Annotated in this window: 45 protein-coding genes and 1 riboswitch (1 of these 46 running past the window's edge); of the genes, 22 read left to right on the top strand and 23 right to left on the bottom strand. The window is 44.3% G+C overall.

Going from position 1 to position 57,671, the window contains the following annotated elements:
- The 4 genes from RH88_RS19085 to RH88_RS19070 form a co-directional block, all read right to left on the bottom strand.
- Positions 1-1,911 carry the 5' portion of an alkaline phosphatase family protein gene (locus RH88_RS19085; RefSeq protein ID WP_005599113.1) on the bottom strand. It extends 1,029 nt beyond the left edge of the window, so 1,911 of the gene's 2,940 nt are visible here — the first part of the coding sequence; it begins with the start codon at positions 1,909-1,911; its stop codon lies beyond the left edge, outside the window.
- A gap of 131 nt (positions 1,912-2,042) precedes the next feature.
- On the bottom strand, positions 2,043-3,053 hold the full coding sequence (locus RH88_RS19080) for an endonuclease/exonuclease/phosphatase family protein (RefSeq protein ID WP_005599111.1): 1,011 nt from the start codon (positions 3,051-3,053) through the stop codon (positions 2,043-2,045).
- 195 nt (positions 3,054-3,248) lie between these two features.
- Entirely contained in the window at positions 3,249-4,520 is a 1,272-nt protein-coding gene (locus RH88_RS19075; protein WP_005599109.1) for a hydroxymethylglutaryl-CoA reductase, read from the bottom strand.
- A 423-nt stretch (positions 4,521-4,943) separates the two neighbouring features.
- Complete coding sequence (locus RH88_RS19070) at positions 4,944-5,831, bottom strand: LysR family transcriptional regulator (protein WP_005599107.1); 888 nt, start codon at positions 5,829-5,831, stop codon at positions 4,944-4,946.
- Between the two features lie 166 nt (positions 5,832-5,997).
- Here RH88_RS19070 and RH88_RS19065 point away from each other — a divergent pair, with 166 nt between their 5' ends.
- Positions 5,998-7,254 carry an adenylosuccinate synthetase gene (locus RH88_RS19065; protein ID WP_005599105.1) on the top strand — a complete coding sequence of 419 codons (1,257 nt, stop codon included), beginning with the start codon at positions 5,998-6,000 and terminating at the stop codon, positions 7,252-7,254.
- A 1,185-nt stretch (positions 7,255-8,439) separates the two neighbouring features.
- On the opposite strand, the gene ribB is transcribed toward RH88_RS19065, so the two are convergent.
- Positions 8,440-9,096: a 3,4-dihydroxy-2-butanone-4-phosphate synthase gene (gene ribB, locus RH88_RS19060; protein WP_005599103.1), complete on the bottom strand. Its 657-nt coding sequence runs from the start codon at positions 9,094-9,096 to the stop codon at positions 8,440-8,442.
- A gap of 110 nt (positions 9,097-9,206) precedes the next feature.
- Positions 9,207-9,348, bottom strand: a riboswitch (FMN riboswitch).
- A gap of 346 nt (positions 9,349-9,694) precedes the next feature.
- On the opposite strand from ribB, the gene RH88_RS19055 reads away from it, so the two are divergent.
- Entirely contained in the window at positions 9,695-10,453 is a 759-nt protein-coding gene (locus tag RH88_RS19055; protein ID WP_040758038.1) for a RecX family transcriptional regulator, read from the top strand.
- Between the two features lie 131 nt (positions 10,454-10,584).
- On the top strand, positions 10,585-10,995 hold the full coding sequence (locus RH88_RS19050; protein WP_005599097.1) for a hypothetical protein: 411 nt from the start codon (positions 10,585-10,587) through the stop codon (positions 10,993-10,995).
- A gap of 177 nt (positions 10,996-11,172) precedes the next feature.
- On the opposite strand, the gene RH88_RS19045 is transcribed toward RH88_RS19050, so the two are convergent.
- From RH88_RS19045 to RH88_RS19030, 3 genes are all read right to left on the bottom strand, one after another.
- Complete coding sequence (locus tag RH88_RS19045; RefSeq protein ID WP_005599095.1) at positions 11,173-11,802, bottom strand: LysE family translocator; 630 nt, start codon at positions 11,800-11,802, stop codon at positions 11,173-11,175.
- Positions 11,803-12,147: 345 nt separating this feature from the next.
- On the bottom strand, positions 12,148-12,642 hold the full coding sequence (locus RH88_RS23970) for a hypothetical protein (RefSeq protein ID WP_005599093.1): 495 nt from the start codon (positions 12,640-12,642) through the stop codon (positions 12,148-12,150).
- A gap of 835 nt (positions 12,643-13,477) precedes the next feature.
- Entirely contained in the window at positions 13,478-17,152 is a 3,675-nt protein-coding gene (locus tag RH88_RS19030) for a hypothetical protein (RefSeq protein WP_005599090.1), read from the bottom strand.
- 290 nt (positions 17,153-17,442) lie between these two features.
- Here RH88_RS19030 and RH88_RS23765 point away from each other — a divergent pair, with 290 nt between their 5' ends.
- Positions 17,443-17,604, top strand: a complete 162-nt coding sequence (locus RH88_RS23765; RefSeq protein ID WP_005599088.1) for a hypothetical protein — start codon at positions 17,443-17,445, stop codon at positions 17,602-17,604.
- A gap of 69 nt (positions 17,605-17,673) precedes the next feature.
- Here the strand turns inward: RH88_RS23765 and RH88_RS19020 are convergent, their stop codons facing one another.
- A complete protein-coding gene (locus RH88_RS19020) occupies positions 17,674-19,044 on the bottom strand; it encodes an MATE family efflux transporter (RefSeq protein ID WP_005599086.1) in 1,371 nt (456 codons plus the stop codon).
- Positions 19,045-19,586: 542 nt separating this feature from the next.
- Here RH88_RS19020 and RH88_RS19010 point away from each other — a divergent pair.
- Positions 19,587-20,207 carry a riboflavin synthase gene (locus tag RH88_RS19010; RefSeq protein WP_005599083.1) on the top strand — a complete coding sequence of 207 codons (621 nt, stop codon included), beginning with the start codon at positions 19,587-19,589 and terminating at the stop codon, positions 20,205-20,207.
- 89 nt (positions 20,208-20,296) lie between these two features.
- On the opposite strand, the gene RH88_RS19005 is transcribed toward RH88_RS19010, so the two are convergent.
- Together RH88_RS19005 and RH88_RS19000 are read right to left on the bottom strand one after the other, a co-directional pair.
- Positions 20,297-20,500, bottom strand: a complete 204-nt coding sequence (locus RH88_RS19005) for a CPXCG motif-containing cysteine-rich protein (protein ID WP_005599081.1) — start codon at positions 20,498-20,500, stop codon at positions 20,297-20,299.
- Between the two features lie 217 nt (positions 20,501-20,717).
- Positions 20,718-21,584, bottom strand: coding sequence for a fructosamine kinase family protein (locus RH88_RS19000; RefSeq protein ID WP_005599079.1), 867 nt, complete (start codon positions 21,582-21,584; stop codon positions 20,718-20,720).
- Positions 21,585-22,061: 477 nt separating this feature from the next.
- Between RH88_RS19000 and RH88_RS18995 the strand changes: the two genes are divergently transcribed.
- Positions 22,062-22,406, top strand: a complete 345-nt coding sequence (locus tag RH88_RS18995; protein ID WP_005599076.1) for a DUF3802 family protein — start codon at positions 22,062-22,064, stop codon at positions 22,404-22,406.
- A 29-nt stretch (positions 22,407-22,435) separates the two neighbouring features.
- On the opposite strand, the gene RH88_RS18990 is transcribed toward RH88_RS18995, so the two are convergent.
- On the bottom strand, positions 22,436-22,948 hold the full coding sequence (locus tag RH88_RS18990) for an NlpC/P60 family protein (protein WP_005599074.1): 513 nt from the start codon (positions 22,946-22,948) through the stop codon (positions 22,436-22,438).
- Positions 22,949-23,044: 96 nt separating this feature from the next.
- Here RH88_RS18990 and RH88_RS18985 point away from each other — a divergent pair, with 96 nt between their 5' ends.
- Positions 23,045-25,078 carry a methyl-accepting chemotaxis protein gene (locus RH88_RS18985; protein ID WP_005599072.1) on the top strand — a complete coding sequence of 678 codons (2,034 nt, stop codon included), beginning with the start codon at positions 23,045-23,047 and terminating at the stop codon, positions 25,076-25,078.
- A gap of 138 nt (positions 25,079-25,216) precedes the next feature.
- On the opposite strand, the gene RH88_RS18980 is transcribed toward RH88_RS18985, so the two are convergent.
- On the bottom strand, positions 25,217-26,005 hold the full coding sequence (locus RH88_RS18980; RefSeq protein WP_005599071.1) for a sterol desaturase family protein: 789 nt from the start codon (positions 26,003-26,005) through the stop codon (positions 25,217-25,219).
- Positions 26,006-26,088: 83 nt separating this feature from the next.
- On the opposite strand from RH88_RS18980, the gene RH88_RS18975 reads away from it, so the two are divergent.
- Both RH88_RS18975 and nagK read left to right on the top strand, forming a co-directional pair.
- Positions 26,089-26,826 (top strand): tRNA-uridine aminocarboxypropyltransferase, encoded by a 738-nt coding sequence (locus RH88_RS18975; RefSeq protein ID WP_040758036.1) that lies wholly within the window; start codon positions 26,089-26,091, stop codon positions 26,824-26,826.
- Positions 26,827-26,950: 124 nt separating this feature from the next.
- Complete coding sequence (gene nagK, locus RH88_RS18970; RefSeq protein ID WP_005599068.1) at positions 26,951-27,859, top strand: N-acetylglucosamine kinase; 909 nt, start codon at positions 26,951-26,953, stop codon at positions 27,857-27,859.
- Between the two features lie 90 nt (positions 27,860-27,949).
- On the opposite strand, the gene RH88_RS18965 is transcribed toward nagK, so the two are convergent.
- From RH88_RS18965 to RH88_RS18940, 6 genes are all read right to left on the bottom strand, one after another.
- Positions 27,950-28,216 carry a DUF2960 domain-containing protein gene (locus RH88_RS18965; RefSeq protein ID WP_005599066.1) on the bottom strand — a complete coding sequence of 89 codons (267 nt, stop codon included), beginning with the start codon at positions 28,214-28,216 and terminating at the stop codon, positions 27,950-27,952.
- Between the two features lie 62 nt (positions 28,217-28,278).
- Positions 28,279-30,096 carry a bifunctional molybdopterin-guanine dinucleotide biosynthesis adaptor protein MobB/molybdopterin molybdotransferase MoeA gene (locus tag RH88_RS18960; protein WP_005599064.1) on the bottom strand — a complete coding sequence of 606 codons (1,818 nt, stop codon included), beginning with the start codon at positions 30,094-30,096 and terminating at the stop codon, positions 28,279-28,281.
- Positions 30,093-30,680 (bottom strand): molybdenum cofactor guanylyltransferase MobA, encoded by a 588-nt coding sequence (mobA, locus tag RH88_RS18955; RefSeq protein WP_005599062.1) that lies wholly within the window; start codon positions 30,678-30,680, stop codon positions 30,093-30,095. The genes RH88_RS18960 and mobA overlap by 4 nt, the downstream gene beginning before the upstream one ends.
- A complete protein-coding gene (locus tag RH88_RS18950) occupies positions 30,658-31,374 on the bottom strand; it encodes an energy-coupling factor ABC transporter ATP-binding protein (protein ID WP_005599060.1) in 717 nt (238 codons plus the stop codon). The genes mobA and RH88_RS18950 overlap by 23 nt, the downstream gene beginning before the upstream one ends.
- Positions 31,375-31,383: 9 nt before the next feature.
- Complete coding sequence (locus RH88_RS18945) at positions 31,384-32,082, bottom strand: ABC transporter permease (protein ID WP_005599059.1); 699 nt, start codon at positions 32,080-32,082, stop codon at positions 31,384-31,386.
- Between the two features lie 6 nt (positions 32,083-32,088).
- Positions 32,089-32,910, bottom strand: coding sequence for an ABC transporter substrate-binding protein (locus tag RH88_RS18940; RefSeq protein ID WP_005599057.1), 822 nt, complete (start codon positions 32,908-32,910; stop codon positions 32,089-32,091).
- Between the two features lie 249 nt (positions 32,911-33,159).
- On the opposite strand from RH88_RS18940, the gene RH88_RS18935 reads away from it, so the two are divergent.
- From RH88_RS18935 to RH88_RS18925, 3 genes are all read left to right on the top strand, one after another.
- The gene (locus RH88_RS18935) at positions 33,160-34,611 is read left to right on the top strand and encodes a sigma-54-dependent transcriptional regulator (RefSeq protein WP_005599056.1); all 1,452 of its coding nucleotides are present in this window, start codon (positions 33,160-33,162) and stop codon (positions 34,609-34,611) included.
- Positions 34,601-36,646, top strand: coding sequence for a sensor histidine kinase (locus RH88_RS18930; RefSeq protein WP_005599055.1), 2,046 nt, complete (start codon positions 34,601-34,603; stop codon positions 36,644-36,646). The genes RH88_RS18935 and RH88_RS18930 overlap by 11 nt, the downstream gene beginning before the upstream one ends.
- A 342-nt stretch (positions 36,647-36,988) precedes the next feature.
- The gene (locus tag RH88_RS18925) at positions 36,989-39,850 is read left to right on the top strand and encodes a M66 family metalloprotease (protein ID WP_005599054.1); all 2,862 of its coding nucleotides are present in this window, start codon (positions 36,989-36,991) and stop codon (positions 39,848-39,850) included.
- 102 nt (positions 39,851-39,952) lie between these two features.
- Here the strand turns inward: RH88_RS18925 and RH88_RS18920 are convergent, their stop codons facing one another.
- Together RH88_RS18920 and RH88_RS18915 are read right to left on the bottom strand one after the other, a co-directional pair.
- Complete coding sequence (locus tag RH88_RS18920) at positions 39,953-40,831, bottom strand: mechanosensitive ion channel family protein (protein WP_005599053.1); 879 nt, start codon at positions 40,829-40,831, stop codon at positions 39,953-39,955.
- 1 nt (position 40,832) lies between these two features.
- The gene (locus tag RH88_RS18915; RefSeq protein WP_005599052.1) at positions 40,833-43,178 is read right to left on the bottom strand and encodes an ATP-binding protein; all 2,346 of its coding nucleotides are present in this window, start codon (positions 43,176-43,178) and stop codon (positions 40,833-40,835) included.
- Between the two features lie 379 nt (positions 43,179-43,557).
- On the opposite strand from RH88_RS18915, the gene RH88_RS18910 reads away from it, so the two are divergent.
- Complete coding sequence (locus tag RH88_RS18910; RefSeq protein WP_005599051.1) at positions 43,558-45,150, top strand: ABC-F family ATPase; 1,593 nt, start codon at positions 43,558-43,560, stop codon at positions 45,148-45,150.
- Between the two features lie 194 nt (positions 45,151-45,344).
- On the opposite strand, the gene RH88_RS18905 is transcribed toward RH88_RS18910, so the two are convergent.
- Entirely contained in the window at positions 45,345-47,234 is a 1,890-nt protein-coding gene (locus tag RH88_RS18905; protein ID WP_005599050.1) for a methyl-accepting chemotaxis protein, read from the bottom strand.
- 184 nt (positions 47,235-47,418) lie between these two features.
- Positions 47,419-48,249, bottom strand: a complete 831-nt coding sequence (locus tag RH88_RS18900; protein ID WP_005599049.1) for a formate dehydrogenase accessory sulfurtransferase FdhD — start codon at positions 48,247-48,249, stop codon at positions 47,419-47,421.
- Positions 48,250-48,601: 352 nt separating this feature from the next.
- Between RH88_RS18900 and RH88_RS18895 the strand changes: the two genes are divergently transcribed.
- From RH88_RS18895 to RH88_RS18855, 9 genes are all read left to right on the top strand, one after another.
- Positions 48,602-49,051, top strand: coding sequence for a DUF3305 domain-containing protein (locus tag RH88_RS18895; RefSeq protein ID WP_005599046.1), 450 nt, complete (start codon positions 48,602-48,604; stop codon positions 49,049-49,051).
- Positions 49,041-49,730: a DUF3306 domain-containing protein gene (locus RH88_RS18890; protein ID WP_005599044.1), complete on the top strand. Its 690-nt coding sequence runs from the start codon at positions 49,041-49,043 to the stop codon at positions 49,728-49,730. Before RH88_RS18895 ends, RH88_RS18890 begins: the two co-directional genes overlap by 11 nt.
- Positions 49,731-50,030: 300 nt before the next feature.
- Positions 50,031-51,692 (top strand): 4Fe-4S dicluster domain-containing protein, encoded by a 1,662-nt coding sequence (locus RH88_RS18885; protein ID WP_005599042.1) that lies wholly within the window; start codon positions 50,031-50,033, stop codon positions 51,690-51,692.
- Between the two features lie 9 nt (positions 51,693-51,701).
- A complete protein-coding gene (locus RH88_RS18880) occupies positions 51,702-52,328 on the top strand; it encodes a TorD/DmsD family molecular chaperone (protein WP_005599040.1) in 627 nt (208 codons plus the stop codon).
- 61 nt (positions 52,329-52,389) lie between these two features.
- Positions 52,390-52,587 (top strand): twin-arginine translocation signal domain-containing protein, encoded by a 198-nt coding sequence (locus RH88_RS18875; RefSeq protein WP_005599038.1) that lies wholly within the window; start codon positions 52,390-52,392, stop codon positions 52,585-52,587.
- Positions 52,588-52,602: 15 nt separating this feature from the next.
- The gene (locus RH88_RS18870; protein WP_005599036.1) at positions 52,603-55,458 is read left to right on the top strand and encodes a formate dehydrogenase subunit alpha; all 2,856 of its coding nucleotides are present in this window, start codon (positions 52,603-52,605) and stop codon (positions 55,456-55,458) included.
- 11 nt (positions 55,459-55,469) lie between these two features.
- A complete protein-coding gene (fdh3B, locus tag RH88_RS18865) occupies positions 55,470-56,078 on the top strand; it encodes a formate dehydrogenase FDH3 subunit beta (protein ID WP_005599033.1) in 609 nt (202 codons plus the stop codon).
- A gap of 14 nt (positions 56,079-56,092) precedes the next feature.
- A complete protein-coding gene (locus RH88_RS18860) occupies positions 56,093-57,148 on the top strand; it encodes a formate dehydrogenase subunit gamma (RefSeq protein ID WP_005599031.1) in 1,056 nt (351 codons plus the stop codon).
- Positions 57,132-57,548 (top strand): hypothetical protein, encoded by a 417-nt coding sequence (locus tag RH88_RS18855; protein WP_005599029.1) that lies wholly within the window; start codon positions 57,132-57,134, stop codon positions 57,546-57,548. The genes RH88_RS18860 and RH88_RS18855 overlap by 17 nt, the downstream gene beginning before the upstream one ends.
- Positions 57,549-57,671 lie beyond the last annotated feature (123 nt).

The following is a 57,671-nucleotide window of genomic DNA, read 5'->3' as shown; positions in this document are numbered from 1 at the left end:
GCCGGCCGTTTGATATGTTTGCTCTACTTGAGTGATCCAATAATCAAGTCGGTTTAATTCCCCTGTTGGCATAATAATTTCATCACTGAATGGGCCAACAAAATGAGCGAAATGATCTGGCCAAGGATTGTAAATCAACGTGTAGTCGGGCATCCCTTTACCATCAAGTTTGGCATACTGCTCTATGCTGTTTTCAATCGCCCATTTCCGTGAAAGTTTGGTGTAGAAACTCCACACTGGAATCGCTTGATAGTCATTGATGTCATTAATCAATTGAGTCCGTATTTGCGTCAACTTTTGCTCGACTTGGGCTCTTTCTTGCAGTTCACGTACGCAACGTTTTTCACCAAAATCACGCAGAGCTTCACCTGCACCAAGATTGACCAGCGCATCGTAGCTGGTGTGAGCATTCCAATCATATTGCGCGTTGCAATTGAGGGTTTTTAGATAATTAAGGCGGTCAAACATGGTCTTTACTTTGTTTGCTTGCATTAATCGATCAAGCTGCAGCGCATCATTGCCAAAAAAGTAATAAGCGCGGTCTTCTTCTCTATCAACAAAATGGAAGTTAGGAATACCGGTTCCTTGCTCGCCCGAGACTTTTGCCCCCGTTTTTATGATGGGTAAGTTACGCACACTTATCGTTGGGGTTGATGAAATACCAACGCGCGCAATCGATGCATAGTTGTCGGCATATAAGCGTTTAAAAAAGGGTAGGTAGTGTGGATCTTGGTAAGTTTGCTCTGCCAGCGTTTGTAGGAAACGCATATCTTGTTGATGCTCAGGGCTAGAAACGGTTTGTGGCGCATCATACTTTTGGTGCTCAATATGGTTCTTATAAGCCACATCAACAAATGGCTTTTGCGGGTCGACTAAGCCTTCGATCAGTCCTTGCTGTAAACCATCTACAGTAATTTGTACCGCTAAACGGCGCTGCTGTTGAGATTGCAAAAAATTGATGGCTTTGCTTGGCTGGCGATCAAAAGCATCTTGCAGCCAATGATTGAGCGCAATGGCTCGTTCATCTTGATAGACAAACTGGCGGTACGCTTTTAGAACATTTAAACGGACAAAATCAACCAGCGTAATGGTAAGTGCTTGAGCTTTATTGTTGGTTTTATCTTGTTGATCCGGTTGATCATCTGCAATGATGGCTAATAGTGCATTTTTCATTTCGCCATCTTCCATCGTGCTAGAAGCTTGGCTCAAAATTCCGACAACGATAGGTTGAATTTGAGCAACTAACGCTAGGTCTTGCTCACTATTGGTTAGATAGGTGTACTGTGCGGGCAGTTGCTCTAAATCTTGCCATTCGCCAATCTGTACCAAGGCATCATAAACTGTGACCATCGCAGCCATAAAATCGCCATCAACTTTGATGCCTTCTTGATGCGCTTGGTCTTTTTTGTGCTCGGTTGCTTCAGCGAGCACATCATTCTCTGCGTTTTTATTCGCTGCAGCGTTGACTTGAAAGAGAGAATGCTCAAACCCTTTTAAAGCACGATCGTCATACACGGTTTGGAGATAGGCTTTAAAAGCATCTTCATTGCCGATGCCAGTATAACGGTCATAAAATTGATAGAGAAAATAACCCAATGGAATCGAATAAGCAGGATTTGCAAGCTGGGCCATCACGCGTGCTTTGGTTTTAGTATCTAACGGTAAGGTGAGTAAATAGGTTTCTAGTGTGACCCCGCCCACTGTGAATAACGTCATGTCCCGAGTTAAGCGTGTCGAGTAAGACAGCGTTGAGACAATGTTATTTTGCAATACTTCTGCTGAATTAAATAACCCGCCAATAATTGGCGTATTGCCGACATCAGCGTTAGCAGGATTGGGCATCAGCATTCCCAGAGGGGATAAAGCTAATAAGGCGCGGGCAGTGATCGTATTTACGCGATACCAAGGCATGATTGAAATCCTTTCATCTACAAGGTGTTTAATTTTAATGGTCTGCAATAAGCATCAATTAAAACTATTCTGCCAGCTATAAAAAAGAGTTCAACTCTACCTGATATGCAATTGCCAATATGGCTGCTAAGTCACAGCACAAAACGCACCGTGATGGCGACAAAGGCGTGGTCACTGGCTTGTTTGTCATTCTCATAGATTGGATTAATCAGATGCGAGTTGAGTACTTTATAGTCGTTCACATCGGCGAGTGAATAGGGTGAATCTTGCTGGAACTCTTGTGAAAGCAAAATGTAATCTAATACATTGCCTTTAGCGAAATGATAGTGTGTAGGGGCACGTTCGAGCGTAGGGAGGTCTTGCTCGGACGATTGCTCACTTGATAATTCGTTAACGTCGGTAAGCGTTTTTTTGACGGTATCTTGGTAGATGAACCAACTGTCTTGCAAATGCAAACGTTCACTGTTTTGGTCAACTTTACTGGTGAGCAACCCAGTGATATCACTGTCTAATGGTTGGTTCATATCGCCCATTAATACCGTTGGGATAGGGTGTTGTTTATACTGCTGCTCAATGAACAGGCGCAGCATTACCGCTTCCCAGCCGCGTTGTTGGCTTGATAGCCAACGACCAACCAGCAAGTGAGCATTGTCACTGTCAGAGCTATCTGTTGGTCGCTGTGATTTTAAATGACAAACATACACCGCCACTTCACCAATATCAGGTACATCAACGACAGTACAGAGTGGCTTACGGCTAAATTCCGGTATTTGGGTGAGGTAGCTATGTTCGATAAACGTTGGTGGCGTTGCGGCAAATACTTTGCTTATTGGGTATCGAGACGCCAATGCCACAACAGGTTTAGAGTAAATATAATCACTTTCAATATGAGGGTGATCGACAGAGGCAAAGTATTGATAACCGATTTCAGCCAGTAAGGATTTAGCTGCGTCAATACTGAACACTTCTTGTAGGCCGATAATGTCAGCATCTAACTGCTTGATTTGATCGAGCGTCCATCGGCACTTTTCTCGCCATGCGTCACGTTCGTAAATATTTTCAAAATCATAAAATGCCCCAGGCGGTTCAATGAAGTTGAATAGATTGGCGGTGGCAAAGGTAAGGGTTTTATCAGTGAGCACGGCTTGTACCTTATTGGCTCTAGCCAAAAGATGAACATCAGGTATTGAGTTTAGTGTATCGAAAACAAGGCAGTTTTGCGCTGGGAACTTGCTTATCAAAACTGAGCAATAGGATTTCAGCATCGAGTCTGAAATCACTTGCGGCTTTGATAAGCAACAGTGCGTGGCGTCGTTAGGACGCTTAACAATCGGGGATTATGCAGAAGCTTTACGTGCCAGTTTGTGGTGCGCTCGGCAAAAATGGTCTGCACAAAAAGCCCCGACAATCGAAAGTTCACCCGCTAAACATAACGCGGCAGCGACTTCGGCTAGTGCCTTGGCTTTGCCATTACCGTATAAGCCTAATATATCAAGACAGGCTTTTTGTGTTGGTAAGCCGGTTCCTCCGCCAACCGTACCCACCATGATGTTCGGCAAGGTAACGGAAGCATAAAGATCACCGTTAGGATCAATATCAAAACGGGTAATTCCAATCGCGGATTCAGCAACGCAGGCGGCATCTTGACCGCACGCAATATAAAGCGCACTTAATGCGTTGGCGTAATGAGCGTTGATGCCGATGGCGCCACTTAACAAGCCGCCAACGGTGTTCATCTTGGCAAATTTGACCATGCTTTGTGGGGTTGTGCTGAGATGCTTTTTAACCAATTCCGCTGGAATAGTAATATCGGCGGAGACTTTCTTACCACGCACAGAGCGCAAGGTGTAAGCATTGGCCTTTTTATCGCCCGATAAATTGCCATCCAAAAACGCTTCAACAGGCGTGATAGGGCTATGATCGAGAATGTAACGAAACACTTTATGTGTAGCAATCGTTACCATGTTTTGCCCAGAAGCGTCACCGGTAAGAAATTCAAACAGCAAATAAACGTGGTTGCCTTCAATGTTGACGTTGATGTCTTTTAGCTTGCCATGCGTCGTGGTTGATTGTGCCACGTTGCGAAAAATATCGTACTGAGTAACCACCCAACTAACAAATTGCGCGGCTTGGGACAAAGATTGAAAAGCAAATACAGGTGTGCGGCTTACCCCTTCATTAATCAGCAGTGTACTGACGCCGCCAGCCGCCGTGATCAGATTGGCGCCTCGATTATATGAGGCAACTAAGGCCGCTTCTGTGGTTGCGAGAGGGATTAAAAAATCATCATTGGCATGTAAACCATTAATACGCAGAGGCCCTGCAATGCCCACCGGAATATTTACGGTGCCAATAAAGTGCTCGATATTGTGTGAGTATTCTTGATAGTGACTTTGCGTGAAAGGATCAAGCAGCAGTGTTTTATCGGTCATTGACTCTAACACTTGCCAGCGGCGCACAAGATGCTTATCCGATAGGCCTGCACTGAGGCAGAGTTTCTTGGTTGGCTTATCGAATTTAGGCTCTAATGCGAATGGTACTTTTTGGTAGCGTTCGATATCAGAGAAAACAGAGCAATTTTTCACGCGGTTTAGATTTAGTTTCGGCATTCAAGAATTTCTTTTTTCGCTTTGACAAAATGGACGTGATACCGAGTTAGAGATCTAGGCAGGCTAGATATCAATACAACGTATACGCTGTGCGTTGAACTGTTTGAACCAATTAACCGAAAGGGCTGCGATTTAAACAATCAAGGATCTTAAACGGGCTGCGCTTAGCAACGCGCCATTTTAACTAACTTCGAGGGGGAAGTGGTTGGAGCAGGGTAATTGTTTTTGTCGTTAACCTGCCTTGGGTGAGAACTGTGCGGTACATATAAATGATAAACTGTAATTAAATCAGTCATCTTGCCAATCTTGCGACGCGCTAGGGCGCGACAAAGTGACAACTTTGGTAACAAAATCGCTCATGTCACAAACTTATTATGAGCAACCATAGCCTGAAAAATGTGCCATTTTCGTTAAATGGTGCGGCTATTTTACGTTCTGCGCCCTAACAATTTCTTCACTCACCCAATTTAACAGCTGTTTGATTGCTCGCGATAATACCTGATTTTGGCGCACGATATAGCCAAGGCTGGTCGTCGGAAATTGAGGTAGTGGCGTAACGGTGGTTTTTAGGTTCAGTTTCGGATGCAGTGAAAACTCCGGAACAATCGCGACACCAAAGCCAGCTTCTGCCCAATCGATTTGTGCATCAACGCTACCCACTTCCATGACCCGATAATTTGGTAGGTTTAACGTTGGTAACGCAAGGTCGAGTAGATCGCGCGTACGGGTATCATGACCGAGCAGAATCAGTGTAGGTTCTTCAAGATTCGCTGATGCTAAACCTTGTTGCCATGCTTGCAATCCATCACCAAGCGCGCACCATTTCACTTGTTGTAGCTCGGTAAAATGCAGAGGTTGGCTCTCTTTTTGTGCCATCACAAAACCTAAATCCGCTTTGGCGCTTTTCACCAGCTCTGCGGCTTGAGAAGAGGTGGTATTTAACAAGGAAAGATCGATGCCGGGAAACTCTTTTTTGAACGACTGGAAAGGGGATATAAGTAACAATCGTGAGATAATATCACTGGCGGCAATCGTTAATGTCCCTTGGCATAAATCATTGATCGCATTGAGATCTGCCTGACACACCTGCAATTCCATTAAGGTGTTTTGTGCGCTATTGAGCAAGCGCTCTCCTGCTTGTGTCAGTCGAAAAGGATTACGTTCTATTAACTTAACGCGAGTTGTTTGCTCTAGTTGCTTGATGTGCAGACTGACGTTGGGTTGGGTCATATGCAGCTCAGTGGCTGTTTTGCCAAAGTGCTCTAAACGAGCCAAAGTTACAAAGGTATTGAGCCAATTGAGATCTAACATCGCGAGCCTCGTTTAAGTTGAAATAGTTACCTGGTGAAGAGAAACTGACTTAGAGCGATGAGTATAACCCCATATGAGATTCTTATTAAGGTTATAACGATTATTAATTTTTCTTATTTTTAGTCGCAGATTAGGATAAGTACATCGCTTTTAAGGAGAGTTAATTATGTCGTCTATTGTTGTTGTTGGTGCAAACTGGGGTGATGAAGGTAAAGGCCGAATCGTGGATTATTTGGCAGACCAAGCATCCGCAAGCATTCGTTTCCAAGGTGGTAATAACGCAGGTCACACTGTGGTTAATGACTTTGGTACATTCAAACTGCATCAGCTACCAAGTGGCGTATTTAACCCAGACTGTATCGGCGTTTTAGGCCCTGGTATGGTGATTAGTCCGGCATTGTTATCTGCTGAAATCGCAGAAGTTGAGCAATCTGGCGTAAAAGTAAATCTGTGCATTTCAGATCGTGCAACGCTATGTCTACCACTACACGCAGAAGAAGATACTTTAGAAGAGCTTCGTCTAGGTGACGGTGCATACGGTTCTACTCGCCAAGGTATTGCTCCTTGCTACGGTGACCGTGTGATGAAGAAGGGCATCTTAGTTGGTTGGTTGAAACAACCAGAAGTTTTGGTAGAACGCATCCAATTTATGCTGGATTGGAAACTGCCTCAACTACGCGCTCTATACCCAACTTTCAAATTTGAGCAAACGGCTCAAGAAATGGCGGATTGGTTGCTAGAAGTGTCTGCTCCTTGGCGTGATTCTATCTGCAACGTAACGCTACCACTTAAAGATCTGCAAGCTGAAGACAAAGCGCTATTGTTTGAAGCGCAGCTTGGTGCTGGTCGTGATCTTGTTTACGGCGAGTACCCATGGACAACATCATCTAACTGCGTATCTATGTATGCAGGTATTGGCGGCGGTTTGCCAGCTCTTCGCCCTGAACGCGTTATCGCGGTTGCTAAAGCATTTAGCTCATCTGTCGGCACTGGTACGCTAATTACCGCAATGGAAGAGCAAGATGCATTCCGTGAACTAGCCGGTGAGTTTGGTGCAACAACAGGTCGCCCACGTGATATGGGTTACTTTGATGCCGTGGCAACGAAAAACGGCGTTGAGTTACAAGCGGCAACTGAAATTGCATTGACTAAAGTGGATTGTCTAACTGGCCTTAACGATCTTAAGATCTGTGTGGCTTATGAAGGTGATCACAGTGAGAATCCAATTTGGCCTCAAACTGCAGCGCTCGCTCCAATTTACGAGAAAATGGAAAGCTGGAGTGAAGATATTACAGGTTGTCGCCAATTTGAACAGTTACCAATTGCAGCACAAAAATATGTATTGCGTATTGAAGAGTTAATGGGTGTACCAGTGAAAATGGTTTCTGTTGGCCCTGGTCGCGAGCAAATGATTGTACGTTGATCATTACAGTTACAAATAGTAGAAAATGACAGAAGCTGATCAGAAATGGTCGGCTTTTTTATTTGTTGGGAGAATAGAGAATAGAGAATAGAGAAAGGGTTAAGGGCTAAGTCATATAATCCGTAGATCTAGCAGCGTCGTCTTCGTGTTTATTGTAACGCTTTGTGGCTTTGCCCTTGTTATCTCAGTGCTTTATTAATGAAAAAAGCAATGATAAGTCAGTGTTTACCTAAGTTCTACAGACGAGAGGATGGTCTGAAGAAGGAGTCGATAAGTTGAAGTGTGAATGCTTAACCTATCAGGAAAATACAATAAATTCCCCAAGTTGAATATCATCTTTATTGGTAATGCTACCCATAGAAGACTCTTCGCAATAAGAAAAGTTAAGATTTAAATCATTTACTTTTCCGTTCGTGAGTACATGGCGCTTCAAAATATCACTATTGAGTTGATGAATTGTCGCATTCCATGATGTGTTATTTTCAAATATATTAAATGTAATTAGCAATATGAGTACCTGTTTTTAAAGTTGAGTCAGAGCGTTTTTGTTGAAACCAAAATCTTTTACGTCCAAGAGAACGAGCCATAATATATACCTTATATGTAATGAGTTTTCGCTTGAGATTACCCAAGAGAAATAAATAAAAATTGTTCAATAAGAAATTTTTAGAAAGGTTTGCTGAACCCGTCATTTGATGACAGGGTTGAGGATCTAATGCATCGACTGGATTGCAGTCACATGTCAGTTAAGAGTGTTAGTCTGGCTGATATAAAAAGATGCTATCTGGCCTTAAAGTGGCCCTTTAAACCTTCGCGAACAACAATGTTATTAAACCAAGACTTGTCATCATGAAATTACATGATTGATACCAAGAGTCGATCAAGTTTAATGGTTATATTGTCCCGGAAATTTCTATACGAAATTTGTGCACTGGTTGTAGCTATTATTGGATAGAACTAAGGAGATACAGGAGAATCTTGCTAGGGATGTCGCTGGAAGTCTTACTATACGTTAACAACTCTATGTTCAGAGCAGCGGCTAATATACATCTTTAAATTTAAATAGCCAGCGTTATTTTAAATTATTTTTAGGTAAAGAATGAGCAGTAAGTGTTTGTTCTATGTATTGCTTGTTACTTCACTAGAGGGCAGGGGCGAACCTGCCCTCACAAAAATAAGCTTCGATTACGCAGACATTTTCAGGTTCTGGCTGCGATATTGAACGATATCTTCAATCGTTAACACTGGCATGCCGTGCGCCTTAGCGAACGTAACGATTTCTGGTGTTTTCGCCATAGTACCATCTGGATTGGTTAATTCGCACAACAGACCGGCAGGCTGGAGATCGGCCAGTTTCATCAAGTCAATGGTGCCTTCGGTATGGCCACGGCGAGTTAATACACCGCCATCACGTGCGCGAAGAGGGAAAACATGGCCGGGGCGAGCGAGATCGCTGGCTTTGGCATTGGCTGCTATGGCCGTTTTCACCGTGGTGGTGCGATCTTGCGCTGAAACACCGGTGGTGACGCCTAGTTTGGCTTCAATGGAAACTGTAAAGGCAGTTTGGTTCGCACTATCATTGTTGATCACCATCGGCGGCAATTCTAACTGATTGGCGTGCTCTTCGGTCAAACATAGGCAAACAATACCGCTACATTCACGGATCATTAATGCCATTTGCTGCGGGGTTAAATGCTCAGCTGAATAAATGATGTCGCCTTCATTCTCACGATCTTCATCATCCAGTAGCATGACACCTTGGCCATTTTTAAGTGCTTGAATCGCTTTATTTACACGAGTAATTGGGTTGCCAAATTCGGCGAGTAGTGATGTCTGATTCATGGTTAATTCCTATATTGATACCAGAATCAGGGCTAATTTGGAGGGATAGAACACAATGCAAAATGCACCAGTTCGCAACAGGGGGAAACCTGCTGGCGATCTAGTGTGTCTCTTATTCTCTCTCATCCGGACTATGACCGTCGGCTCTGGCATCTCACCAGATCTGCTGACCTCGAAACATCGAGCGCTCGCGGGCTCATCTAAAAAAGATATACCGCCGGTAGGGACTTTCACCCTGCCCTGAGAATTACAGTTATGATTTTTGCCCATCAAGATGGACGGAAAAAGGTTAATACAGTTTACCGAGTGATGGAACTAAAATTTGGCAATAAAAACAAAGAGAATCAAGAAAAGTAACGAAAAGCTATGGATGCAGAGTAAACGTTATTGCTTTAGTTGCATGTGCCACTGAAAGATTGCACTATCGTTTTACAAATCTCGTGCTTGACGCTCTAAGAGTGAGTACGTATTCCATTGTAGCTGTACGAATCGTAATGGCGATTGCCATTGCGATTCGTTTAGTCATAACAAGAAAAAGAGGCTGCAAGTGTATCCAGAAGAAAAGAAGATAAGAAAAGCGACTCGTGTAGAAAGCGTAATGAATTCCGCGCTATGGCACTTGGGACAAAAGGATCTGACCGAAAGTGAATTATTGGCAAAACTGCGAGTAAAAACCGATAACGAAGATTGGATAGCCGATACGTTAGAGAAACTACGTGGTTTTGGTTACTTAAAATCCGACAATGAGTTTGCGATAAAATTCGCCGAACGAGCATTTTCGAGTGAATATGGTAGCGGATATATTCTTGAAAAGCTGAAAAAGAAAGGGCTCAACGATACCCTTATCAAGACCATGATTACCAAGGTAAAAGAAGACCTCAATATTGATGAGCAAGCGATTTTGAATGAACGCATCAATAGTTACTACCAAGAATTTAGCATTAGCAAAGAAAAGCTTAGCGCAGCGCTGCAAAAAAGGGGCTTTAGCTACGCTCAAGTCAACGAGGCGATAAAGCAACACGCTTGTTTCGAACAGTTGCAAACTAACCTTGAGATCAAAGCGGAAAAGGCCGATTTAGAGAAAGAAGTGTTGAAGTACGCGCGAAAAGGTAAGGGGATGACGGTGATTCGTCAGGAGTTGCGTCAGCGTAAGATAGATATAACGGAGCTTGATGCGTTGGTAGAAAAACTGATTAGCTCGGAACAGGTCGATTTTTACTCTGCATGTTTAGAACAACTTGAAAAGAAATCCTATGATTTAACTTGTCTTAAAGAGCGCAGCAAAGCCTATGCAATGTTATCTCGTAAAGGCTTTTCATCAGAAGAGATTAAATTCGCTATGAGCGAAATAGAGTAATCTCAGCAAAAACGATGTCAGTGAAAGAGTAAATCTCTTTGGTAGAGGTGACTGTATCAACAATCTAGTATTGCAGCCGTTTGCCAATAAGCGATAGTATAAGGACGATTTTTTTTCGTTAAGATTACATTATGTCAGATGAAAAACTCGCGCTAGAGTGGATGCGCCAACAAGCTCATAAAATTGATCCGTACGTTTATGACCCATCCTTTGATGAGTGTGTGGAGTTAATCAGCCCAGCTTTCAAAAAGGGAAAAAGTATCGCTCAACTCAAGTTTCTCCTTGGAGAGGCCGATCGTCGAGCTGGGGCGGCAGAGCGTAAGCATGCAGCATTAAAGTACGCGAAAGAAAAAAGCCCGAATGCAGGACAGATTTTGCGCCTTCAAAGTAAACTTCAGCAAGTGGAGTTAGCGCTAAAGCTCGCAACGGGTGATAACAATATGACTATCTCACAATTCTGCTCAGAGTATGACGTGAGCAAGCGAGATGGAAATACCGCGTGGCATGAAATATTGGTTCAGCAGAGCAAAAGGAAACAATAGTTTAAGCCTGATGTCGCTCACAGCCTCAGGCTTTTTCTTCACAGGACTGTTGATACAAGTTTTAAATCAAAAACTCAGCGGCCGCAAACTCACCGACGACTAAAATTACTCGCTCTTAAAGCCGTCGCTGAACTATCTCTCCTGCACTTATTGTTAGCCTGAACAAATAACCAAATACTACAATCTAGCGCTTGCCAAACTCACACCAAAACTCACAAAAAGTCCGCCGCTGACATAGTTAAGCCATTTGGTCACTTTCGGTGTGGTAAGCATCGCTTTCAGTTTGCTCGCAAACAGAATCACAACTAAGAACCAACTAGAAACAACCATCGCTTGAGTGAGACCTAACAGCATACTTTGCTCTAAGAGATGTTGTGGTGACACAAACTGAGGAAAGATGGATAAATAGAACAACACAATCTTTGGGTTGAGTAAATTGGTTAATAGGCCCTTGGTAAAACTGCTTGCTAATGAAGGGGTTAATGTCGCTTTCTTGGGGTCAATTTTAAGCTCTGACTGGTTTAAGGCCGCTTTGACATTGTTGATACCCAGCCAAAATAAATAGGCAACACCTAGCCACTTGAAAATGCTAAAGGCCATTGCGGATTGTGATAACAACAGGCTTAGGCCTTGTGCTGAAATAAACGCATGAATTAAGAATCCCACGCTTACGCCTAGTGTATTGACAACAGCGAAGCGTTTACCTTGCGTCAGAGATGTGTACAAAATAAGAAGCGCGTTGGGGCCTGGGATTATTGCCAATAAGAAAACGATGCCAGCAAAGGCAACGAGCGTATCAATCGTCATGTTTTAAATACCAAAAATATCACAGTGATTAGCAATACACTGCAAAGAATAACGCCGTGTTGTTATCGAAAACAGCAGAGCGAACAGAAGATAACCAACTGAAAATAAGACACTTATTATTGATAATGTCAGTGTGTCAGCTATAAGCCACGTTAGATCGCGATGACTATAGCGTAACGAGATCAGCAGTTCAATTGCGACTTAATAGGCTTAGCGTATCATCTTGATTTAACCAGCTAATAGAGTTAGCTGAGTCAATTTTTCTCCTGTCTTTCTACTTTTCTTTAACGTCTTCTGTTGCACCATTATGAATAAAGTCATTCGCGTATGGTGGCAGGTCATAAGCTATAAGTGATGTTTAGATCGTCGGTAAATCCAATAACGATATAGCAACATGCCACTGCCGATTATTAGCCAGAAAAAGCCTAAGGCTAAATGAAGGTAGAAAGGCCAGTGCGCAAAGTAATCCGCAGAATGTTCACTATTGAGTAATATCGGCACGCTTACTAGTAACGGATTCAAACCCAGCAATAGCGCGAAATAGGGATAGCGCCATGCAATAAAAGGCGTTTCATTAAATTCTTTGCCAGCGTCAAACGCACCATCAATAAAGACGATACGTGGATGGTAATCTTCCTCTGTGGTTTCAACTTGTAAATATGGTGTGACCGCTGGGCTAGGAATAAAGCCAAATTGAACACGTTGTCCTAGCGCTAAAGAGATTCGCTCTCTTTCCGTTGGAATGATAAAGCAAAGCGCCGGATCTTCAGGCGCGTGCTCCGCACTGCCACTAAACCAAACTTTTCTGCCTTCATTTCCAACAACAATACCTTGCGCCAATCTAACGGTTTTCTCAATAGAGTGGTCAAACGGACATTTTCTATAATATCGGTACACGAAGAGTAAAACGGGCAGTGCGCATACAGGCAAGATACTTGAAAAATAGGGTGTTGTTTGTAGTCCAAAACAAAAGATGACAAAGGAAAAAAAAGAGAAGAAAAACACGCCCAATGACCTGAATAAACGCTTAGGTTTTATTGCGAGGATCTTGAGTTGTTGTCGCTCTTCTGTTGTGCTCGCTCGGCTACCAACAATCTCAATATCGAGTTTATCCGCAACTCCGGTAGGGGCGAATCGTACTTGCCATTGCGCAGCAAAGTGCTCGATGATGGTTTTATCATTAGCACTGAGTAAATAGGATTTTTTTTTGTGAATATAGATTTCGGCTTTTACATTGCCCTGATCTTGTAAAAACGGTTTTAGGTGAGAGCCAAAAACTCGATATGGCCCGATGAGAAATTCACGATAATCATCCCATTTTTTTGCTCATCAATACGGAGCTATAACCTTCGATGTTGAAGACGGGGCCTATGGGTAGCTTCTTACCATAGATTAAGTATAAGACTTGTTGTTCTTTTAACGTCAACTGCCGATTTGGTTTTGTCTCGGCTAATTGATTAATGGCTTTTTTGCTTTTAATTACACTGTAAGGTAGGTAAATAAGGTAAAAGAGAACCAAGACTCCACCTACGATCAAGATGAAATAGTCCCAAAAAGAGTACTCTTCAATAGGCATGAATGAATGTCCTTGCTCGCGTTAGAAACGATAATATTATGATTATTAAGCCTATAATCCCCACTCTTAGTTGCCCAAGAGTGGGGCTATAAGCGTTGATTAATGAACCATAAATTTCATCACCGCTTCTTTTACTAAGCGTGATTTATCTTTCGTGAGGGGCTCCATCAATTGAGAGGCGTCATTGGCGCGACTTAATATCTCAGGCAACTGCGCGCGACGTCCGGCGTAAAGATAAGCTAAGGTTTGGGCAAAACTACCTTGATCTTTGTGGTCGTAAATGCCGCGCGCGTGGTTTTGAATAAACTCGCAACACACATCAAACTGAGTATGTTTGATACAGAAACGCGTAATATGAGCTAGGTTCACGCCAATTTCGATTAGCCAATTCAACATAAACTGCATGGCTTCTTCGCTGGTTTCTCTTAAGCGTTGGCTTTCACGTACTTTTTCAAAGTACTCATTAAAATCGATTTCACCTTGTTCGAGCCTGTGTAGTAACCAACACTTTTCATAGTTTTCATCCAGCACTTTAAAGCCGTGGCAATCTTGGTTAAGCAGTAGTTTAGCCAATCTATTACGGCGCGGTTTATCTAGCGTCCAAATAAACTGGTTCATACTGTATAAACGATATTCGTCTAGGCTAGGGCGGAAACCATCCATTGCGAGGTGAGCATTATACAAATTAGCGATGCTGTCATAGTCGATCTCGCCTTCCAGGTAGGCCCATGTTTGTTCGCATAAATGCTCGATACGCGCAGTGGTATCTTGCAGTTCAGCAATGCGTGCCAGTAGAGTTTTATTTTCTACTTCTGAATTGAAAATCAGTAACGTACCGCGCGGCAATGAGTGTTGGTAGCTGTCTAGTGGCACTTCATGATCGGCCATTAGAATGATATTTTGCTCACCACATTGTTGCAGTACTGTGCTCTTTAACCAAGAGCAACCGTCGACATAGCAAGGTTTGTCGTGCACGGTATGCTGATCTGACGCGATAGGTTTGAGTAGATTTTCCGGCGCGTCATCGCCATCGCCAACGTAGAGGCAAGCTTGACCATATTCATATGCTAGCGCGTTTTCCCATGATCGAATATTCAAACGCACCATCAATTTTAATGCACGTTTGAAATCATGCTCAATATCTAAACTAACCTCAGGGTATTTGAGTGATACATCATGCAGAAAGCCGATTTTAGTATGTTCATTAATGTACTTTAGGCCTTCACACATCGCTTCAGCTTTTTTACGATCAATACTGCCAAACATACCGGTTGCGGTGCTGGTTATCTCACTATAAGCATCCAACCATTGCTGATAGCACTTGTTATCGTGGAAGTGACGGCTCATTTCGTAGGCATTTAATTGACCTGACTTGATGCCCGCTTTTTCTAACTGCTCTGTTACGTTAATTTCATCAAGGGGAGTGTTGATGGTGACGTCCCACGGCTCATCAGAGTGAGCACGCATGATGTTACGCGCAACGCGTACTGGCGCGAGAGCGATCAAGAATCTCCATAGGCGATCTGCTTGAACGCGCAACGGAAGTGGCAGTTGTCGCAACCAGAAGGCAATCAGAGTAAAGCGTTGGAAATCGTCATCGCGATCATGAAATAACGTGTAGCCAGGTTGATACTCACTGAATTTGTTGACGTGAAGCTCACCGCGATTGACATCATCACGGTATAAGTGAGGGGTTATTAGAGCAAGTAGCTCGGCTTGATCATCTTCCGGTTTATCGGCGGTGAAATACGCCTTAATACGCGTGATATCAGCATCGATTAAACCAGAGTTAGGAAAGTGGTGATCATCGCGAACTCGGCATGATCGTATGATTTTGGCCGCCGCCATCTGCCAAATGTGTTGCTCGTTGAGGAAGTTGAATAGTGCTTCAGTAACGTCATCCCCAATACGCTGGTTGAAATCGTTGAATAACTGATAGCTTGCGAGAGCGAAAAACCCCATATCAGCGAGCTCACAGTCTGCCCAAAGTTTGGGATGGCACAGTTCTCGGGAGGTGCGCAGCACGCTATCGACACGTTGAAAGTGAAGTTTGTAGAGAATTTCGTCTCGATCGATAAAAGTGCCAAAAATAGATTGCACGTCACGCGCGAGCGCGGGGTCTAATCCTTCAAGTGCACTCAGTATTCCGTTCGTGGCAGTCGTTGTGGCGGTTGTTGTTTCATTGACTGAACCGTTGATGACAGCCTCGTCAAGTTGGCTATAACGACGATAATAATCTTGACGTGATAGTAGTGGCTCGTCTTCTTCGGTGAGTGATTCCATCATATATTCGTTGAATTCACGTTTACCGAGCGCGCGGTAGAAGACATCGACGATGCGAAGATATTGTTCTCGGCGCGCAGCAAGCAGTGTGATATCGCTATCGAGTGTCACCGTTAGAGTCGTGGTTAGGCCGTTAGCGAGTTCAATCGTTGATTCATCCCCAAAGTGGTCGGTGAGTAGATCGTCGCGAGCCAAATCGAGAATATTCTCTATTTCATCAAGAATTCCGCGGTTGTTGTACTGCCATGAACAGAGCTGATCGTCAATGTGTTCAAACATGAGCGGCGCATGTGCTTTAGCCAGAGGGATCAATTCAATTTCATTGATAGCATCAAGCGCATCGCGCTCGGTGCCGCTTTCGATATAGAGCCATAAGCGATCACCTTGCGGCATCGCAAGAATCAGTGGTTTTAGTACTTCAGTGCCGTAGTTGAGGTCATAACGATGTTCGTCTCGTTCTTGATAGGCTTTATAACGGGCACGTTTTCTTAGTGCACTTTCAGCGGGTTTGACCAGTAGACCGTCAACTTGCCCTTTTACCATTCCTTGTAGATCATAGGCCTCATTTTCTAACGTACTGCCCATAAAGGGCTGTTGCATAAAGGCGTCTTCAAGATCGTCATCGTAAAAATGACGACGGCGTGGAAAGAGCGTTTCATATAGCCACACGACGGGATTGCAACCGCTGAGATCTTCTTCCTCATCACTATGTTCATCGTAGGAATACAGCAGTACCGGTTCTGCTTGAAAACGTTCGATGACACTTTGTTTAAAAGTGCCATATTGGCATGGGTTTTCAGTTAGGTATTCACCTAGGGTCTGGTGGGTTTGGGCATCGCTATAGGGATTGTTCATAAACATGCCTAAGCGAAAGCTGGCGTTGTCACACCATATATAGGCTTTGATTACTTCAGGGTGCCAGCCAAGTTCAGCCAAAAATTCCGCTAAATAGTTAATGCAATCACCGGTATGGTCTTCATCCCAGTACGGGAAGAAAAACTGTCCGAGTAGGTAGAGGTATTGTAGATCGGTTTTTGCCAGCATATAAACGGCTTCAACACCGAATACGTCCGTGTCGTCAATCCAGATTTCGTCTGTGTCGTTAACGCGACGGCTGTAATCCACGATGGCTTTGACCGTTGCAACGATGGTCTCTTTAAGTTCTGGGTACTGCAATGCGGCCGCAAAAAGAATAGGCTCTGAAATGTAAACTTCGGATTGATCGGTGATCTCTTCGTTTAGATACCTTTCGCTACCGCCTTGGCCTTTAATTAAGGCCGATTTTAATAAACCAAAGTTGCTACCGGCATCACTGGTTTGTAAACGACGCACTTTACCTGCGTTGCTGTGTCTAAACTCGACATCAAACTGCTCTTCTTTAAAGGCTTCGCCGCAGATCAGCATGGTTTGATATTGGATGAGTGCCGCTTTGATTTGCTGAGGTTCTTGGATATCGAGGGTGATAATTTTATTTTTATCGAATTGGTTCATGAGGCGTAATGTGCTGTTAATTAACTGCAAATACAGTAGCTTAAAACCACTATGAGAAACAGCGCTACCATTGATAAATCATAGGCTAATTGGTGCTTATGTAGGTTTTATCACTTTAAAATTTCTATTTGCTAGTTGAAGGATAATCAGTGTGATTGATTTGTATTGTTTTAATTAGCTGTTGCTATGTGAACGGGCTTTGTAATGATCGAGAGTGAAATGGTTATTTTCGATGTGCAACATCAAGCGGTATAATGGGATAAAGTTTCGATGTATTGCTTGGGTATAAAATGAGAAAACACTACACAGTTGAAGGCGATATCAATGCTAAAAAAGCCAAAGATGCCTATCCAAAGTTGGCGCTATGCGAAACCTGCGTGAGCGGTTATATCGTGATCAGTGAAGGTGAGCGTACCTATGATCAGTGTGCTAAATGTGGTGCTGACGACTAACGTTTCGTTTATCAATATGAAAAAGGTCAGCATAAGCTGACCTTTTGTATTCTGGAGCAAAAATCCGGATTAACGCTCAGAGAAACTCAATTGAACGTCGTCTGTTTGCTTGTGCATCCAGCGTAGTCGAGAACCCAGCATAAGCGCACCAGAAGAAAGGCCAATAATAAAGCCAATCCAGAATCCATGAGCGCCCATTGGTTCGACGATCCAATCGGTCATACCTAAGATGTAGCCCGATGGTAAGCCGATAATCCAATACGCGATAAAGGTACGGTTAAAGATCGCTGCCATATCTTTGTAGCCACGCAATGCACCTGCAGCAACGACTTGGATTGCGTCCATACATTGATAAATCGCCGCCAGTAGCAATAATTGCATCGCTAGATCAATAACTTGACGGTTATCTGTGTAGAGCAGCGCTATTTGTTCACGGAATAGAACCGTAAGTAGTGCCGTGGTTAACGACATCGCTAGCGCGACCAATAAGCCAACTCGTGATGCGACTTTTGCACCATCGGTACTGCGTTCGCCAAGGCGGTAGCCGACACGAATACTCGTTGCTGCGCCCACACTCATCGGTAACATAAAGATCAGTGATGAGAAGTTGATTGCCACTTGGTGAGCAGCAACAATCATTGGCCCTAGTGGGGCAACAAGCAATGCGACAATAGCAAACAGAGTCACTTCAAAAAATAACGCAGCTGCAACAGGAAAACCGAGTTTAAATAGACGAATAAGCGCCTTTAGTTCCGGTTTGTGGAACTGCTTAAACAGCTTTATGTAAGCGACGCGTTTTGCCGTCAAAACATAAAGCAGCATTAAGCCAAACATAATCCAATATACAATAGCGGTTGCCACACCACAGCCTACACCGCCCAGTTCCGGCGCGCCAAATTTGCCGTATACGAAAATCCAGTTCAGTGGAATGTTACACAGTAAGCCAACAAATCCGATAAACATCGCTGGTTTAGTGAGTGATAAACCATCGGTTAGGCTACGTAATGCTTGAAACATTAAGAACGCGGGAACTGCAAACATCACCGCATGCATGTAGCCAACCGTTTTTACTGACATGGTGACATCAACGTCCATGAGATCCAGAATTGACTGCGTTTGGAATAACACACCAATAATCGGGATTGAGATCAATAGCGCCATGACAAAACCGTGTTGGATTTGGAATGGGATTTGATCGACTTTTCCTGAACCATTTAATTGCGCGACGATAGGCACCAAGGCCATCAGTAAGCCAACACCGAATAAAATAGACGGAAGCCAAATACTTGAGGCGATAGAAACTGCAGCCATATCGATAGCACTGACGCCACCAGCCATTACAGTGTCGACGAAACCCATCCCAGTTTGTGCCACAGAGGCGATCAATACCGGGGTTGCTAACTTAATCAGTGTGTTAGCTTCTTGTTTATAACGATGCACGAAAAGAACTCCAAAAGGGGGTACACAACTCATCCCCCAACGAGTGGGTTTTGATACGAATCTGCCAAATTGCGCTTGAGACTGCAGGCGGTGCTAAGTCGGGTTTCGGGCGTCACTGGCGGTTTTTTACAGAAAAAGTAAATAAACAGCCTAGGTATGAGTGCGCTTTATATACCGCGATTTGTCAGACTGGTATGGGCGTTGTTGTGCTTAAAAATCACGCGCATTATACCGAAACTAAGCGATTCGTCGCGGCTTTTTAATTAGTTTTTAGTAAATAACAATTCAGAGTTATATTGAGGATGGAGTAGTTAATTTAAACCCAATTAAAATCAATAATATAGGTGTTATTTCTCTGTTGGTGTTTTTACGTCAATTAAGCAATGTTCACGGGTATAAAGCGCGATAAATACACGATCGATGGCTCAAGCTTGGTTGGCGGTAAGTGCTTCATTGCGTGTGCAGATTTACCAATGCACGAGCTTGCTTTAGAGTGTGTAGATTCGCGAGATTTAAAATTGTTACCGACCAAGGAGATAACCATGTTTACCGGTATAGTACAAGGCATGGCAAAAGTGGTTTCGATCGAGAAGAAACAAGATTTTCAAACGCACGTAATAGAGCTTGAGCATGTACTTGGTGCAAACCTGTCAATTGGTGCTTCAGTGGCTCACAACGGTTGTTGCCTTACCGTGACGAATATTGATGGGGCGAATGTTAGCTTTGACTTAATGCAGGCAACGTTGCAACTGACCAATTTGGGCTTACTCAATGTCGGTGATTACGTCAACGTAGAACGCGCGGCTAAGTTTGGTGATGAAATCGGTGGGCACAGTATGTCTGGCCATATTGCATTGACCGCTAAGGTGAGTGAAGTGATTGATACACCGAATAACCGCACTGTATGGTTCGACATGCCAAGTGAGGCGATGAAATATGTCCTACCGAAAGGTTATATTGGTTTGGATGGTTGCTCGTTGACTATTGGCGAGGTAGAGGAGAATCGCTTTAGCGTTCACCTGATTCCAGAAACGTTACAACGTACCTTATTTGGTTCGCGCAAGGTGGGGGATAGCATCAACGTAGAAGTTGATCCACAAACTCAAGCGATTGTTGATACCGTTGAGCGCGTATTGGCTGCTCGTTTCGCAACTGAAGGTTAGCTTGGGGCGATTAATTAATATGAAATCAGCCCATGCGAGATAAACGCATTGATCAAAAAAGAGCGCAGATGCGCTCTTTTTTGATTGGGCTAGAATATCTGTTCGTCGTCAGCATCAACGGTTAAGTCGATGCGATCCATCTGTTCGTTAACGGTGAGATTGAAATGAATAGCATTACAGCATGCCGAGCAATCATCGAAGAAATCCTGATTACCATTTGATGCGTCGAGAGTAATGCCAATTGAGTGGCCACAGTGTGGGCAGACAACCTGTTTCTCGGTGAAATTACGCATAGACTTACCTCTTCATTACCACTTGTGACGATATGGCTATCACGAATCATTGCCATAAATTAATACTACGGCGATAAGTTAGTAATGGGCGTGAATTAAGTGCAAAATTTGATTGTTGGCATAAAAATCACAGATAACCGTTCTTTATTTCGATAGCTGTGATCTAAATACTTGCAATCGCGCACACCACACAAATGTAACTCCTTGTATAATAAAGCTAATAATCATTCACCTGGTCAATGAGTTGTTGTGCTTCATCGAGGTAATGACCACCAAACAAATTGTAGTGGTTGAGTACATGGTAAAGGTTATAAATGGGTTTTCGCTCGGCATAGTGTTGATCTAAAGGCATAACACTTTGATACCCTTGATAGAATTCGGGTTTGAATCCACCAAATAACTCTGTCATCGCGATATCACATTCTCGATCACCCCAATAGCTTGCAGGGTCATAGCAAATTGGGCCTGCTGCAGAATTTGCGACGTTACCACTCCAAAGATCACCATGAAGCAGTGAAGGGCGAGGGTGATGATGCGCCAGAATAGCTTGAATTTTTTGGGTAAATTCAGCGATATCAACCAGTAAGACGCCTTTTTCCTTGATCAGCTGCAATTGCCAACCAATTCGCTGCTCGGCAAAAAATCGTGACCATTTACGATCCCATTTATTGGGTTGTAGGGTGTTGCCAAGGTAATTATCAGAATCAAAGCCATATTCTTTTTGCTCGCCCCATTGATGTAATGCCGCGAGTTGTTGCCCAAAAGTGAAACTCGCTTCGCCGTTATCAAGCGGTTTGGTGGGGAGATAATTTAAGATTAAGAAGGCATGATGTTTCGATTTGCCGAGATGAACTAATTCAGGGGCAAATACCGTACTGGTTTCGCGTAAGCATTGAATATTTTCTGCTTCAGCTTCGTACTTGGCTAAAAATTCACGCTGATTGATTTTGATAAAGTAACGCTGCTCACCGTCACTGATCATATAACTTTCGCTGATATCGCCACCGGAAAGCTTTGTTTTTTCGCGAATTACAAATGAAAACATCAATGTTTCAGATAACTGCTCGGATATTGCTTGCCACATAGCCTGCCCCTAAATCATCTAATTTCAGGTTACAGTGTAGGTTACTGACGTGATCAATTCCGACTTACAAAGCAAAGAATTCAATAATTTGAAGAGAATTAAGCAGCCTACTTGCTAAAATGTGAACAGTATCGTTGTTATAATGCTAAGCAAGATTCTGTTTCGTTAGTGCAATTTTTGTTTTCGCTTTGGCTGATACTGTGATGGCAAGATGAAAAGTACGATTTATGATCCAGCTTCACATGTTACTGGAACTGAACGATTACAATGTTGTAGATGCGCTGGTATTCCGCTTACAAAGCCATGTTACGTGAAGCCACGTCGTCACATGGCGATAAATCGCGGAATAATTCATCAATCAAATAGGTTGCATCGTTGTTTTGGGCTCTAAATATCATATCGTTACGTCGATAATTGTTAATGTGCGCCTAATTCCCGTAGTATAGATACAGAAAACAATAATTAGATGGAGATAAAATGGTTGTTGATACTGATGGTTATTTAGCCCTAGTTGAGCATCTCGCATCCAATCTCGACGTATTTTCCACAGAAGATGGCGATACGGGCAAAGAGAGCGTCGAAGATGTCGTGACTGATATGGTGGCGAGTAACATTATGGCGATCTTTGAACAGAACCCAGAATTGCATTCGAGTGTTCGCTTTAAGTTGCTCAAAGAAGCTGATTCAGTAGTGGCAGATCTCGGTGAAGTGTTAGCGGGTATGTGGACCAAAGCCGCGACAAATGAACAGATTGCCTTCCTTGATGAGTATGTTGCATTGGTTAAAAACCTGTTCGACAGCGCCGTCGCAAAATACGACTAACGCCGCTGATAGATTAGATTCAATTTGATTTAAAGTGCAGGCGGGGATGTTACTCGCCTGAATTGCCAAAAATTCCCCGCCCAATATGGGTTATCCATCCGAGAAATAATCACCCCTTTTGAAGTTGATGCATGCATGAATTGGTTTTGACCTAAGTACACACCGACATGACGTGTTGTTCGTGAGGTTTTAAAGAACACCAAATCACCGACATTGGCTTGTTCGTATGCTATCTCTTCGCCCACTTGAACTTGATATTTTGTGGTTCTTGGCAAGTTAAGTTGCGCGGCTCTTTGATAGGCGGTTTGCACGAAGGCCGAGCAATCAACGCCCTTTAAACTACTGCCTCCTAGGCGGTAAGGTGTGCCTTTCCATATTTGAAATACATCCAGGAATTCACTTTTTAATTGCTGATGGTAGGCCGTGATATCGGGGCTTAGCTCAGATTGTGATGGCGAAGAACTGCAACCCGTCAAGGCCACCGAGGAGGCAACTAATAACTTAATACTATGCTGGCGAATAACAGAGACTAATTTGATCATTGCGAGTTTTATCCGCCTTAAAGTGAAATTTTACTGTAATAGTTAAGCCATAAACTGCATTGGAACAATTGATTAACAACCCAGTGCTAGGATGCAATGACTTTATTTAATAACGCCCGATGGACCCTTTCTCTAATTCAATCTCTCACAGCCTTATTTGTTGGCTTTTTGGTTTTGATGATTGGCATAACGATTGTGAATAACAAAGGTTTGCAAGAAGTGGAGCATCACTTTACAACCTTATCAGACCGAGCGCTTCCACTCTCGTCTGCAAACGCGAAATTAACTCAATCTCTCCTTGAACAGACGAAGCAGCTTAGCTTCAGTACGCAGTCATCATCAGAAAAACAACTTGCTGCAATTGAAGCTAAAATTCGCCAATTAATCCACTATAGTCAGCAGCAAAGAAAAGAAGTTTTTGATATTTCTCACAACTTTAATCAAGCTATTTCGGAGTCACAGAAAATTCTACTGCGCGATTCGCTCGATAAGCTCAATCGTCATACCATGTCGGTGATCGCGACGCAGCGAAAGTTGTTGGCAATGCAAGTTGGTATTGATGCCGATGTTGCTGCGTTTCGTTACGGGCTTAGTTCGATTGGGCCTGAAATGAATCGTATATCATCATTTCTCTCTCTCGATAACCCAGAATCGACCGATGCGGCGAATCGCTTCATTGCCAGTGCAAGCTCGATGGAAGGAACGTTCTTGATGCTGATGATGCAAACCGACTTAACCAAAGCAGAGCAAGAATACAAAGAGATGCGTAATCGGATCGCGGGTATCAATTTGGCTTATGATGATTTTGCACAGTGGCATCCGGACATTGCCGAATTTTCAAGCCTGACAGCACCTTACGATATGGTGAATACCGGTTTCAGAGACGACGGTGTATTAAAAGAGATCTTAGCTAAGTTAGAACTGGTTAAGCAGCAAAATAAGCAAACCGCACAAGCACAAGCTTTGGCACTACAGATAATTGACACCCTTAATCAAATATCCTCTTCAGCAGAATCATTGATAGCAAAAAGTCAGTCTGTGGTTAAGAGCACCATATCCTCTTTATCTAATACGTTGTTACTTGCTTGTAGTGTGAGTGCTGTGGTGATAGTGACATTGTGGATTGTTTTACGTCGATGGTTAAAGGGCGGTCTGAACCAAGTATTAGAACAATTGAACCGCGTCTCAGAGCAAGACTTTCGTCAGCGCGTGAATCAGCAAGGACCTGACGAAATACAACAGGTATCCGCTCGCTTGAATCGCCTTATTGATACAACAAGTGAGTCGCTAAACTCCGTGACGAGCAACTGTGAAATACTGTATCAAACGGCTCAATTGAGTCACGATGCGGCAGACTCATCTAATCACAGCTTAGAAGCACAAAACGATGCGTTGACAGAGATGGTGACCACAATTACTCAACTAGAAGCTTCGATAAAAGAAATTGCGACGGTCACCAATGAGTCACACGATGAATCGAAAATTGCGGAACAGTATTCAACGCAAGGTGTGGTTGCGATAGAGGATAACCGTGTGCGATTGAAGGCTTTAGAGCAAACGTTAGATACTAATGAACAATCAATGATTGCACTTGATAGCCGTGTGAAGCGAATTTGCGAAATGGTCGATTTGATTTCTGGCATCGCTGAAAATACTAACTTACTGGCACTCAACGCGGCTATTGAAGCGGCGAGGGCGGGAGAGCAAGGTCGAGGCTTTGCTGTGGTTGCTGATGAAGTGCGTAAGTTGGCACGTGATACCTCCGATCAAACCAGCAATATTCGCCATAATATGAATGAGCTGGTGGCAGCCGCAGATCAGTCGCGTCTTGCGGTAGAGGGTACTCGCAAAGAGATGGTGTCTGCATTGGAATCAAGCCAGCAAGTGAAAAGTGCGTTTAATGATATTGAACATTCTGTTGGACTGATCCGTTCTCGTTTTGAACAAATCTCAGTGGCAACCGAGCAGCAACAACGCGCAACTGCAGAAGTGAGCCGCGCAATCACCCAAGTTTCTCATCAAGGCGATGATACTAAGACTCAGCTAGAGGCGATGTTAGAAAACGCGCAGCAAGTAGCACAGATCGCCAAAGACCAACAACAGATGCTGCATAAGTATCGTTTAAGGTAGAGCGGCGATTGAATCGAGAGGCGAGAGCGCTACGCTCCGAGAGCAGAGAGAGATTTGAGAGTATAGAACGCTACGCTTCTCGCCTCTCGCTTCTACAGTCTAGACTCTCGCACTCTCGCACTCTCTCGAATCTCAACCCTATTGGCGACGAAATGGCTGCGTTAGCATCTTATCCAACCATTGTTCGCGTGGGGTGCGGAACTCGGGTACACCAATTTTTACCTTGTCATGACCTAATTCAGGTTGGGCGCGATAGGTACCGAAAAGTCGATCCCAAATCGACAAGAAAAAACCGAAGTTAGAGTGCGTTTCTTTAACGATCACAGAGTGATGTACGCGGTGCATATCTGGGGTGACGATCGCCTTGCGTAACACCTTATCGAGATTGAGTTGCAGTTTGGCGTTGCTGTGATTAAACATCGCGCTAACGTTGAGGATGACCTCAAATAGCAATACGGCCAGCGGTGAAATGCCAAATGAAACCACGATGGCGATTTTTATACACATCGAGATGATCATTTCAATGGGGTGAAAGCGGGCGCCGGTGGTGACATCAATATCCTGATCGGCATGGTGCATCCGATGCAAGCGCCATAACCATGGTACAGCATGAAAAATGACATGTTGAACATAAATGGCTAAATCCAGTAGCACGACAGAAATTACCACCCCAAGCCAAGCGGGTAGGGACAGCCAATGAAATAGCCCTATGTTGGCTTGCTGAGCCCACAAAGCCGCCTCAAGCGCAAGCAGAGGCATAAAGAGGTTCAAACAGAGCGAGTTAAAACCGATTAGACCAATATTGTTAAGCCAACGTTGCCCTTTGCTTTGAGTGAGCGCTTTGCGTGGCACAAGCCATTCCCACAAACCACACAGTACTAAAGTGGACAGAAAAAAGCTCAGCCGAATCATATCTGGGTTTTGCATTAAGTATCCTTACGCTTTCAACTTGCAACTGACGCCATGGCGAGTAGAATTTGTCGCCCGAATATTATTATCAATGAATCCGAATGAGAATCCACGCATTTCATCGTCTTTTCCTCCATAGACAAGCAGTAGCAACACGAGTATTCAATGCCAGAGGCAGCAAAGTGGTCCGTTGTGACTACTGCCAAGTGGCTACTAAGTACTGTGTTTGTGCCTATCAACCAGACATCGACACCGATGTGGCGGTGATGCTGATCGTTTCGGAAAGTGAAGTCTTTAAGCCAAGTAACACCGGCCGCTTGATCTTAGACGCAGTGAAAGAAGGCTATGTATATCAATGGAATCGCACCGAGCCGGCACCTGAGATGATTGCGTTGTTGCAAGATGAAAACTATCAGCCGTTTATTGTCTTTCCAGACGAATACGTTGATGTGAAATCGCGCTTGATTGGACAACCGGCACAGCAGTTTTGCCAAGGCAAGAAACCGTTGATGATTTTGCTAGATGGTAGCTGGCGTGAAGCACGCAAAATATTCCGCAAGTCGACCTACCTGCAGCATTTGCCAGTTTTATCGATTCAGCCACAAGTGTTATCGCAATATATGATGCGTAAGTCCGAAAATGAACAGCATCTTTCGACGGCAGAAGTTGCGGTATTAGTACTGGAACAACTGGGTGAGCAACAGGCATCAAAAATGCTCGATGAGTGGTTTGCAGTCTTCCGAGAAACCTATTTATTAAGCAAAACGCGAATCAAGCCTGATTTAACCCGTCCTGCCTTAAAGCACTACCTTGCCGCAAATCCAGAGTTAGACAATTGATTTGGTTGGTTAAACCCTGTTCAATTGATTTATAAATGGTCATAGGTCACGGATTGTGACTACTGCCTTATGGATAATGACCCAAGTTTTGGATTTTATAAATTATATTCTGGGAGTGAATACAATGTACTACGGCTTTGACGTGGGTGGCACCAAGATTGAGTTTGGCGCATTCAATGAGAAATTAGAACGTGTTGCGACAGAGCGCGTGCCTACGCCAACCAGCGATTACCAAGCACTACTTGACGCGATTGCGGGCTTGGTAAACAAATATGATCAAGAGTTCAACTGCGAAGGTAAGATTGGCCTTGGTTTGCCTGGCATGGAAGATGCTGATACTGGTGCGATCCTAACGGTAAATATTCCTGCGGCGAAAGGTAAGTTGCTGCGTAAAGATCTTGAAGCGAAAATTGGTCGTACTGTTAAAGTCGACAACGACGCGAACTGTTTTGCGCTTTCGGAAGCGTGGGATGAAGAATTAAAAGATTCGCCATCGGTGATGGGGTTGATCCTTGGTACTGGTTTTGGCGGTGGCTTGATTTACGATGGTCAAGTATTCTCAGGTCGTAACCACGTAGCGGGTGAAATGGGCCATATGCGTCTACCTATCGATGCATGGTTCCACCTTGGCGAGAATGCGCCACTACTTGATTGTGGCTGTGATAAGAAAGGTTGTATCGATAATTACCTTTCTGGTCGTGGTTTTGAATTGCTGTACGCTCACTACTTTGGTGAAGAGAAGAAAGCGATTGAGATCATTAAAGCACAAGCAGAAGGCGAACCTAAAGCCGTTGAACACGTTGAACGCTTTATGGAGCTCTTGGCGATCTGTTTTGCTAACCTGTTTACTGCAAATGATCCACACGTCGTGGTTCTTGGTGGCGGTCTATCAAACTTCGATATGATCTACGATGAAATGCCAAAGCGTATTCCGAAACATCTGCTTTCTGTGGCGAAGTGTCCTAAGATTGTAAAAGCGAAACATGGTGATTCAGGCGGCGTTCGCGGCGCGGCATTCTTGAACATCAAGTAATTGCTAATTACTTCTGATCAAAATGCAAAAGGGCTTCCAGTTGGAAGCCCTTTTCTTCATTAGTGCTTTTCTTGCATCTGCACGGCGTGATTACTTGTGCTTTTTACCCACACCCAAGTTCTCTTTTGGCTTGAGGGTAATTTTACCAAAGCCTAATTTCTTAAAGTGGTTGTCACGATAGTTACGTACCGCTTTGGTATCAGAGATCAGTTCAAGTTGGATTTCCATTTTTAGGAAATCAGTAATATCAATGCCTTCAGCCTCTGCAACCGCTTCATGGATATTGTGGTGTTGCTGATAAGAGAAAAGCAGTTCTTTCTCTTCGTCTTTGTAAGTATAAATAATTGTACGAGCCATAGTGTTACTGCTTCTAATTCGCTAAATAGGAAGGCCAGCAGAGTAGGCTGGCCTTGAATGGGCTAGATTCTGCCTTGAAGTGGGATGATTGTCACGCTTTCTCCGACTTTTACTGTATCAACCGCCGGTGAAATTTCGATAAGACAATTTGCTTCACTCATTGAACGTAAAATACCCGAACCTTGTTTGCCGGTAGTGTGCACTGTTAGGCGACCCGCTGGATCGATCTGGAATACGCCGCGGCTATATTCAGTACGACCTTGGCGTGAGCGCAAATCTTCAGTAGCGATCGCATTCACTTTCAGTGGTTGCCAGTTGCGCTCACCTTGCATTTTACGCAAAGCCGGCTCAACAAAGTTGATAAACGACACCATGACGGCCACTGGGTTACCCGGTAAGCCAAAGAAAGGTTTTTCGTTTACCTGACCAAAAGCGAGTGGACGGCCCGGACGCATATTGATACGCCAAAAATCGATTTTGCCTAGTTTATCAAGCGCGAGTTTCACGTAGTCCGCATCACCCACCGATACACCACCTGATGTAATGATCACATCTGTTTGCAGGCTGGCTTTTTCGATCGCATCAATCATCACTTGTTCGTTATCTTCTAAGATACCGTAGTCGATGACTTCGCAACCCAGTTTTTGCAACATTCCCATGATGGTAAAACGATTTGAATCGTAAATCGTATTGGGCTTTTGTTCACTGCCCGGCGCTTGGACTTCGTCACCGGTGGAGAACAAGCCAACTTTTAATTGACGTGCTACTTGAGCTTGACCAAAACCAAGGGAGGCGAGCATGCCCATTTCAGCGGATTCGATGCGCGTGCCTTTGCTAAACACGTCGCTACCTTGCGCTAAGTCTTCACCCGCTTGACGGACATTTTGTCCGCGTTTGATGAATGCTCCAGGGAACGTGACGTGGTCACCGTTGGCTTGCGCTTGTTCACGCATAATAACGGTATCAGCACCTGCTGGCATTGGGGCGCCAGTCATAATTTTTACTGCTTGGCCTGGTTGCAATTCACCTTGGTAAGCGTGGCCAGCCATCACTTCAGCAACAACGTGATAGCTTGGAGTTTCAGCCTCGTCGTTGACAATATCATCGCCACGAATGGCAAAACCATCCATGGCTGAATTGGTGTATTGCGGCACATTGACTGGCGAGGCAACATCGATAGCCAGCACTCGGTTGTAACTTGCTTCAATCGGGCACGATTCAGCCTCTGTGACTTCATTGACCAGCGATAAGATTTTCTCTTGGCCTTGTGTGACTGAAAGAAAAGCAGGGGACAATATGTCGCAGCATGAGGACGCAGGCTTATCGATTTGCGTGTTGCTTACGTTGTCACAACATGATTTTCCGTTTGAGGCAACAAAGTTGAGAATAAACTGAGTAATGGCATCAAGATCGTTGATGTCCATTTGTGGTAGCTCACTGTCAGTTACTTTGCTGTCTGCGGCGATGGCAATAATGTTGTCGTCACTTGGATAAAGCCATGGCTTGCCCACTTCGTCGCGGTGCAGTTCAATTTTTGGGAAGGCGATGTTTTTGCAACCCTCCACTAGGATCACATCAAGCTTTTGTTGATCGAAACGGCTAAGCAGAAAATGAAATTCTGATTCTTCTTCTGGTGTTTCTGTCATCAATGCGTAGCGATTACGCGATGAAATCAGCATTTGGCTCGCGCCCGCTTTACGTAGGCGGTAGCTATCTTTACCCGGCTGATCGACATCGAAATTATGGTGAGCATGCTTGAGCATACCAATACGTAAACCGGCTTCAGTCAACTTAGGCAAAAGCGCTTCAATGAGGGTCGTTTTGCCTGTGCCGGAGTAGGCGGCAAATCCAATTACAGGAATTAAGTGGCGTGCTGTCATGATTCTAGAGTCCCAAATTGAGCCAGTTCTTGCGGCGTATTTAGATTAACAAAACAGTTTGGCGAGTCGCTAAAGTCTACATATGAGGTGTTGCATTCTTTGTAGAGTAGGATGATTTTACGATCGCCACGCTCTAAAAACGCCGTCAGTTTAGGTAATACGCGTTTATGATAGAGAGTAAATACCGGTTGCTGATGGTCACCATCGTGGGCGACCAAGATGTCGCTTTCTGGTGTCACTTGTGCGCAGAAACGGGCCACCAAATCATGGTTGATTTGTGGGCTGTCGCAAGGGACAAAACCGACCCAATCGGTATCGGCGTGCACTAGGCCGGCATGAATACCACCCATTGGGCCTGGGTAATCAGCAAAATGGTCGCTAAACACGGGACCAAAGCATTGATATTGGCTTTGATTGCGGTTCGCGTTAATTAAGATGCTAGGGGTCTGTGGTGACAAGCGTTCAATAACGTGCTGTATAAGCGGCTTATTATTTAGTTCGATAAGACCTTTATCTTTGCCACCCATGCGGCTGGCTTGACCGCCAGCCAAAATAACCCAACTAGTTTGCGTTGGATGTAGCATAGTCGCTCTCTTGTTTTTCATCAGTGATGATCTGTAGCAGCGGTGACTCTATCAGAGTTGATTCTTTTATCCACCACTGTTTACGGCATAAATCGGTTAAGGCGTTCTTTTGGTGGCTGGTGATGACAATACTGGAGCCTTTTTCGAGCAAATCTTTCGCCAACAATACTAAGCGGTCAATGGATTCTTGATCTAACGAGGCACTCGGTTCATCCATCAATAAAATTGAAGGGGTAAGAATCCACGCTCTCGCCATCGCGACGCGTTGTTTTTCTCCGCCAGAAAGGACAGAAATATGTTCGTCGGCAAGGGTTTCTAAGCCGACTTTGCGCAGTGCAAAGATCACCGCAGCACGTTTGTCTTGCGATGACATTTTTTGATAGCGAATACCGTAAGCGACGTTTTGATAGACAGAACCATCAAAAAGGTAAGGGGCTTGGTGTAAATACACCACGTCACGGCGGCCACTTCGAGCCGATATACGTTGAATAAAACTGTCGTGTGGCGCGATGACTTTTCCAGTGGTTGGCTTGAGTAGGCCGGATAAAATTTTCAGTAAAGTGGTTTTACCTACGCCGTTATCACCTTTTAAGTAAATTGCGTCATTTGGACCAATCGATAATTCAGGAATATGAAACAGCACTCGATTCTTAAATCGCATTGAGAGCTGTTGTGCAGTTATTTTTATTGTCATACAGCGCCCTTAGTTTCTCAAATAGCCACGACCGCGCATGCTACCTAACATAAAGTTTAGCAGCAGTGCCAGCGAGAGTAATACTATTCCCAGCGCAACGCCCTGAGCGAATGCACCTTTATGGCTCTCCATCGAGATTGCGGTTGGAATATTGCGCGTTACGCCCATGATATTACCACCAACCATCATCGAACAACCGACCTCGGTCACGATGCGAGAAAAAGCCGTAATTGTTGCAGCAAGAAGAGGAAAGCGAGTTTCCCAAATCATAGTCGCCGCGACGCGACATGGTGAGGCACCCAGTGTGATCGCCGTTTCTACAGCACGGCGGTCACTTGATTGAAGTGAGCCATGCATCATGGCAACCAAAACAGGGAAGCAAATCAGCATTTGGCCGAACACCATCGCCTTTTGGGTGAAGAGCATTTGCCAATCACCAAGTGGGCCTGCGCGAGACAGCAACATGTAAAGCAGCAAGCCAATCACCACGGTTGGGACGGCTTGCAGAGTATTGATAATCGATAGAAAAAACCATTTGCCACGAAAATCCGTGTAAGCAAGGATGAACGAGAACAGAATCGCTGGCAACAACACCAGAGATATCGCAGTCAAAGAGACATTAAATGAGACCGCAACAATGGCTAGCAGGTCAGGATCAAAGGCGACCAAAAGTGCCAGCGCGTCTAGTGTAGTTTGCCAGAGACTCATGAATGATTATTTCTCGTTCGCGTTAGCGACAAATAGGTGCTTACCATTGATGGTAAAGTTATTAATTAACTCTTGGCCACGTGGGTTGACTAGCCAGTCGCTAAATACTTTCGCGCCTTGGTAGTTGATCGTTGGGTAGCGCTCAGGGTTAACAAGGATGACTTGGTAAGGGTTAAATAGGTTTTTGTCACCTTGGAACAGGATATCAAGAGCCAATTTATTTTGGTAAGCCAGCCAAGTGCCACGGTCAGTCATGGTATAGCCTTGCATTTCTGACGCCATGTTTAGTGTAGGGCCCATGCCTTGACCTACCGAGCGGTAGCCACCAAAGTTAGGTTCAATTTTGGTTTGTTCCCAGATGCCTTTTTCTTTCTTGTGCGTACCAGAATCATCGCCACGAGAAACGAAAGTAGAGTTGGTTTTTGCAATGTTTTTAAATACGTCGAAGACATCTTTCTGCTGAGCAACTTTCGCAGGATCGGCTTCAGGGCCAACAATAACGAAGTCGTTGTACATCAATTTACGCGGTAATACACCGTAGCCATGATCAACGAAGCTGGCTTCTGCTTTCGGTGCGTGAGTCATCACCAAATCAACATCACCGTTTTCACCCATTTTAAGGGATTTACCGGTGCCTGCCGCGATCACATCCACTTTGTAGCCAGTGTCTTTTTCAAACTCAGGCAAGATGTAATCGAGTAAGCCAGAATGGTATGTACTGGTGGTGGTTGCTAAACGAATATGTGGTTGTTCGTCCGCTGCGCTTGCGGTGTGGCTAAATAAAACAAGTGACGCTGCTGCTAAGGTATAACTGATTGTTGCTTTCATTGTAATGTTTTCCATATTGTTTGCCGTTAGGCGTCAATTTCACTACCTACGAATGGCGATAGCCAAAAATTGGCTGCTATGCCTTAAGCAAACTAAATGCCAAGATTTCAGCCTGTTTTTCAAGCAGATTAGGTTGATTTTGTGGACAAAAAGGGGCTTTGGGACAATTTGTCGCACTATTGCTCGATCCCAGTGATAAAACCTTGGTACACTCTGTCCCAATGACTGTGATTTTAACCGAGAAAACCTATGTCTACTTCTTTAGATGCAAACAAACTCTCTCAATATCAAGCATTTTCAGTTCTGGTTGTCGATGACGAGGCTGGTATGCAGGCGATTTTACAAAAAGCGCTCAGTAAATGGTTTTCGAAAGTGGATACTGCTGGCAGCATCGAGCAAGCAGAAACCTTACGTATTGCTAATCACTATGACCTTATTATTTTAGACATTAACTTACCCGGACGCTCAGGTATTGAGTGGGAAGAAGCGTTTAATGATGAAGAGCGCAGAGCCGATGTGATCTTCATGACCGGTTATGCCGATCTGGAAACGGCGATCTCAGCACTCAAACTGGGGGCGACCGACTTCATCCTCAAGCCTTTTAATCTGAGCCAAATGCTGCAATCAGTACAACGCTGTATGGATAAGCGCTTGAATGAGCGTTTGCAATATGCGCTGCATCGGGATGTCAAACGTCATATCACCACTGAGATCGCAGGCACTTCCGATAAAACCCGTCAACTCAAGCAGTTGATTAGCCAGTTTGCACCCTCACGCGCTTCAGTATTGATCGAAGGCGAGTCGGGGACTGGTAAAGAACTGGTGGCACGCGGCGTTCATGAGGCCAGTGGCCGTAAAGGGCCTTTTGTACCTATTAACTGTGGTGCAATTGCCCCTGAATTATTGGAAAGTGAGCTGTTCGGTCATACCATGGGCGCCTTTACCGGCGCGAAGAAAAGCCGTGAGGGTTTGTTCCGTGTCGCGAGTGGCGGCACGCTGTTTTTGGATGAAATTGGTGAAATGCCACTGGCAATGCAATCGGCACTGCTGCGTGTGTTGGAACAGCGTACGATTCGTCCGGTTGGTGGTGAGAAAGAAGTCAGTGTTGATGTACGCGTTGTCGCTGCAACTAACCGTAACTTGCAAGAAGAAGTGAAGTGCGGACGCTTCCGTGAAGATCTGTTTTATCGCCTTAATGTGCTAAAAATTGATGTTGCGCCACTGCGTGAGCGGAAATCCGATTTGTGTGAATTGGTGCCTCATTTTACCAAAATGCTCTCTATGGAGTTGGGTATCGCTGATCCTAAGTGGGCACATGAAGACATTGAGGCGATGCAAAATTACGATTGGCCGGGCAATATTCGTGAATTAAAAAACCTGATTGAGCGCTGTATTCTTCTGGCTAAGCCACCCGCGCATTACTGGCGAGAACTGGCGGGCAGCCAAGTTCAACCGAGTATTTCAGTTACGGTCTCTTCTGGTTCAGAGTTAATAGAAGTGGCTGAACCACAAAAAGCGCAGGGCAAAGGTTACCCTAACTCATGGTCTCTTAAAGAAGTTGAAAAATCACACATTCAACAGTTAGTGGATTTCCATGATGGTAACAAGTCGGCTGCGTCACGCGATTTAGGCGTGGCACGCAAAACCTTAGAGCGCAAATTTAAAGAGTGGGAAGCAGAGGATATGGGCTATGGCCAATAATGGCGGTGCTTCGCGCACGGGATTGATTGCAAAGTGGCGCTACCGTTTTAAAAGTATGGTTCGCTACCGCTTGATGATCCTCACCTCCGCGCCCATCTTTCTCACCCTGCTGGCGTTAATTTGTATCACCATTTATTGGTCGATTCATTATACATGGCAAAGTGCCTTGCTTGATGTTTCCGAGCGTTTAGGCGTCGCAAATAACAGTATCGAGCTGATCCAGCAAAAACAGGCGAATCATGTTAAAGCTTTTGCAGAATCTTACGATTTTCGTATTAAGTTAGAAAGCAACGTAAGTGAAGATGAACTGCAACAATGGATTGCAGAACAAAAGAAACGTTACAGCTTAGATTTTCTTTGTTTACATAGGGTTGATGATCTCAGCAATCAATTTCGTTACCTAGATACGACGCAAGGTGAATCCTTCTTTGACCTACTGTCTGAGCAAGAACTGAATGCGCTCGATAGCGATTTAGCTAAACGTGCACAAGTGCCGATTTTAGACAGCCAGGAGATTGAGAATCGCGGATTGGTGAGCCGTACAGTGATCCCGGTGGAAGATAACAGCGGTCAATTGGTCGGTTTTCTTGATGGTGGCTTGCTGCTTAACAACAGCACAGTGTTGGTCGATCAAATTCGCGATCTGATTTACTCCAGTCGTGAAGATAGCTTACGTCCAATTGGTACGCTGACACTGTTTTTGGATGATCTTCGTGTCAGTACTAATGTGCCGCTTGATAGCAATGGCGGATTAGGCCGTGCAATCGGCACTCCAGTCTCTGATGTTGTTCGTGAAGCCGTGTTGATTAATGGCGAACAGTGGGTCAATCGAGCGTATGTTTATGATGCTTGGTATATCACTGCTTATGAACCGATTCTTGATCGAGAAGACAATGTCATCGGCATGCTCTACACCGGCTATCTGATTTGGCCATTTCTTAAAGCCTATATGACCAACATTGCCGAGATCAGCATTACGACGGTATTCTTATTACTGGTCTCAGGGTTGATGGTTTATCGTGGCTCGCGAGATTTGTTCAATCCGATTGAGCACATTCACCGTGTGGTGAAGATGATTCAACTGGGCAAAGATACACGCATTGGGCCACTTGGTCTCGATGATGAGCATGAATTGGCACAGTTGGCGAAACAGTTCGATAATATGTTGGATTTGCTACGTCAGCGTAAAAACGAACTTAAAAATGCCGCCGTTGAGTTGGAAGAAAAAATTCAGCAACGCACGGCCAGTTTGGAAGAGAAGACCACCGAACTGGAGTTGCATATTCAGCTGCTGCATCAGACCCGCGATAAGTTAGTTGTGCATGAAAAGCTGGCTGCGTTAGGGGAGTTAACCGCAGGTATTGCTCATGAGATTAATAATCCGAGCGCGGTGATCCTCGGCAACGTGGAGTTAATTCAATTTGAATTAGGTGAAGAATCTGAACGCGTCAAAGATGAGTTAGAAGCGATCCATGCGCAAATTGACCGTATTCGAAACATTACCCGTAGCTTGCTGCAATATAGTCGCCAAGGTGGCGTGCAAGATGAAGTGACTTGGCAGCATGTGAATCCAATCATCGAAGAGAGTATTACGCTGGTTAAAACGGGCAGTAAGAAACGGGATATTGAATTTGTCACCGACTTGCACGCTCACACCTCGGTTGAGATCAATCGCCATCAACTGTTGCAAATTTTAGTTAACCTGCAGATGAATGCGATTCATGCCATGCAAGGAAAAGGTCGCTTAACCGTTATTAGTGAAGATTGGAGTGAAGGGGGGATCGCCAAAGGTGCTTTGATTCACATTGAAGATGAAGGTTGCGGCATTAAGCCTGAAAATCTCAAGCGTATTTTCTCGCCATTTTATACCACTAAACGTGAAGGCACCGGCTTAGGACTTTCAGTCTCACAGAGTATTTTGAGCCAAACAGGCGGCGAATTGACGGCAACCTCTGAGTGGGGAGAAGGCAGTCGATTTACTATTCGTTTACCGAATAAAGCTGAAACGCATTTGCTTATTTCCACTCGCAGTTAAAGATCGTTACTGATTGAAAAGCACCTGAATTAGGTGCTTTTTTTATGTCATTTTTTTGTTGGCTGTAAATTGCTCGCATTCGGCATAAAGAACAATCGTCTAAATCCTTGGCTACTTTTATTTATATTTTATATGAATTATTACAAAGTCATTTAATTTGGCAATAAATCACTTATTCAATCATTGAGTACGAATCATTTGGAATAGAGATCTAAGTTAACAAAACTGTCATTGGCTTGTCTTGGAATAAACGCTCTAAAATTCTAGTCGAAGGGGCCTCTTCGTATCTGATTGTGAATCTCAACTTTCACAAGTAAACAATAATTAAAACAGAGACTAGATATGAAAAAAAGACTATTAGGGCTTATGGTTGCGTCTATATTGGCGACGAATGCGAACGCGGCTGAGTTAACATTAGAGCAAGCCAGCGTTAAAATTATGACCAAAATGGAAGAGTTAGCGCTATTGGCTGCTCAACCAGAAAATGTTATTCAACAAGGCGAGTACCAGTACTTGCAATACAAAGGCAAAAACCTGCGCATCAACTTTGATGGTAACGTCATGTTTGATCTGTTTGATATTGAGTCAGAGTTCCAAACGGTTTTCGACTTTATTCCTAAACATTGGCAATACTGGGGTTACGCGGGTGGTTTTGACTTATTCCCGGAAGGCTACGACGCGCCAAACTGGGAAAAATGTACTTTTGCTCTGTATGCGGCAGGTCGTGGGTCAAAAGATAACGAAGGGAATTACATTTGGGAACGCCCTCTAACCACTATTCTTGATAATTCTGAATGTACTCCTGTTGTTCAAAAACCGTCAATCTTCTTCAATAATAATCAGCTTGAAAACATGCTTACCGGTGAATTGAACGGTGCGGTTTTATTCGCGCAAGCACACATTGTTCCAGCGAAACCAGCAAGTGATGAAAAACGCATGCATCTGGTGGGTGAGCGAAATACCAAAGTAATGTTCAAACCAGACACGGCATTTGAGCCTCGCTCTCAAGTCACTGTTACGGCGAAAAATCGTCAGGGTGAAGTTTTAGGTTCATTGGATATGCGCGCACCTGAGTTGCTGGCTCGTAACGTGCTTGCGATTCCTGAAATGAGCTCGACAGATATTGACTTTAGTTATGATGAAGCGGCGATCTTCGCGGTTCGTGAGGTTTCTAGCGCGGCTATTTCTGCTGCTTTAGCTGAGCATGATGTAGTAAAACTTAATACGTGGAATGGTCACTGGATCCGCGATATTGCTTTAGAACAAAACAACCCAGAACTGGATGGTAAAACATTTATCTTCCAATCAAGCGCTGGCTACAACTCGAATGTAAGTTACTACCAAGACCGTACACGCACGATTACAAATGGTACGACGACCGTATTTAAGAACGTTAACGGTGCATGGGTACTCGAAGATGATTTGATCTTTAATGAAATTGGCTATGCTGATGGTTATTGGTCTGCAGAGCTGCCAAAAGAGTGGCTCGCGCCAGGCCTGAATCTAACCTTCGCGAATAATGGTAAATCTGGCAGTTTAACGGGCATTAAAGTAGGCGCACCTACCGAGCTACTTCTCCATACTATCGATGTCGGCATGTTGGTTGAGCCTCGTGAGCGTTTTGATTTCCAACAAGACAAACAAGCACAACGTGAATACTTTGAAACTGCGCCGTTGAGCAAAATGGTGGTGAGTGAGTATGAACCGGTTCATCTGCTGGAAGTGATGTTACCAGATGGTACGTTACTGACCGATCATGATCCAAGCGAAGGTGGTTGGCATGGTGGCACCATGCGTCAGCGCATTGGTAAAGAGCTATTCTCAATTGGTATTAACAATGCAAACTACGGCATCAATTCTACCGCTGGTGTAGGCGAGGGCGAACATCCTTATTTTGCCGCTCAGCTAACCGCTCATAATACGCGTGGTGTCTATAGCAATGGTGTAGTGACACATGGTGGCTCTGGTGGTGGTGGCATGGTTACGCTTGACAGCTCAATTGGCAATGAGTTCAGCCATGAAGTTGGGCATAACTACGGTTTAGGTCATTATCCTGGTGGTTTTGAGGGTTCAATTCATAAACCAGCTAATATGAGTAACTCAACTTGGGGTTGGGATTCTTCTCGTGATGTGTTTATTCCAAACTTTGCACCACAAAACAATGGTGGTGAAAGCTGTTTAGATGGTCAATGTGTTCCTGCCTTTAATGAGATGTTCCGTTTTGGTAGTGACTCAATGGCGGGCGGTTGGGCGATGTATAACCAACAGCGCTTTACCCTATACACGCCTTATTCGATGTTCTTTATCCAAAAGAACTTAGAGAGCAAAGCCGTGTTTGATCAAACTTCTTCGACGGGTTTTAAAAAGTGGAATGAAGAGACTGAGAGCATGGAGGAATACACACACCGTGTTGATACTCTAGAAATCACCAGTGTTGCGCCATGGGAAGCAAACGCTGAGCGTATTGCCGCTCTATTCGGTAACTTTGATAAAGTTGAGTTGTCAACTTGGAATGGTCACTGGGCGCGTGATATGTCTGTACCTGAAGCCAATGAGAGCAACAAAGGTAAGATCTTTACTTTTAACTCAGATGCGGGTTATCACTCGAACTTGACCATTAACGGAGAATCGATGGTTGTTCCTTACGGCAGTCGTTTGGTGTTTGTCTCTGATGGTCAAACATGGGTGAAAGATGCAAGCTTTGAACAACATCAAGCGATCAAACCAACTCAATATGGTGTACCTGTGACGACATTAGTGGGTTACTACGATCCGTCGAAGCAACTAGAAAGCTTTATCTTCCCAGCTCTTCATGGTTCATATGGTTATGTTTACGCCGCTGACAACGCAAGCCTGACTGCGAACTGTGCACTAGAGGTCGAAATGGCCAACGGCGACGTCGATAAGTATGCACTGAAGAACAATCGCCGTAATGCGGACAATATGAATAAGTTCCATGTTAACGTAGCGCGTTCTGACAATCCGAAGGCAGCGAGTGTTGTTTGTGATGGTGAAGTACTTGATACTCTGACCATTGCTGCGCCAACACAAGAACCTGTCTATACCGTTCAAGGTGGTGATGAGCAAGTTACAGCGTTGGCAAAAACCCAGGCATTTGCGATGCCTGCGAAAAACCTCTCTCAACGTGTATTGGCAACTCGTTACGAGCCAGAGAATTGTGCAAACCCGGAGCATAATCATTAATCACTAACTTATTAATGATAATTCCTGACATAGTTAAAAAGCGCCTAATTAGGCGCTTTTTTATTGCTTATCAGCGGACTTACCCGTGGCAGATAGCGGAGATTAACTGGCGTTAACCGCAATTTTCGGTGGGTTGATATTGTGTTTTCTAAACTCTTTCATTACGCGCAAAGTAATGTCGGTTTCAAACAACTTCTCATATGCGGTATCGACGACATATGCTTTACAAGTTAACTGAATTGCTAAGTAGTTATCAGTGATGGTTTGTTTCACTAATACGGTCACCGGTTTAGGTAGGTGAATATAACGACTTGAAGAGGCCGCCTCTTGGATCAAATCACGGGCGAGGGTAATGTCTTCATTCATACCGACGTAGAAGGGGATCACGACCTGCATATCGAGTGCGCCATAGTTGCCGCTGACCACCACTTCATTTAAGAATTTGTTGTTCGGAATGGTGATGATGTCATCGGTTAATGTGCGCATACGTACTGAACGTAGACCAATGGTAATGATATCACCGTAATTGCCTTCAAAGGTGACGCGGTCACCAACTTGGAATGGGCGATCAACCATTACCGTGATACCTGCGATGAATGAAGCGGCCAGGTCTTTTAATGCAAAACCAACCGAAACGGCTAACGTACCACCAATCAATGCGAGTATTTGGTCGTTGATGCGGAAGCTCATCATAAACACCACAATACCCGTACTCATGTAGATAAAGAACTGAGTAAAGGATTGCAGTTTTTGCAGCAACATACGGTATTGAACAAATTGACTACCGAAGCTTTCAACCATTGAACTCATGAATTTGAGCAATAGCCATGCACCAGCAATCACGAACAACGAGAAGAATACACCACTCCAACGTACTAGGCTGGCGATCTTAGATATGTTTTCTACATTAGCGATTTCTTCCGTTGCAAAACACGGTAAGGCAGCAAAGCCAATAAACAGTAGGATTATTAATCTTTTCATACTACTTCACCAAAAGATGTTGACGGTCGAGAACGTTCGTAATGTGACGGAACCAGTGATCCGAGACTCGCGCTTGATCTTCACTCCACTCGATGTAACCACGGCTTTGGAAGTAGCGCAAAATACCCGTGATTTCGGCAATACTCAGCTGAGTACAATCGGATAAGATTTCTGGCGAGGCGATTTCAAGTTGTACTATAGAGCGCAGAACCGCGAGCATCGGCTTTGGCATGTTCTCTAGTTCTTGTGATTCAGGCGCGTGGAATAGACGAACGACCGCTTGATCAGTTTCTTTGTTACGATTGATAGACAGACGGAAGAAGCGCAATGCCACCGTTGGGTTGCCATCTGAATAGTGCCAAAGAATACGGTAGAAACCTTGTTTCGCACGCTCTTCTTCACTCATTTCGTCTTGGTCCCATTGCTTAGGTACGACGAGCCCTTCAAACGATAATGGCTTTTCAAGATCCTTGTTGATGCGGCTATCAAGCAGTTGACCAATCTGTTTTTCATTCCAGCGAGGAAGGAAGCAGACCAAATCAAACAATAATCGTTCACCACGAGCGCGGTCGACAAAGCGCCAGCTTGATTTCACAATCGATAGCACCACACGGTGATTCTTCTTTGAACGACGCAATAAGTTCGTCACGCGGATCAAATCGCTCAAGCCGCCAACCATTGGTTTGACGAGGCGATGGGCATTATCTATTGCAATGAGGTAAGTGGTCTCACTTTTACGCAGATAAGCGAGGATCTGGATCTCACTCGATTCTTCATCAAGGCCAAGACTGAGCGCTAACTGGGCTAGAAGGCCGCTATAACCGGAATATGGGCAGCTTAAATAAATCGGTTCTGCGTTAGATACTTTATTTAGCATGCTGTTAAGCAGCGTTGTCGAACCAATGCCGCGCTCTCCAGAGACAACACAGATCGCCGGATTATCCGACATCAGGTAGCGGGAAAGCTGTTTAACTTCGTCAGTCGCATAATCGATGAGTGTGCTGTCCATACTACCCGGCAGTACGTACTCGAATACCTGTTCACCTTTAATACGCACAAGATGATGCTGACATTTATCGATGTCGGACTGTTTTGCTACTTCGATACGGAATAGGTAAGCCAAAGCCTGGCTAAATAATGTAGAGCGTGAAAGCAATGACATTAAACGATGTTTGGCACTTTCAATCGTCAGCCAAACAACCCCAATTGCCGTTGCGGCAATATTGACCACCACGGTATGTTGACGATTGATCGCCCAAGTAACCCAAACCGGGCGATCAGAATAGTCGTTGAGTGACTCAAATACCTTTTCACGCCATAAGCGTAAAATTGAGATAGTAACTAATACAAACCAGAAAAACAGCGCACTGTAGATCCAGCTATAAATGGTGCCTTTACCTAAGGTGCGAATTGAAATCTGCATGATCACACCGGCAATGATGATGCTCCACACGTAACGACGAATGGTTGACAGGCGTAAAGCGATCACCGCGCGTGATGAGGTGCGGCTGTTGCGGTAGGCAAACTCCAAAATAAAGCTGATGGCGATGGAACCACCGAGCACCCACCAAGTGAATATCTCAAGGAAGATTAAATGCTGTAGGCTAGGGATCTGTGAAAGTACGCGTAACGATAGCGTAATCGCAATTAACCACGCGATCGCACGATGGGCGCGGCTAATGTACCAAACAATCCGAACCCAAAATGGCGGCTTATTATTGTTCTCCAATTGGCTAACGCGAAAGAGGTCGATCAATCGTTTACTGTTTGCCAACCACCATACTAAGCCAAAGTAGATAAACAAGACCTTGAATGCTGCCCAAATGACAGGAATTGGCGAGATGAAGATGTCTTTAATCAGTGCTTTAAAACTGCGAATTTGGAAATAAACGATGTATTCCGCATTGAGCTTTGTCAGTTGCCATTCTTGTTTAAATTGCGTCACACCGTATGGGCCAAAACCAGTAAGTCGATCTCGATTAGCAGGGTTCGTCAGCGCCAACAACGCTTCTTTACTTTGGTTTAAGCTAGTCAACGTAAAGTAACTGTTCTGAATATCAGACCATGTTTGTGGAGAGCTGTCTTTACGGTGAGCCACCAACTGCTTGTCGAAAGTTGCAATTTGCTCGCGTTGGACACGCAATACTTTCGCCAGCAAGATATTTACTTGGCGTTTGTCTTTGCCTGACATAAACAAAGGTTCTGGCAGGGCTGAAATTTGTTGAGCAATCTCATCAGCTACTGGCGAACGTTGAGGTTGAGATTGAAAGCCATAGTCATTGTTCGCCAGCGCTGGCCAAGCCATTACCAGACTGATGAACAACAAACAGCGTAAATTAAAACGCATAGTTATCTCTTAAATTAATTATCTAGGAATTATTGTAGTTGTTTTAACGGAATAGGTCTTTCCGCTAGACAAAGGAGGGGAACGAAGTTTATTGGCTAACTAATGACAAATGTCAGAGGAGTGTCAGAAAAAAGCACCGCTACTGGCCACAAATCGAGGTTTTGCTGCCACAATATGATGATGGTGCACTTACAGTGAGTCTTGTTTATCCCGAGCGAGAACATACCCCAGTAAAGGTACATAAGTTTATTGAGTTCTTTAAAGTGTGGTTCGAAGAACGGGTCGGCTCTTAAATGAGGCGAAACTGAAATCAACACTTGCAGTTAGAGGACTTTATAAGTAACGTTGCGCGGTTTTTTGACGAATTAGGATACAGGTTTTGATCTCCACAGCGAATATCACCATGCAGTTTGGCGCTAAGCCACTTTTTGAAAACATCTCGGTTAAGTTTGGCGAGGGGAACCGTTACGGTCTTATCGGCGCGAACGGCTGTGGTAAATCGACCTTTATGAAAATCCTGAGCGGCGAGTTAGAGCAAAGCGCAGGTAACGTAAGCTACGATCCAAACGAGCGTGTAGCAAAGCTAAACCAGGATCAGTTTGCTTATGAAGAATTCACAGTAATCGACACTGTGATCATGGGCTACAAAGAGCTTTGGGCAGTAAAACAAGAGCGTGACCGTATCTACTCTTTGCCAGAAATGAGTGAAGAAGACGGTATGAAAGTGGCCGATCTTGAAGTTGAATTTGCTGAAATGGACGGCTACATGGCTGAGTCTAAAGCAGGCGAACTTCTTCTTGCAGTAGGTATTCCTCTAGAGCAACATTTCGGCCTAATGAGCGAAGTCGCTCCTGGTTGGAAACTGCGTGTACTATTGGCTCAGGTTCTATTTGCTGACCCACACATCATGCTACTAGACGAACCAACGAACAACTTGGACATGGACACAATCGGTTGGTTGGAAGATACACTAAACCAACGTAACTGCACCATGATCATCATCTCGCATGACCGTCACTTCCTAAACTCAGTATGTACCCACATGGCTGACTTGGATTACGGTGAATTGCGCGTTTACCCAGGTAACTACGATGAGTACATGACAGCGGCAACGCAAGCACGTACACGTCTACTGTCTGACAACGCGAAGAAAAAAGCACAAATTGCTGAACTGCAAACGTTCGTTGCACGTTTCTCTGCAAACGCATCGAAAGCAAAACAAGCAACATCACGTGCAAAACAAATTGATAAGATTCAACTTGATGAAGTTAAAGCATCAAGCCGTCAAAACCCATTCATTCGTTTTGAACAGTCTAAAGAACTATTCCGTAACGCACTGAACGTGGAAGGTTTGACACAAGGCTTTGATGAAGATCTGTTCAGCAACTTTGATGCAATTTTCGAAGTGGGTGAGCGTGTTGCGATCATCGGTGAGAACGGCGTGGGTAAAACAACGCTATTGAACACACTCGCAGGTGTATTAGAACCACGCAGCGGTGAGTTCAAATGGTCTGAAAATGCCAACATTGGTTACTACGCGCAGGATCATGCTCATGACTTTGCAGAAGATCTAAACCTAACGGATTGGATGGGGCAATGGCGCCAAGAAGGCGACGACGAGCAAGTCGTTCGTGGTTTCCTAGGTCGTATGTTGTTTGGCCAAGATGACATCAAGAAGTCAGTAAAAGTACTGTCTGGTGGTGAGCAAGGTCGTATGCTGCTTGGTAAGCTAATGATGCACAAACCAAACATGCTGCTAATGGATGAACCAACCAACCACATGGATATGGAATCGATTGAAGCGCTAAACACGGCTCTTGAAGAATACAAAGGTACTTTGTTCTTTGTATCGCACGACCGTATCTTCGTAGACTCACTAGCAACTCGTATCCTTGAGATCCGTGATGGTAAGATCCACGATTTCCGTGGAACTTATGCAGAATACCAAAAACACCGTGGTATCGATGCGTAAATGACATTTTATTAGCCTTGCTGTCTAGCAAGGCTAAACAAAAAATGCATAAAAACCCCGAGTTAGAATTACTAACCCGGGGTTTTTGCTAACTTACTGCGTAGTTATGTGAATTTGTGAATATTACCCAATTTTACCTAGCAGATAAGCTAAGCGATTAATCCAAACGAAGATGTCACATCACAAGGGTTCGGTTAATAGCGAAATTGAGCCACAATCGCATCCAGTTTTAAGCTCACTTCACTGACCTGTTTACTACAAGTAACCGAACCTTGAACTTCGCGATGCGTATCATTGGCAAGGTTGGCAATTTGAGTGATGTTACGATCAATTTCAGCTGATACCATCGATTGCTCTTCAGAGGCGGTCGCGATTTGCGCATTCATATTAAACAAATCTTCAATTTGCTGATTCACGCTATCAATTGCGTCGACGACCAATAAAGTGTCTTGCTTGGTCGACTCAGCTTGCAGTTGGCTGTCCGACATGATGCGCACTGTACTATGGATACGGTCGGTAAGATTACTGATGGTCGATTCAATTTGGCGGGTAGAGTTATCCGTCTTCATCGAAAGGTCACGAACTTCATCGGCCACCACCGCAAAACCACGGCCATACTCACCAGCACGTGCCGCTTCAATCGCAGCATTTAACGCGAGTAGGTTGGTTTGTTCAGCAATGCCTTGAATGGTCGAGATCACTGAATTGATCTCGCGACTTTGCTCTTCTAACTGCTCAATCAAGCTTTGAGAGTTGGCGATGTCGTTGGCGAGATTCTGCATACTGCCACTTGCATTGTGGGTGATTTCGAGTGCTCGATGTGACTCTTCTTTCATGCGCGAGGCATTACTGGCGGCATGTTCAATATTACTGGTGATTTCATTGCTGGTTTGTACTAGTTCATTGACCGCGGTTGCGACAGATTCAGACTCAGCCTTCTGCTGCTCGGCATTATTAATGCTGTTAGACGCTGCTTGCTCACTTTCAAGAGAACTTTGGTTAAGAACATTCTTTACGTTCGCCACATCTTTGATCAACCCATGTAACTTGGAAATAAAGCTATCAAACGAGTTGGCTAACTGCGCGAGTTCATCGTTGCCTTCGGCATTCATTCTCGCGGTTAAGTCACCATTGCCACTCGCAATATCACGCATCATGAAATTAATGTCTCGTATCCGATTAAGCACACTGCGGCCAATCATCATTAGCAGAGCGGAAATGACAAAGGCGAGACCTGCACCAAAAAGGTGTAATTGCATTTTTGTTTTATCAGACGCTTCGTTAATTGCGATTTCAATTTCAGTTTGCAAGGCAAGAATCTCAGCTTCTGTCTGATGAACGTTACTACGTAGTTCACCTCTCAAGCCTTCACTCGGTGTAAGACCTAGCGTATTGTAACTGTTAAACAAGTTAACCAATGCTTGTTGATAATCATCAAAAGCAATGCTCAATGAAGGATGACGAGCATAAGTTTGATGGAAACGTTGCAGATGTTGCGACAAATCCAACTCGGCTTGTTCACTGGGTTTTCCTAAATACTTAAAGTCATTCTCAAGTACTGATGAGAGGGCAACCTTAGCTTGTAGGTTATCGAGTGAAACAACGCTCTTTTTGAGCGCCTCACGGGCGGTTTGTAACCTAGCAATCAGAGAGTTGGGATTACTTTGCGAATCGATAGCTTCAATTTGATTGACCAACTGAGTAAATTTGCTTTGATAACCGGTAAGCGTATCGCGAATGACGGTCATGCGATCGTTGAGTTGAAGGCCATGCTGTTTGATGCGGGATTCGAGGTCATTCAAACGTGTCATTAGGCGAGTAAATGTCTCATTAAAGCGAGTGTGATATTTAAGCTCGTGACGAGCGAGAAAATCTTTTTCGTGGCGGCGTAGAGTGAGAAGATCCACTTCAGCAGCGGTATTTTCTACTGATGCTAACTCTAATTCATGTAGGTTGTTGAGACTGTATTGTTCGAATAGGCCATAGCTGATGACCCCAAGAATCAATATGGCATTAAGTAAGATTAATTTAGCACGGATGCTAATTCCATTTAGAGCGCGCAAAATACTTGGTGACTGAGACATAGACACCTCCCTAGCTGATGACGTTTAAGGACCGCTTTGTTTTATGGCTCACTGTGGCAGTGAAATTTGTGGTAAGCGGATATTAAACTAATAGCAGTGCAGAAAGGTTTTGCAACTCGTAAGAGAAATCAAAAAGCCCCAGCTTTACTGGGGCTTTTGTTGGAATGCGTTCAAAATAGGGAGGTTATTCGTCGCTTTGACCTTTGACATCAAAGGTAATTTTGTCTGCACCGGTAAAGACTTGGAAGCGCAACCCTTTCGCGCGTGCAATGGTCGTGATACCAAATTTTTGTGCTAAATCGAGTCCCATTTGTGTCACACCAGAACGCGACAACAACACAGGAATTCCCATCTGCGCCACTTTGATCACCATTTCAGAAGTTAAACGGCCGGTGGTATAGAAAATCTTACCATCGCCATTGTCTTGATTAATCCACATTTCGCCCGCTAGGGTATCAACGGCGTTATGGCGGCCTACATCTTCAACAAACGACAAGACTTGATCGCCATGGCAAATAGCACAACCATGCACTGCGCCAGCTTTTTTATAGGTGTCGTTATAATGCGTTAAGGCTTCTAGCGCAGTATAGATCTCTGACTGTTTAATTGGCGTTTGCGGTACTTGGTAATTTTCAAGCTGCTTCATCACGTTGCCGTACATAGTGCCCTGGCCACAACCAGAGGTAACGGTTTTTTTCTTGAGTGCGCTTTCAATATGTTCGGTATTTTCTTTGGTGATCACGGCGGCTGAATTGGTTTCCCAATCAATGATCACTGACTCTAAAGCAGCAGGATCAGACAGGAAACTTTGATTCTTTAAGTAACCAAGCACAAGAGACTCTGGGCGCGAACCAAGCGTCATCAAGGTAACCACTTCACGCCAATTAAGCATTACAGTAAGAGGGCGTTCGCAGGCAATCTGCTTAGTCAGTTTTTCACCGTATTCGTCATACACTTCTACTTCAATGGTTTGTAGTGGATTTTCACTGGTTTTAATTATATTTGGTTTAACCACGGTAGTTCCTATTGCTAATCACTGGCCTGAACACTGATGTCAGACAAGGTGGATAAAAGTCATTACAAGCGTAAATTTGACGTACTTATGCTTTCATTTAAGCAATTACTGTACCCCATTTATGATTAAATGAATGCGATGAGGGCAATTTGTGTGAGATTGTCAGGTTAAGCCGTCATCAGCTAGAATTTATTCTAATGCTAATTGTGCGGATTTTCATTACGCTAAGACGCTCAACACGGCGTAATATCAAAGCGAGAGGGTATTTAGTTGTTTCATCTTGAGGTAACGGGAACAAATATTGCTTAAGCAACGCATGAGTTGGCAGTATAACGATAAACAAAGGTGAACTATGTCCATTTTAACGCTTGAGAAAACTGACGATATTTGGCCAGTCGAATGCGATTTGGTTGCTCGTGAAATCAAAACCGGTATGTGGACCACCACACAGCAAGAATTGGTGGGGTTTAATATTAAACCTGAACAACAAAGTGATCGCCTGACGCTATTGCAACTGCATCGCGATGAGCGCACCGATTACCGTTTCAACCTTAGTTCACAGCAGCCGAAACTGTTCTTAATACTTGATAACTTCAACGGTAATGACGAAGTGAACGTTGTTACGTTAACGGCGTCTCAGAGCGTCGCAGCGCAATTTATGGATGGTGACTATTTGGTGTTGTCGAATGACATGCCTTTACCTATCCAAGCGTGGATGGAGGCCTTTATTGGTCGACATGGTGAACTACTAGAAACACGACGTAAGAAACGTAAAGGTGCAGGACGTTCAAATGGCAACTAACTTTTTTAGCCGTTGGTCTCAACGCAAACTCAACAAAGAGACCGATGAACCAAGCGAACAAGAACCAATTGAAGCATCAGCCTTAGAGGTTGAACCTGCCGCAGACGATTCTTCAGTTGATGTTGGTGATGCACCAGAAGCATTGTCGTCAGAAGCCGAACAGGATTTGCCTAATAGCGAAGTAGAGCAAGAGGTCGCTTCAGCAGAGGAGCAAGATCCTGAGAAAATGTCGCTGGCCAATTTGCTGGTTTCTCAAGTAGAAGAGAGCGCCAAGAAAGCTGCGATGCGTAAGTTGTTTATGTCTGAAGAGTTTAATATTCGTGATGGTTTAGATGACTATGATGAGGATTACAGTAACCTAAAAGCCTTGTCACAGGGTGTTGCAGAGACATTACGTGATTGGGTAAAAGAGAAGCCGGAAGAGGAAGAAGCGGCGTTAATAGATTCTGAAGACACAGAAGAAGCAGACGTTATTCAATCGACAGAGAAAGAAGACTTTGCGACAGAAGACAATGACGAGCATGAACAGTCGCTGGATGAGGGCGTAGACAAAGAAGAGGTAGATCCTCTCGTAACAGCGAATAGACCGGATACTTCTAAAACAGATACTTCTATAGATGGGGATAGTCACTCTCACGCTTGGAGCGCTCACAATGAAACCGAAGATAAGAGCAATTAGATAATCGGATTCTGTTAGCATTGCGCTAGATGAAAAGCGAGACGAAACAAACGGCCTCTATCTGTTGAGACAAAATATACCACACTGAAAATAGGTACATTTTGACTAACAGAACAAAAAGCCCAGTGGGACAAATTGTCTCACTGGGCTTTTTTTGTATGCTTATGTCTCATTTTTATCTTTAAGTTATTGATATTGATTAAAATAAAAGTTGGTACGGCATTTGCTATTGAATAGAAAGAAAAATTTCGTCGTGATAAACGAAGTTAAATTCATCTGCTTAAACCTTGGAACTGAGCGATGCTAAAACAACTATTAGAACAAGCAACAACTGCAAACGGTAAGGCGAGACTTTATGCGTTTGATAACACCGTCGAGTTAACCAATCTGATCCCACCAACGGTCAGTTATGAAAGTGGTGGTAATACGCTTATCGTTGGTCCTACGACCATCATTGAAAGTGCGGCGCAACAGTTGTCGCAAATGAAAAGCCTGACGCTTCTTTCTACTGATGGTGAAAAAGGAACGCATAGCCAACTTTATTATGCTAATTCAGTTGAAGTAACGGGTTTTCTAGGCACCTTTGAGGTGATTATCGAGAACAACTTACTTCGCAGTAACTTGGCGGAAGTCGCTATTGGTCACGATTGTTTTGATGTGGTTTTGGACCTTTGTCTAAATAGTTGTATGAACGAAGAAGTGCCTGTTCCTGGCTATTACCCAGTTGGTCGCGGCTATCCAAAACTGGCTGATGCGCTTGAAGAGATCCCAACCTTAATGGGCACCTTCGATAAACCAAAATTTTTCCGTCTTGATACTGACCTATGTGCACACAGCTCTCGTGGTGTAAAAGGTTGTGAGCGTTGTGTTGATGCTTGTCCAGCTGGCGCTCTAACCAGTCAAGGCGATGATAAAAGCGGTCACCATATCGAGATTAACCCATACCTTTGTCAAGGTGTGGGGACTTGTGCGACAGCTTGTCCAACAGAAGCAATTCATTACGCGCTACCCAATCCTGATGACACGCAAAAATTCATTGAGCGCACCTTAGCGAACTATGAAAAAGCGGGCGGTCAAGATCCTATCGTTCTAATTTGTAGTTCTCGCCATGAAAGTTACAACGTAATGGCGCTTAGAGCGCTACCAGATAACGTTATCCCAATCGTGGTTGAAGAGTTGCCATCTATTGGTATTGATACTTGGTTTGCGGCGCTTGTTAATGGTGCAACCCAAGTACTGTTTGCGGCGAGTCGTTTTATGCCGCCAACCATCATTCGTATTTTGAATAATGAAGTCTCAATGGCTCAAGAGCTACTGAGTCAACTTGGTATTCAGAAAGAGTGTATCGATATCCTATATCTAGAATCACTTCGTGAAGGACCTCCAACACTATGTACAGATTCATTTGATCTTGCATTAGGGGATTTGGAAGGTAATAAACGTCAACGTCTATTCACAGCGCTTGATGCTTTAGCGATTTCTCGTATTCCAGTAGAGAACGTTGTAGAGCTTTCAGCAAATGCACCATACGGTAGCGTGGAATGTGAAAGTAAAGATTGTACGCTTTGTATGAGTTGCGTGGCGGTTTGTCCAACACGTGCATTGCATACCGATGGTCAATCACCATCACTTAAGTTTGTTGAGCAAGACTGTATTCAATGTGGTTTATGCGAAAAAGCATGTCCTGAAAACGTTCTGACTTTAACCCCTCGCTTCAACTGGGATAAAGAGTCTCGTCAAAAAGCGACTATTATTCATCAAGAGAAAGCGGCGGAATGTACACGTTGTCACAAACCGTTTGCACCTCAGTCTATGATTGATATGTTGCAATCAAAGTTACGCGGTCACTCACATTTTGATAACGAAGCGGCCATTGGTCGTATTGCTATGTGTGAAGACTGTCGTGTGATCGACATGTTTGAAAGCATGGCGAAAGATCCAACTAACCAATTGAAATACTAGGAGCTGTGCGTGGAAAACACTAACGAACAACAATCACTACGCAGCGATATTTATCTTTTGCTCGCTACGTTATTTCGTCAAGCACCAAGCGAAGAATTGATTGAGTTTCTTGCTGCTTTAGACGTTGAGCAAAGTGAAAGTGCGATGCAAAAAGCGTGGTTGGCACTCCAAGAAGCGGCGAAAAATGCTGACCGTGAAGCATTAGACGATGAATACCAAAATCTATTTATTGGCATTGGCCGTGGTGAAGCGGTTCTATTCGGTTCTTGGCATATGACGGGGTCATTAATGGAGAAACCATTAGCTGATATCCGCCACGATCTTGAGTTGCTTGGTTTTGAGCGTGAAGATCAAATCAAAGAGCCAGAAGATCATATTTCAGCATTGTGCGAAGTCATGGCAATGCTGACTGAAGAAGACTTAGCACTTCAGCAAGCCTTTTTTAACAAACATATCGCGGCTTGGTATGACGCGTTCGCACAGCAAATAGAAGGCGCAAAGAGTGCAGACTTTTATCGTTCTGTTGCGGCATTGCTGCGTGCATTTGGCACCCTAGAGCAAGTGCAGTTTAGTAAGAATACCAAGAGCAACAAGCATTTAAAAATTGATGTAAAAAACGTAACTGAGTACGAGTAATACCATCGATAAGAGGGGCGGTAAGCCCCCAAAAAAACTACCTGAGGGTAAGGAAGCAATAATGAAAGATAATAATGATATTAATACAAGCCGCAGGGATCTCCTGAAAGGCTTAACTACTGCTGCCGTCGCTGGTGCAGTTGTCGCTGGTACAACCAAAGTGGCAACTGCAGCAGAAACTGTAGAAATTAAATCTGACGAAAAGAAGACCGGTTATCGTGAAACTCAGCATGTTCGCGATTATTACGACTCACTGTAATTTGGAGCTTAGCGCATGAAATTAGTGAAACGCTCCGATACGGTGAGCAAAGAGCAAAATCAACTTGGTGTATCACGCCGTACGTTTATGAGAAATTCTTCATTAGCGGCTGGTGGCGCGGTAGTTGGCGCAAGTTTATTTGCACCAGGTATGATGAAAAAGGCAGAAGCGAAAACTGTCGATCCAGAAGCAAAAGTAGAGCAGAAGCGTACTATCTGTTCACACTGTTCTGTGGGTTGTGGTGTTTACGCTGAAGTTCAAAATGGCGTATGGACTGACCAAGAGCCAGCCTTCGATCACCCATTTAACGCTGGTGGTCACTGTGCAAAAGGCGCAGCATTGCGCGAGCATGGCCATGGTGAACGTCGTCTTAAATACCCAATGAAGCTTGAAAACGGTAAGTGGAAGAAGCTTTCGTGGGAACAAGCACTAGAAGAGATCAGCCAGCAGGCACTTAAGATTCGTGAAGAATCTGGCCCTGACTCAGTTTACTTCTTGGGCAGTGCAAAGCACAACAACGAACAGGCATACCTGTATCGTAAAATGGCGTCGCTTTGGGGTACCAACAACGTTGACCACCAAGCGCGTATTTGTCACTCAACCACAGTAGCCGGTGTTGCAAACACTTGGGGTTACGGTGCGATGACAAACTCATTCAATGATATGCACAACTGTAAATCGATGCTTTTCATCGGTTCAAACCCAGCAGAAGCGCACCCAGTTGCGATGCAGCATATCTTAATCGCGAAAGAGAAGAACAACTGTAAGATCGTTGTTGCTGATCCGCGTCGTACGCGTACAGCTGCGAAAGCTGACCATTATGTATCACTTCGTCCAGGTACTGACGTTGCCTTCGTATGGGGTGTGCTATGGCACGTATTTGCGAATAATTGGGAAGATAAAGAGTTTATCTACCAACGTGTATTCGGTATGGATGAAATTCGTGCAGAAGTGGCGAAATGGACTCCAGCAGAAGTTGAGCGTGTTACTGGCGTAGCGGAAGCTCAAGTATTCGAAACGGCGAAACTGCTTTCTGAAAACCGTCCTGGCTGTGTTGTTTGGTGTATGGGTGGTACTCAGCATACCACGGGTAACAACAACACTCGTGCTTACTGTGTGCTTGAGCTTGCACTGGGTAACATGGGTAAATCAGGTGGCGGTGCAAACATTTTCCGTGGTCACGATAACGTACAGGGCGCAACTGACCTTGGCGTACTATCTGACACGCTACCAGGTTACTACGGTCTATCTGAAGGCGCTTGGCGTCACTGGTCGAAAGTGTGGGATCTAGATTATAACTGGGTTCACGGCCGCTTCGACAACAACTCTTACGCAGGTCAAAAACCAATGAACAGTGCAGGTATTCCTGTTTCTCGTTGGGTTGATGGCGTTCTAGAGAATAAAGATAAGATCCGTCAACGCGAAAACATTCGTGCCATGTTCTACTGGGGCCACGCTGTTAACTCTCAGACCCGTGGTACTGAGATGAAAAAAGCGATGCAGAAGTTAGATATGATGGTTGTTGTAGACCCATATCCAACAGTAGCAGCAGTAATGAACGATCGTACTGACGGTGTTTACCTGCTTCCTGCAACGACTCAGTTTGAAACTCACGGTAGTGTGACGGCGTCAAACCGTTCAATCCAATGGCGTGATCAAGTGATCCAACCATTGTTTGATTCTAAACCTGACCACGAAATTATGTACCTGCTTTCACAAAAGCTAGGCATTTCTGAGCAGCTGTTTAAGAACATTAAAGTTGAAAACAATCAACCTGTTATTGAAGACATTACCCGCGAATTTAACAAAGGTATGTGGACAATTGGTTACACAGGTCAAAGCCCTGAACGCTTGAAGGAGCACCAACAAAACTGGCACACCTTCGACTTCACAACGCTTGAAGCGGTAGGTGGCCCAGCAAATGGCGAGACTTACGGTCTACCTTGGCCATGTTGGGGTACGCCTGAAATGAAACACCCTGGTACGCACATTCTTTACGATACGTCGAAGACGGTTGCAGAGGGTGGCGGTAACTTCCGTACGCGTTTTGGTGTTGAATTTGAAGGTCAGAGCCTACTTGCAGTAGATAGCTACTCAAAAGGTTGTGAAATCAAAGATGGTTACCCTGAATTTACCGATAAGCTACTAAAACAGCTTGGTTGGTGGGATGACCTAACAGCAGAAGAGAAAGCCGCTGCTGAAGGTAAAAACTGGAAGACCGATCTTTCAGGTGGTATTCAACGTGTTGCGGTTAAGCACGGTTGTATCCCATTTGGTAACGCGAAAGCACGTGCAATCGTATGGACGTTCCCGGACCGTGTTCCTCTACACCGTGAACCACTGTACACGCCACGTCGTGATCTTCTTGCTGAATATTCAACGTGGGACGATAAAGAAGCGATTTTCCGCTTGCCAACATTGTTCAAATCAATCCAAGAACAAGATAAATCGAAAGAATACCCGATTATCCTAACTTCTGGCCGTTTGGTTGAGTACGAAGGTGGTGGTGAAGAAACGCGTTCTAACCCATGGCTTGCAGAGCTTCAACAAGAAATGTTTGTTGAAATTAACCTTAAAGACGCAAATGACCTTGGCATCAAAGATGGCGATGACGTTTGGGTTGAAGGTGCAGAGAAAGGCCGTATTAAGGTGAAAGCGATGGTAACGCCTCGTGTTATGCCTGGTCTTGCATTCTTGCCATTCCACTTCGGTGGTAAATTCGAAGGTGAGAGTCTTCTTGATAAATATCCTGAAGGTTCAGCTCCTTACGTAATTGGCGAGGCGGCCAACACGGCGACCACTTACGGTTATGACCCTGTCACTTTGATGCAAGAAACTAAAGTGACTCTCTGTAATATTCGCAAAGCGTAAGGACTCCCAAAATGGCTAGAATGAAATTCCTTTGTGACACCAAACGCTGTATCGAATGTAACGGTTGTGTCACTGCATGTAAGAATGCAAATACTGAAGCTGTGCCATGGGGTATCCAACGCCGTCGCGTTGTTACCCTAAATGATGGTGAGCCGGGTGAAAACTCTATTTCTGTGGCATGTATGCACTGTTCAGATGCGCCTTGTATGGCAGTTTGTCCTGCAGACTGTTTCGAACACACAGAAGATGGCATCGTATTACACAATAAAGATCTTTGTATCGGTTGTGGTTACTGTCTATTTGCTTGCCCATTTGGCGCGCCTCAGTTCCCTAAACAAGAATCGTTTGGTGAGCGTGGTAAAATGGATAAGTGTACTTTCTGTGCCGGTGGTCCAAACACTGAACCAGGTTCTGAAAAAGAGCGTGCGCTATACGGTTCTAACCGTATTGCAGAAGGTAAATTACCGATGTGTGCTTCACTATGTTCAACGAAAGCACTGCTTGCCGGTGATGCTGAAAAAATTTCAGACATCTTCCGTCAGCGCGTTGTTGAACGTGGCGCGAAAAACGCAGGTTGGACAGACGGCAACGATCTTTCTTACGATGCGACTAAAAGTTAACTCTGGAGAGAGATATGACCCCTATATTTAAACGTCTATCTCTTTTTGTGCTGCCATTTTTGGCAGCACTGACGTTGGCTCTATCTCTGCCTGCGGCAGCGAAAGAGTCAGCGCCAGTAGATCAAACAGAGATGACACAGCTTGCGGGCGCTGATTTTTGGAAGGAAGTACGTGCGGGTGAGGCAGGGTATACCACCTCTAAATCACCAGAGCATGGCGTTCTGATCAGTACGCCGGGTGCGACATGGTATGTACTGAAAGAGAAGTGGATGTCGCCAGCCGGCGCTGTTGCCATCTTCGGTAGTATTATGATGGTTATCATGGCTTACGTTTTCGTTGGCCCATTGATGCTAAGCAAGCCGCGCACTGGCAAAAAGATGAAGCGTTGGTCACGCTGGGATCGTGCATTGCACTGGAGTATGGCGTTTACCTTCTTAACATTGGCCTTTAGCGGTCTGATGCTGGTATACGGTAAGCACTTCCTCAAACCATATGTCCCTACTGAGTTCTGGGGTTTTGTCATTATGTTGGCAAAACAATACCATAACTATGTTGGTCCACTGTTCTTTATTCTGTTGACGTTTGTTCTGCTGAAATGGTGGCGTAAATCTATACCGAATATGACAGACATGCGTTGGTTCATGAAAATGGGCGGCATGGTTGGTAAACATAAAGGTACGCATCCATCTGCTGGTTTCTCAAATGGTGGTGAGAAGGCGATTTACTGGTTGTTGATTGTCTTTGGTGCAACGGTTGCATTAAGTGGCTTGGTGCTGGATTTCCCAATTTTCGACCAAACTCGTCGTGATATGGAAATTTCTAACCTTGTGCACATGCTATCGGCTCTTATCTTGATCTGTGGCTTTATCTTCCACATCTATATCGGTCTATTCGGTATGGAAGGTGCACTTGAAGGTATGGTAACCGGTGAAGTTGATGAAACGTGGGCAAAAGAGCACCATGACCTTTGGTATGCTGAAGTGAAATCGAACGAAGCGATGCCAGATGCAGCGTCACAGCAGGACAATGGACTAGCAAAAGGAGCGAAGAGCGATGAACAAGCATCATAATGGTATTTGGGTCGCGTATTTCCTTAGCTTTCTAACACCATTTACCTTTTTGATTTCTGGTGTAATGGCGATTGTTTACGCAGGTTATCGTTTGGATAAAAATGAAGATGGTGAAGTGATTAATTCACATTACTATGGTTTGATCCGTAACTTCTTTCTTTTCCTAACGTTCTTTGTCGTATTAATTGTTACCGTGGCGACGACAAATGGTGTGTTAGCGGGTATTGAGGATTACTGGTACCACAGTAACTTGCTGGATAAGGTTGCTTACGTAATCCCTATCATTGGCATGGTATTGGCGGGCTTAGCGATTCTTGTTTGGTTTAAGCGTATGCTACAAGGTATGCGTCAACTGAAAAATAACCAGCTTCATCGTCCATCAACAGGTCCAAACCTGTAAACGATAGATCTAGCGGTAAATAGTAAAAGCCAGTCTAATTAGACTGGTTTTTTTATGCCGACATATTGAATTCGTCCATGTGGCTATTCATCTTTTTATCTTTTTATCTCTTTGTCTAATACC

Origin of the sequence: Vibrio scophthalmi LMG 19158, assembly GCF_000222585.1 — a bacterium.
In the GTDB taxonomy this organism is placed as follows: domain Bacteria; phylum Pseudomonadota; class Gammaproteobacteria; order Enterobacterales; family Vibrionaceae; genus Vibrio; species Vibrio scophthalmi.
Note: the sequence above shows the minus strand (reverse complement) of the source record. Positions and strands in the feature narration are given on the sequence as shown.

Excerpts from the sequence above, each read along its gene's own strand:
- RH88_RS19075 (WP_005599109.1), bottom strand. The coding sequence starts at position 4,520 with ATGCCGAAACTAAATCTAAACCGCGTGAAAAATTGCTCTGTTTTCTCT.
- RH88_RS19070 (WP_005599107.1), bottom strand. The coding sequence starts at position 5,831 with ATGTTAGATCTCAATTGGCTCAATACCTTTGTAACTTTGGCTCGTTTA.
- RH88_RS19065 (WP_005599105.1), top strand. The coding sequence starts at position 5,998 with ATGTCGTCTATTGTTGTTGTTGGTGCAAACTGGGGTGATGAAGGTAAA.
- ribB (WP_005599103.1), bottom strand. The coding sequence starts at position 9,096 with ATGAATCAGACATCACTACTCGCCGAATTTGGCAACCCAATTACTCGT.
- RH88_RS19055 (WP_040758038.1), top strand. The coding sequence starts at position 9,695 with ATGAATTCCGCGCTATGGCACTTGGGACAAAAGGATCTGACCGAAAGT.
- RH88_RS19050 (WP_005599097.1), top strand. The coding sequence starts at position 10,585 with ATGTCAGATGAAAAACTCGCGCTAGAGTGGATGCGCCAACAAGCTCAT.
- RH88_RS19045 (WP_005599095.1), bottom strand. The coding sequence starts at position 11,802 with ATGACGATTGATACGCTCGTTGCCTTTGCTGGCATCGTTTTCTTATTG.
- RH88_RS19030 (WP_005599090.1), bottom strand. The coding sequence starts at position 17,152 with ATGAACCAATTCGATAAAAATAAAATTATCACCCTCGATATCCAAGAA.
- RH88_RS23765 (WP_005599088.1), top strand. The coding sequence starts at position 17,443 with ATGAGAAAACACTACACAGTTGAAGGCGATATCAATGCTAAAAAAGCC.
- RH88_RS19010 (WP_005599083.1), top strand. The coding sequence starts at position 19,587 with ATGTTTACCGGTATAGTACAAGGCATGGCAAAAGTGGTTTCGATCGAG.
- RH88_RS19005 (WP_005599081.1), bottom strand. The coding sequence starts at position 20,500 with ATGCGTAATTTCACCGAGAAACAGGTTGTCTGCCCACACTGTGGCCAC.
- RH88_RS19000 (WP_005599079.1), bottom strand. The coding sequence starts at position 21,584 with ATGTGGCAAGCAATATCCGAGCAGTTATCTGAAACATTGATGTTTTCA.
- RH88_RS18995 (WP_005599076.1), top strand. The coding sequence starts at position 22,062 with ATGGTTGTTGATACTGATGGTTATTTAGCCCTAGTTGAGCATCTCGCA.
- RH88_RS18990 (WP_005599074.1), bottom strand. The coding sequence starts at position 22,948 with ATGATCAAATTAGTCTCTGTTATTCGCCAGCATAGTATTAAGTTATTA.
- RH88_RS18985 (WP_005599072.1), top strand. The coding sequence starts at position 23,045 with ATGACTTTATTTAATAACGCCCGATGGACCCTTTCTCTAATTCAATCT.
- RH88_RS18980 (WP_005599071.1), bottom strand. The coding sequence starts at position 26,005 with ATGCAAAACCCAGATATGATTCGGCTGAGCTTTTTTCTGTCCACTTTA.
- RH88_RS18975 (WP_040758036.1), top strand. The coding sequence starts at position 26,089 with ATGAGAATCCACGCATTTCATCGTCTTTTCCTCCATAGACAAGCAGTA.
- nagK (WP_005599068.1), top strand. The coding sequence starts at position 26,951 with ATGTACTACGGCTTTGACGTGGGTGGCACCAAGATTGAGTTTGGCGCA.
- RH88_RS18965 (WP_005599066.1), bottom strand. The coding sequence starts at position 28,216 with ATGGCTCGTACAATTATTTATACTTACAAAGACGAAGAGAAAGAACTG.
- RH88_RS18960 (WP_005599064.1), bottom strand. The coding sequence starts at position 30,096 with ATGACAGCACGCCACTTAATTCCTGTAATTGGATTTGCCGCCTACTCC.
- mobA (WP_005599062.1), bottom strand. The coding sequence starts at position 30,680 with ATGCTACATCCAACGCAAACTAGTTGGGTTATTTTGGCTGGCGGTCAA.
- RH88_RS18950 (WP_005599060.1), bottom strand. The coding sequence starts at position 31,374 with ATGACAATAAAAATAACTGCACAACAGCTCTCAATGCGATTTAAGAAT.
- RH88_RS18945 (WP_005599059.1), bottom strand. The coding sequence starts at position 32,082 with ATGAGTCTCTGGCAAACTACACTAGACGCGCTGGCACTTTTGGTCGCC.
- RH88_RS18940 (WP_005599057.1), bottom strand. The coding sequence starts at position 32,910 with ATGAAAGCAACAATCAGTTATACCTTAGCAGCAGCGTCACTTGTTTTA.
- RH88_RS18935 (WP_005599056.1), top strand. The coding sequence starts at position 33,160 with ATGTCTACTTCTTTAGATGCAAACAAACTCTCTCAATATCAAGCATTT.
- RH88_RS18930 (WP_005599055.1), top strand. The coding sequence starts at position 34,601 with ATGGCCAATAATGGCGGTGCTTCGCGCACGGGATTGATTGCAAAGTGG.
- RH88_RS18925 (WP_005599054.1), top strand. The coding sequence starts at position 36,989 with ATGAAAAAAAGACTATTAGGGCTTATGGTTGCGTCTATATTGGCGACG.
- RH88_RS18920 (WP_005599053.1), bottom strand. The coding sequence starts at position 40,831 with ATGAAAAGATTAATAATCCTACTGTTTATTGGCTTTGCTGCCTTACCG.
- RH88_RS18915 (WP_005599052.1), bottom strand. The coding sequence starts at position 43,178 with ATGCGTTTTAATTTACGCTGTTTGTTGTTCATCAGTCTGGTAATGGCT.
- RH88_RS18905 (WP_005599050.1), bottom strand. The coding sequence starts at position 47,234 with ATGTCTCAGTCACCAAGTATTTTGCGCGCTCTAAATGGAATTAGCATC.
- RH88_RS18895 (WP_005599046.1), top strand. The coding sequence starts at position 48,602 with ATGTCCATTTTAACGCTTGAGAAAACTGACGATATTTGGCCAGTCGAA.
- RH88_RS18890 (WP_005599044.1), top strand. The coding sequence starts at position 49,041 with ATGGCAACTAACTTTTTTAGCCGTTGGTCTCAACGCAAACTCAACAAA.
- RH88_RS18885 (WP_005599042.1), top strand. The coding sequence starts at position 50,031 with ATGCTAAAACAACTATTAGAACAAGCAACAACTGCAAACGGTAAGGCG.
- RH88_RS18875 (WP_005599038.1), top strand. The coding sequence starts at position 52,390 with ATGAAAGATAATAATGATATTAATACAAGCCGCAGGGATCTCCTGAAA.
- RH88_RS18870 (WP_005599036.1), top strand. The coding sequence starts at position 52,603 with ATGAAATTAGTGAAACGCTCCGATACGGTGAGCAAAGAGCAAAATCAA.
- fdh3B (WP_005599033.1), top strand. The coding sequence starts at position 55,470 with ATGGCTAGAATGAAATTCCTTTGTGACACCAAACGCTGTATCGAATGT.
- RH88_RS18860 (WP_005599031.1), top strand. The coding sequence starts at position 56,093 with ATGACCCCTATATTTAAACGTCTATCTCTTTTTGTGCTGCCATTTTTG.
- RH88_RS18855 (WP_005599029.1), top strand. The coding sequence starts at position 57,132 with ATGAACAAGCATCATAATGGTATTTGGGTCGCGTATTTCCTTAGCTTT.